This is a genomic window from Gemmatimonadota bacterium (genome assembly GCA_030747075.1).
Classification (GTDB): domain Bacteria; phylum ARS69; class ARS69; order ARS69; family ARS69; genus ARS69.
Window position 1 is genome coordinate 1 of the sequence record JASLLL010000016.1, and the last position, 53,948, is coordinate 53,948.

39 protein-coding genes are annotated in these 53,948 nt (G+C 67.4%); 18 read left to right on the plus strand and 21 right to left on the minus strand.

Annotated elements, in window-relative coordinates; translation table 11 throughout:
* Window positions 1-354 precede the first annotated feature (354 nt).
* Complete coding sequence (locus QF819_06685) at window positions 355-1,212, plus strand: hypothetical protein (GenBank protein ID MDP6802845.1); 858 nt, start codon at window positions 355-357, stop codon at window positions 1,210-1,212.
* A gap of 51 nt (window positions 1,213-1,263) precedes the next feature.
* On the opposite strand, the gene QF819_06690 is transcribed toward QF819_06685, so the two are convergent.
* Entirely contained in the window at window positions 1,264-2,325 is a 1,062-nt protein-coding gene (locus tag QF819_06690) for a 3'(2'),5'-bisphosphate nucleotidase (protein MDP6802846.1), read from the minus strand.
* The gene (locus QF819_06695; GenBank protein ID MDP6802847.1) at window positions 2,322-5,093 is read right to left on the minus strand and encodes a pitrilysin family protein; all 2,772 of its coding nucleotides are present in this window, start codon (window positions 5,091-5,093) and stop codon (window positions 2,322-2,324) included. The genes QF819_06690 and QF819_06695 overlap by 4 nt, the downstream gene beginning before the upstream one ends.
* 23 nt (window positions 5,094-5,116) lie before the next feature.
* On the opposite strand from QF819_06695, the gene QF819_06700 reads away from it, so the two are divergent.
* Both QF819_06700 and QF819_06705 read left to right on the plus strand, forming a co-directional pair.
* Window positions 5,117-5,785, plus strand: a complete 669-nt coding sequence (locus tag QF819_06700; GenBank protein ID MDP6802848.1) for a hypothetical protein — start codon at window positions 5,117-5,119, stop codon at window positions 5,783-5,785.
* Entirely contained in the window at window positions 5,785-7,290 is a 1,506-nt protein-coding gene (locus QF819_06705; protein MDP6802849.1) for an FAD-dependent oxidoreductase, read from the plus strand. The genes QF819_06700 and QF819_06705 overlap by 1 nt, the downstream gene beginning before the upstream one ends.
* Window positions 7,291-7,318: 28 nt before the next feature.
* Here QF819_06705 and QF819_06710 read toward each other — a convergent pair whose 3' ends face one another.
* From QF819_06710 to QF819_06725, 4 genes are all read right to left on the minus strand, one after another.
* Window positions 7,319-8,773 carry a 2-oxoacid:acceptor oxidoreductase family protein gene (locus QF819_06710; GenBank protein MDP6802850.1) on the minus strand — a complete coding sequence of 485 codons (1,455 nt, stop codon included), beginning with the start codon at window positions 8,771-8,773 and terminating at the stop codon, window positions 7,319-7,321.
* Window positions 8,770-10,155, minus strand: coding sequence for a 3-methyl-2-oxobutanoate dehydrogenase subunit VorB (gene vorB, locus QF819_06715; GenBank protein ID MDP6802851.1), 1,386 nt, complete (start codon window positions 10,153-10,155; stop codon window positions 8,770-8,772). The genes QF819_06710 and vorB overlap by 4 nt, the downstream gene beginning before the upstream one ends.
* Window positions 10,156-10,157: 2 nt before the next feature.
* On the minus strand, window positions 10,158-10,517 hold the full coding sequence (locus QF819_06720) for a hypothetical protein (GenBank protein ID MDP6802852.1): 360 nt from the start codon (window positions 10,515-10,517) through the stop codon (window positions 10,158-10,160).
* A gap of 129 nt (window positions 10,518-10,646) precedes the next feature.
* The gene (locus QF819_06725) at window positions 10,647-12,080 is read right to left on the minus strand and encodes an aldehyde dehydrogenase family protein (protein ID MDP6802853.1); all 1,434 of its coding nucleotides are present in this window, start codon (window positions 12,078-12,080) and stop codon (window positions 10,647-10,649) included.
* Between the two features lie 140 nt (window positions 12,081-12,220).
* Here QF819_06725 and QF819_06730 point away from each other — a divergent pair, with 140 nt between their 5' ends.
* The 5 genes from QF819_06730 (at window position 12,221) to QF819_06750 (ending at window position 18,141) form a co-directional block, all read left to right on the plus strand.
* Window positions 12,221-13,084, plus strand: coding sequence for a class I SAM-dependent methyltransferase (locus tag QF819_06730; protein ID MDP6802854.1), 864 nt, complete (start codon window positions 12,221-12,223; stop codon window positions 13,082-13,084).
* A gap of 3 nt (window positions 13,085-13,087) precedes the next feature.
* On the plus strand, window positions 13,088-13,972 hold the full coding sequence (locus QF819_06735; GenBank protein MDP6802855.1) for an RNA methyltransferase: 885 nt from the start codon (window positions 13,088-13,090) through the stop codon (window positions 13,970-13,972).
* A gap of 172 nt (window positions 13,973-14,144) precedes the next feature.
* Window positions 14,145-15,389 (plus strand): ABC transporter permease subunit, encoded by a 1,245-nt coding sequence (locus QF819_06740; GenBank protein MDP6802856.1) that lies wholly within the window; start codon window positions 14,145-14,147, stop codon window positions 15,387-15,389.
* Complete coding sequence (locus QF819_06745; protein MDP6802857.1) at window positions 15,374-16,174, plus strand: ATP-binding cassette domain-containing protein; 801 nt, start codon at window positions 15,374-15,376, stop codon at window positions 16,172-16,174. The genes QF819_06740 and QF819_06745 overlap by 16 nt, the downstream gene beginning before the upstream one ends.
* The gene (locus QF819_06750) at window positions 16,171-18,141 is read left to right on the plus strand and encodes an ABC transporter permease subunit/CPBP intramembrane protease (GenBank protein ID MDP6802858.1); all 1,971 of its coding nucleotides are present in this window, start codon (window positions 16,171-16,173) and stop codon (window positions 18,139-18,141) included. Before QF819_06745 ends, QF819_06750 begins: the two co-directional genes overlap by 4 nt.
* On the opposite strand, the gene QF819_06755 is transcribed toward QF819_06750, so the two are convergent.
* Both QF819_06755 and QF819_06760 read right to left on the minus strand, forming a co-directional pair.
* Entirely contained in the window at window positions 18,093-18,854 is a 762-nt protein-coding gene (locus tag QF819_06755; protein MDP6802859.1) for a hypothetical protein, read from the minus strand. The two genes, QF819_06750 and QF819_06755, sit on opposite strands and share 49 nt — an antisense overlap.
* Window positions 18,855-18,877: 23 nt before the next feature.
* Window positions 18,878-19,915 (minus strand): TIGR00266 family protein, encoded by a 1,038-nt coding sequence (locus tag QF819_06760; protein ID MDP6802860.1) that lies wholly within the window; start codon window positions 19,913-19,915, stop codon window positions 18,878-18,880.
* A gap of 218 nt (window positions 19,916-20,133) precedes the next feature.
* Here QF819_06760 and QF819_06765 point away from each other — a divergent pair, with 218 nt between their 5' ends.
* Window positions 20,134-21,126, plus strand: coding sequence for a glycosyltransferase family 9 protein (locus QF819_06765; GenBank protein MDP6802861.1), 993 nt, complete (start codon window positions 20,134-20,136; stop codon window positions 21,124-21,126).
* A gap of 33 nt (window positions 21,127-21,159) precedes the next feature.
* Here the strand turns inward: QF819_06765 and QF819_06770 are convergent, their stop codons facing one another.
* Both QF819_06770 and dusB read right to left on the minus strand, forming a co-directional pair.
* Entirely contained in the window at window positions 21,160-21,999 is an 840-nt protein-coding gene (locus tag QF819_06770; protein ID MDP6802862.1) for an ABC transporter substrate-binding protein, read from the minus strand.
* Window positions 21,996-23,102 (minus strand): tRNA dihydrouridine synthase DusB, encoded by a 1,107-nt coding sequence (dusB, locus tag QF819_06775; protein MDP6802863.1) that lies wholly within the window; start codon window positions 23,100-23,102, stop codon window positions 21,996-21,998. The genes QF819_06770 and dusB overlap by 4 nt, the downstream gene beginning before the upstream one ends.
* Before the next feature lie 225 nt (window positions 23,103-23,327).
* On the opposite strand from dusB, the gene QF819_06780 reads away from it, so the two are divergent.
* From QF819_06780 to QF819_06805, 6 genes are all read left to right on the plus strand, one after another.
* Window positions 23,328-24,995, plus strand: coding sequence for a hypothetical protein (locus QF819_06780; protein ID MDP6802864.1), 1,668 nt, complete (start codon window positions 23,328-23,330; stop codon window positions 24,993-24,995).
* On the plus strand, window positions 24,992-26,422 hold the full coding sequence (locus QF819_06785) for a hypothetical protein (protein ID MDP6802865.1): 1,431 nt from the start codon (window positions 24,992-24,994) through the stop codon (window positions 26,420-26,422). The genes QF819_06780 and QF819_06785 overlap by 4 nt, the downstream gene beginning before the upstream one ends.
* Before the next feature lie 129 nt (window positions 26,423-26,551).
* Window positions 26,552-28,813 carry a FlgD immunoglobulin-like domain containing protein gene (locus QF819_06790; GenBank protein ID MDP6802866.1) on the plus strand — a complete coding sequence of 754 codons (2,262 nt, stop codon included), beginning with the start codon at window positions 26,552-26,554 and terminating at the stop codon, window positions 28,811-28,813.
* Complete coding sequence (locus QF819_06795) at window positions 28,810-31,023, plus strand: FlgD immunoglobulin-like domain containing protein (GenBank protein MDP6802867.1); 2,214 nt, start codon at window positions 28,810-28,812, stop codon at window positions 31,021-31,023. The genes QF819_06790 and QF819_06795 overlap by 4 nt, the downstream gene beginning before the upstream one ends.
* A gap of 109 nt (window positions 31,024-31,132) precedes the next feature.
* Entirely contained in the window at window positions 31,133-31,672 is a 540-nt protein-coding gene (locus QF819_06800) for a hypothetical protein (protein MDP6802868.1), read from the plus strand.
* Window positions 31,673-31,871: 199 nt separating this feature from the next.
* The gene (locus tag QF819_06805; protein MDP6802869.1) at window positions 31,872-33,350 is read left to right on the plus strand and encodes an ATP-binding protein; all 1,479 of its coding nucleotides are present in this window, start codon (window positions 31,872-31,874) and stop codon (window positions 33,348-33,350) included.
* Here QF819_06805 and QF819_06810 read toward each other — a convergent pair.
* From QF819_06810 to QF819_06820, 3 genes are all read right to left on the minus strand, one after another.
* Entirely contained in the window at window positions 33,284-35,995 is a 2,712-nt protein-coding gene (locus tag QF819_06810; GenBank protein ID MDP6802870.1) for a TonB-dependent receptor, read from the minus strand. The two genes, QF819_06805 and QF819_06810, sit on opposite strands and share 67 nt — an antisense overlap.
* Before the next feature lie 92 nt (window positions 35,996-36,087).
* On the minus strand, window positions 36,088-38,763 hold the full coding sequence (locus tag QF819_06815) for a TonB-dependent receptor (protein MDP6802871.1): 2,676 nt from the start codon (window positions 38,761-38,763) through the stop codon (window positions 36,088-36,090).
* Between the two features lie 258 nt (window positions 38,764-39,021).
* Window positions 39,022-40,536: a CoA-acylating methylmalonate-semialdehyde dehydrogenase gene (locus QF819_06820; GenBank protein MDP6802872.1), complete on the minus strand. Its 1,515-nt coding sequence runs from the start codon at window positions 40,534-40,536 to the stop codon at window positions 39,022-39,024.
* A 145-nt stretch (window positions 40,537-40,681) separates the two neighbouring features.
* Between QF819_06820 and QF819_06825 the strand changes: the two genes are divergently transcribed.
* Entirely contained in the window at window positions 40,682-41,179 is a 498-nt protein-coding gene (locus QF819_06825; protein ID MDP6802873.1) for a GNAT family N-acetyltransferase, read from the plus strand.
* Here the strand turns inward: QF819_06825 and QF819_06830 are convergent.
* Genes QF819_06830 through QF819_06845 form a run of 4 tightly spaced genes read right to left on the minus strand, consistent with a single transcriptional unit; the run spans window position 41,149 to window position 44,894 of the window.
* The gene (locus QF819_06830; protein MDP6802874.1) at window positions 41,149-41,829 is read right to left on the minus strand and encodes a PhoU domain-containing protein; all 681 of its coding nucleotides are present in this window, start codon (window positions 41,827-41,829) and stop codon (window positions 41,149-41,151) included. The genes QF819_06825 and QF819_06830 overlap by 31 nt on opposite strands.
* 19 nt (window positions 41,830-41,848) lie before the next feature.
* On the minus strand, window positions 41,849-42,964 hold the full coding sequence (locus QF819_06835) for a Na/Pi symporter (GenBank protein MDP6802875.1): 1,116 nt from the start codon (window positions 42,962-42,964) through the stop codon (window positions 41,849-41,851).
* Window positions 42,961-43,704 carry a bifunctional demethylmenaquinone methyltransferase/2-methoxy-6-polyprenyl-1,4-benzoquinol methylase UbiE gene (gene ubiE / locus QF819_06840; GenBank protein ID MDP6802876.1) on the minus strand — a complete coding sequence of 248 codons (744 nt, stop codon included), beginning with the start codon at window positions 43,702-43,704 and terminating at the stop codon, window positions 42,961-42,963. Before ubiE ends, QF819_06835 begins: the two co-directional genes overlap by 4 nt.
* On the minus strand, window positions 43,701-44,894 hold the full coding sequence (locus QF819_06845) for a saccharopine dehydrogenase C-terminal domain-containing protein (GenBank protein MDP6802877.1): 1,194 nt from the start codon (window positions 44,892-44,894) through the stop codon (window positions 43,701-43,703). Before QF819_06845 ends, ubiE begins: the two co-directional genes overlap by 4 nt.
* 431 nt (window positions 44,895-45,325) lie before the next feature.
* Here QF819_06845 and QF819_06850 point away from each other — a divergent pair, with 431 nt between their 5' ends.
* Entirely contained in the window at window positions 45,326-48,604 is a 3,279-nt protein-coding gene (locus QF819_06850; protein MDP6802878.1) for a vitamin B12-dependent ribonucleotide reductase, read from the plus strand.
* 201 nt (window positions 48,605-48,805) lie between these two features.
* Here QF819_06850 and QF819_06855 read toward each other — a convergent pair whose 3' ends face one another.
* From QF819_06855 to QF819_06870, 4 genes are read right to left on the minus strand one after another with little or no spacing between them, the layout of a single operon-like run.
* On the minus strand, window positions 48,806-50,209 hold the full coding sequence (locus QF819_06855; protein MDP6802879.1) for a nucleoside recognition domain-containing protein: 1,404 nt from the start codon (window positions 50,207-50,209) through the stop codon (window positions 48,806-48,808).
* Window positions 50,206-51,006 carry a FeoB small GTPase domain-containing protein gene (locus QF819_06860; GenBank protein ID MDP6802880.1) on the minus strand — a complete coding sequence of 267 codons (801 nt, stop codon included), beginning with the start codon at window positions 51,004-51,006 and terminating at the stop codon, window positions 50,206-50,208. Before QF819_06860 ends, QF819_06855 begins: the two co-directional genes overlap by 4 nt.
* On the minus strand, window positions 50,996-52,024 hold the full coding sequence (locus tag QF819_06865) for an iron dependent repressor, metal binding and dimerization domain protein (GenBank protein MDP6802881.1): 1,029 nt from the start codon (window positions 52,022-52,024) through the stop codon (window positions 50,996-50,998). The genes QF819_06860 and QF819_06865 overlap by 11 nt, the downstream gene beginning before the upstream one ends.
* Entirely contained in the window at window positions 52,014-52,676 is a 663-nt protein-coding gene (locus tag QF819_06870; GenBank protein MDP6802882.1) for a metal-dependent transcriptional regulator, read from the minus strand. The genes QF819_06865 and QF819_06870 overlap by 11 nt, the downstream gene beginning before the upstream one ends.
* A gap of 132 nt (window positions 52,677-52,808) precedes the next feature.
* On the opposite strand from QF819_06870, the gene QF819_06875 reads away from it, so the two are divergent.
* Window positions 52,809-53,819, plus strand: a complete 1,011-nt coding sequence (locus QF819_06875; protein MDP6802883.1) for an integron integrase — start codon at window positions 52,809-52,811, stop codon at window positions 53,817-53,819.
* The last annotated feature ends 129 nt before the right edge of the window (window positions 53,820-53,948 follow it).

The following is a 53,948-nucleotide window of genomic DNA, read 5'->3' on the forward strand; positions in this document are numbered from 1 at the left end:
GCTGTGGGGTACGGTAAAAGCGGCTTATCGGTAGGGGGACAGGGGTTCGTCTCTTGTACGGAGAACGGATTGAGAGTCGGGCTGCGGACAACTGCAAGGAGGCTAAGTATGTACCAGCAAGACAAGCGTTCTCTTGTGATGCATGTGGGGAGCATGATGATGCTCATGTCCCGGGCAGGTCAACGGGGCTCCTCTGGGACGCCCGCGACAGCGACGGACGCCGGGTCGTATCGGGCGTCTACTTCCTGCGCCTGAAGGCGGGAGAGGGAACCGCGACTCGCCGACTGGTTCTCTTGCGGTAATCCCGCCCGCCGCCTTGCCGCATCCCCGTGCCCCTGTTAGCCTCGCGGCCTCATGTCGACCGAATCCGCATATTCGCCCCCGCGCGCCCCGGCTGTCGCGCGGGACGAGCCGCCCGTGCCGTGGACCGCGCGCGTGCCGTTCCTTCTCGCATTCTCGGCGGCGACGATTCTCCTGATCCCGCTGGAGATGTGGCTGCCGGGCGGAGTCGCGGCGACAGTCGCGCTCGTGCTTCTCCTCCGGGATCCGGTCCCCGCGTTCCGTCGGCGACTCGGCACGCTCCTCGGATGCGTGGCGCTGCTCGCCGCCTCTCCGATTCACACGGACACCTCCACGCGCCACTTCGCGACGCTGGGGCTTCCGTTCTTTCTTGCAATCGTCGGCCCGGCCGTCCTTCTCGCGCGCACGGATCCCGGCGTCATCCGCTACCGGTTTTTCCCTCGGCGCATCCGGAAGCTGGATCTCCTCTACACCGCCATCTCCATCCCGCTTGCGTGGCTGGTGATTGAGTTCTACTTCTTCCACGCGAATCCGGAGCTCCCCACGCACTGGCCGCTTCCCGCGGTGCGCGACGCGGAGTCCGTCCGGCGGCTCTTCATCGGCATCAACTGCGTGGGGATCTGGGACGAACTCTTCTTCGTGAACACCGTCTACGCCGTGCTGCGATCGGTGTTTCCGTTCCGTGTGGCGAACGCCGTGCAAGCGGTGGTCTACTCTGCCGTGTTGACGGACATGGCGTTCACCGGGATCGGCCCCGTGGTCGTGTATGCTTTCGCGTGGACGCAGGGCGCGATGTTCGAGAAGGCGGAGGGCCTTCTGTGGGTGCTGGTTGTCCACTTGATCGTGGACTTCTACCTGGTGGCCGCAATCGTCGGCTACCACTACCCGGGGAGCGGATACGCGGGCTTTTGATGCGGCGGCACTCTCCGCGCATCTTCGCGCACGATGACTCCCCGGCGCGCGTTACTTCCCGACCGCTGCCGCCAGTTCTCGGAGCACGACCTCATGGATGGGGCCGTTGGAGACGACGACTCCGCGATTGTCGACCATCTTCTTCCCGATGGCGAAGTCCAGCGGCTTCCCGAAGAGATCCGTGACGGACCCGCCCGCCTCCTCGACGACAATGGCCCCGGCCGCATGATCCCAGATGTTCTCGCGGTAGTCCGGCGTGCGCTTGGACGGCAGGCGCAGGTAGAGCGCCGCTTCCCCGCGCGCAACGGCGGCGTACTTCGCCTGACTGTCCATGCGCACCGGGTCGCGTGTGATCCCCGCCTCACGGGCGATCGTCGCCTGCAACGAATGGTCGCCGTGCGCGGCCTCGACGCTCTCCACCATGCGGAACCCGTCGGCCTTGCCGCCTTCAGACACGCGGATGGGGGTGCGCTCTCCAGCCGCGCTTGCCGGTCCGTCCCAGTCGATCACGAACGCGCCTTCTCCGCGCACTGCGCCGAAGAGGACACCCCGGGCACCGTCCGCATTCCCCGCCTCACGCGGGAGGTACGGGCAGCCGAGCACGCCCACCTTCACATCGCCATCCACCACGAGCGCGAGGGCGACCGCGTACTGGTCGCCTCGCAGGAAACCCTTCGTGCCGTCGATGGGATCCAGCGTCCAGTACCGCGAACCGACCTCGCCATTCCCGTGGTCGATCCAGGTGGTGACATCCTCCGCATTCACCGCCCGCCGATCCTCCGGCGCGGGGCCGCCCGCGCAACCGCATCGCCCGCCGGTGCCCTTCCAGCAGATGCATCGCCCGGCGTACTCCACCACTTGCGCGAGCGCGCGTGCCCCACCCTCCGCTCGCAGTGCGGCCGAGTCTTCTTCGCCGACGACCGGGTCCTCCGGGAACATCGCCGAAAGGAACCGGCAGACGATCGCCTGCGCACCGAAGTCCGCCACCGTCACGGGGCTTCGGTCCTCCTTGGTGATTGCGTCCGGGACGAGTTCCCGGCGCACATTTTCACAAAGCGAAGCGGCCGCCGCGACCGACGCCAGTGCGCATTCCAGTTCGCGTTCGAGGGTCATGGGGTGGAAGTCTCCGTTTCCCGGGGCATGGGCGCCCCGTCGATATCGAGATAGTGAACAGGTCCAAGGCCCAGCGCGCGAATGTCGTCCTCGATGATGTCGAGATCTCCGATGACAATGACCGCCACACGCTCCGGGTGGAGATGGTCGCGGGCGGCCGTGTTCGCTTCGCCGAGAGACACCGCGCGAATCTCATTCGGATACGCGGACATGTGGTCGTCCGGGAGTTCGTACACGATCTGTTGCAGAAGCCCCCGGAGGATTTCGGAGTTTGTCTCGAACTTCGCGGGGTACCCGCGTGTGATGGACTGCTTCGCGAGCGACAGTTCGTCCGCTTCGATCGCGCGCTCCCCGCAGACGCCGGCCAGCTCCGAGAGGATCTCGGTGATCGCCGGCGCGGTCACTTCCGCCTGCACGCGTGCGCCCATGGAGAACAGACCCGGGCCGCGCCGCGCCGTGGTGCGGGATCGTGCGCCGTAGGTGTAGCCCTTGTCTTCGCGCAGGTTCAGATTCAGTCGGCTGGAGAAGAACCCGCCCAGCACTCGGTTCGCGACGGAAAGCCGGTTCCAGTCCGGTGCCGTGCGCGTCATTCCGATATGCGAGACGGTGACGGTCGCCTGCGAGTCGCCCGGCTTGTCGACAAGATACACTTCGCGCTGCGTACGCGCGGTCGGGGTGGACAGAACCACCCGCTCCGGCGCCGCTCCCTCCCAGTCCACGAGATGCTCCTCCAGAATCCCGGCGAGTTCCGCGGCCGTGATGTCGCCCGCCGCCAGGAGAACGGCATTCCCCGGCGTGAAGTGTTCCGACGCGTGGGCGCGAACGGCATCCAGCGTCATGGCTTCCATTCCGTCCACGGTTCCGTCACCGAGGCATCCGTAGGGATGGTCCTTTCCGTAGAGAACGCGCCGCCCGACCATGCGCGAGATCGTGCGCGCGTTGTCCTTCTGGCGGCGGAGGTTCACGATGCGATTGCGGATGAGCTTGTCGAAGCGGGCCTGTGGGAAGGCGGCATCGGTCAGGACCATGCCGAGCATCTCCGCCGAGCGGTCGAGGTGCCTCCGGAGCGCGGAGACACAGAGCGCGCGGTAGTCATAGTCCGTGCTCGTCCACATCTGCGAGCCGATGCGCTCCAGCTCTTCGGCGAACTCCAGGCGGTCGTAGCGACCCGCGCCTTCCATCAGCATATCGGCAGCGAGGCCGCCCAGCCCCTCCAGTCTCAGGCCGTCCGTGCGAACCGGGTCGTCTGCGCCGCCGGTTCGGAAGACCAGCCGCAGTTGCACAAGCGGGAGTTCGTGCTGCTCCATGACGACGAGCTCCAGCCCGTTGGACAGGCGCGCCCGAGTGAGTTCGGGCAGCTCAAGGGCGGGTTCCGGTCCGCCTTCAGGCAGCGTCGTGCGATCGACCTGCGCCACGGGACCGGCCTTGTAATCACCGAAGGGAACGATCTCCATCACGAGGCGGTCGCGTCCCTCGATCCATTCCGCGAAGGCATCGCGAACACTCTCGCGCGTGGTTCGGGCATAGCGCTCCATGTCCAGCGCGAGGTAATCGGGCGTGCCGAGGTGATGGTTGTAGCGGTTGAGGCGATCGTTCTTCCCCCCCCACGAGCCGATCCTCTGGAGGGCACGCAGGAACCCGGCTTCCTTCTCGAACTGCGCTCGCTCAAGCTCGTCGCCGGTGGGGCCTTTTTTCGCGAACCGCGCGAACTCCTCGTCGAGGATGGCGCGTACTTCGGCTTCGTCCGTTCCGGGCCGAAGCGTAATCTGGCAGAAGAACGCCGACGAAACCTGCTGTCCCCAGTGACCCACCTGCACATCCTGCGCGAGTTCCATTTCGTCCACCAGACGCAGGTAGAGTCGGCTCGTGCGCCCCGATCCCAGGATCGAGGCCGCGAAGTCGAGATTCGCCTCGCTGTCGGAGAATGCGGGCGGCGTGTGCCACAGGTGGTACACGCGCGGGAGTTGCACGCGCCCCTCGAGTGCCACGCGCATCTCCCCGCGCATCTGCGGCACCCACTGGCGCACTTCCGTGATGGGCGGCCCGGGCGGGATTTCGCCGAAGTACTGTTCGATCCACGCTTTCGTCTGTGCCGGATCAAAGTCCCCCGCGATCGAGAGAGTGGCGTTGTTCGGCGCGTAGTAGGTGCGGAAGAAGTCGATGACATCGTCCAGCGATGCCGCCTCCAGATCCTCGTGCGAGCCGATCACCGAGTGGTCGTACGGGTGCCCCGCCGGGTAGAAGTACTCGTTCACATTGAGCCAGAATTCGCTGTAGGGCCGCCCCTCGCTTTCGCGGCGTTCGTTCCGGACGACCTCGCGCTGGTTGTCGAGCTTCTCCTGCGTCATCGCCTCCGGGAGCCAGCCGAGGCGATCCGCTTCCATCTGAATCGCGCGTTCCAGGTGGTTCGACGGGAGCAGTTCCCAGTAGTTGGTGCGGTCTTCGCTGGTGGAGCCGTTCAGATTTCCGCCGACTTGCTGAAGAGGGCCGAAGAACTCGTTGTCGAGATGCTCCGAACCCTGGAACATCATGTGCTCGAAGAGGTGCGCAAAGCCGGAGCGCCCGGGGCGTTCGTTCTTTGAGCCGACGTGGTACCATACATTCACTCCGACAATCGGCGTGGAGTGGTCCTCGTGGAGGATGACCTCCAGGCCGTTGTCCAGCGTGTAGAACTCGTGGGGGATGGCGGGAGTGTCCGGTGCGGGTGCGGCGGCGAGAGCAGCGGGCAGCGCAAGAGACACGAGGATCACGAACGGGCGCAGAGACATGAGGAGTTCCTTCCTCAGGGGACATGGGTGACGGAGGGGCAGGGATTGTGCCATCGGCGGGGAAGCGTCGCAAGACGCAAGGGAAGCGGAGAGGCGCGGCGCTGAACTGGTCTCGCCGGGAGTTCCTCGGGGTCGCGGGCGGCGTGTTTGCGGCCGGAGCGGGGGGGGCTCTGCTCGCGGATCTTCTGCCCGACGACGCGGCGGAGGGTCCGGTTCCGGTGGAAGCGGCTCCGGATCTCTCGGGCGAAGATCCCGGTGAACTTCGCGAAGTGCTCGCGGCGGCGGCGGCGGCGCTTCTGGACGATGCCGGGCCGTGGACTCGCGAGGAAGCGCACGAGTGGGCGGCGCGGGAACTTCGGCGCTGGCCGGATGTGGACGGGGACCTCGCTCGGGGTTCGCTGGACGCGGGCTACTTCCTTCGCCACGCACTGGGAGAGGGAGACGCCCGCGCGATCACGCTTCGTCCCTCCGGGGAGGTCGCGGGCAAGCTGGAGTCCATCGGGCTGGCGGGGGTCTTCGCCCGATTCCGCGAGCTCGTGCCAAGCCCCCGTCGGCTTTCACCCGGGGCCGCCGCCCGCGTCCGCACGACGCTCGCGGCACTCCTGCGCACATTCGTGGTGAGCCCGCTCTTCCGCGAGACGCATGGCGTTCCGCCGCTACCCGAGCTTCCGCCTCCGCCGGAGGCCCGCTGATGCCGCGTCGCCAGCGGGAGCCGCGGCCCGATGTCGCGGTCGTCGGTGCGGGGATGGCGGGTGCGCTCGTCGCATGGCGACTGGTGGCGCGCGGCGCCCGCGTTGTGCTGATCGAAGCGGGGGGGCGGCACGGCCACGCGGCCGGACCCGGTGCGCGACGCGTTCCGTACCTGCGCGCGCTTCGCGGGCTGCCGCCATGGCGCACGCCGGAGGAGGCGGGGGAGTTGCGCGCCAGCGTGGAGACGGGCCTCGGTGGCACGACGCTCGTGTGGGACGGATTCGCGCAGCGCCTTGCGCCCGATGACTTCCGCTCGCGCACGCTTTTCGGGCGTTTCGCGGACTGGCCGATCGCCGCTTCCGATCTCGCGCCCTACTACGACGACGCGGAGCGTGAGATCGGCCTTGCGGGCGGGCCTTCCGGCGGGCTGCCCGCGCATCCCCTCGCGGAAGCGGACGAGCGCTTTGCCGCCGCCATCACGAAACTGGGCGGCCGCGCCGTCGCGCTCCCGAACGCGCGTGCGAGTCGCCCGTATCGCGACCGCCCCGCGTGCGGCGGGTACGCGGGGTGCGCCGCCTGCCCGACGCTTGCGAAATACACGGCGGAGTCGCACATCGTTCGCGCGCTTTCCACGGGCCGACTGGAACTGCGCACGCGAGACCGCGTCACCAGTATCGAAACCGGCGACGGCCGTATCGACTTCCTTCGAACGCACGATGTATCCGGGAACCGGCGCAAGGTCCAGGCCGACGCGTTTGTGCTGGCGGCGGGGAGCCTCGTGAACGCGTCGCTCCTGCGTGCGCTGGCCGTGGAGGAAAACGCATCGCCTCCGCCCGCCATTCCCTGGGCGGATCACCTGCTCTTCGAGATGGAGGCATTCCTGGACGAAGCATGGATGCCGGGCACCACGGCGTTTCCCGTGGCGGGGACGGACCTCTTCGCCTCGCGCAAGGAGCGGGAGCGAGGCGGGGCTATCGGGATGGTGTTCGGCGGGACGGCGGCGACGCCCGCGGCAGGAAGGATCGTCGGGGAGCTCTTTCGGGAGGACGGGCGCACCGGGAGGGATCTAGCGAAGGGAATCCGCCGACACCTTCGCGGGCGCGTGGCGATCACCGTGTGCGTGGAACCGCCACAGGACGCGGGGCGATCCCTGCGCCCGGGTACGGAAGCTGGCGCGCTCCCCGAACTGTCGGGCGAATGGAACGACGCCGCGCGGAAGGCCGTTCGCCGCGGTGAGGACGCGGCCCGGCGCGTATTCCGCGCGATGGGGGCGAAGCGCGTCCGCCGCGCTGGATCGCCACGCCTGGCCGGGAGCCACACCGCCACCGCGCCGATGACCGCTTCGTCCGCCGAAGTGCCGTTTCAGACCGTGGGCACCGACCTCCGGGTGCCGGGTGCGGAGAACCTCTTTGCGGTATCGGCGGGGGTGCTGCCATCGCCGGGGTCGGTCCGGCCCGCGCTGACCGTGGCCGCGCTGGCGCTGCGCGTCGCGAAGGCGGTCCGGTAGCGGCCCCGCCTTCGCTTCGCAGCCCCGCCTAGCGGGCGCCTTCCAGCCGGTGGATCTCCTCGCGAACGGACTTCACGCCCCACCCGAATGCCTCTTCGTTCATCGGGATCATGGCGCACTTGTTTGCGAGGCTCTCGCGCACGGCCGTCAGGAAGGACTCTTCGTGCAGAAGGTCCGTGGCTTCCTGTAGCGCACCGAGCGCGACGACATTCTTCACGACCGCCTTCCCGAGCGAGATGGCGATCTCCGTCATGGGAACCGGGCAGAGCCGGATGCCATCCGGGAAATCCGGGACTTCCAGAACGACGGAGGAATCGTAGATGACCACTCCCCCCGGGCGAACGGTTGGCCCGAACTTCGCGAGGCTGGGCGCATTGAACGCGATCAGAATGTGCGGGTTCGGCGAGCCGGGCGAGAGCACTTCCGTTCGGCCGACATGAACATCCGCATACGAGGTTCCCCCGCGCGACTCCGGCCCGTAGCTGGGAATGTGCGTCGCGTCGAAGCTCTCGTTGATGGCGGCTTTCGCAATCAGGAGCGCCGCTGTCTGCGCCCCGTCGCCTCCGGCCCCCGCGAGTTTCAGCGACACATCCGCCGCATCCAGATGCTCCGGGAAGCCGTCGGTAAAGCGCGGCGAGGCGGTGCCGGTGGCGCCCACGATCTCCGTGACACGCTCCGGCTGAAAGTCCGGCGCGGGCGGATCGAACCAGGCTTCGCGTGTCTCGTCCTTCAGGATGCCCGGGGGATATCGGGGGACCATCTCTCTTTCGACCCATGCTTCCGTCTCCGTGGACGAGAGCTTCAGGTGCGTAGGGCACTCCGCCAGCACTTCCACGAAGGAGAAGCCGCGGCCTTCCACCTGGAGTTTGAGCGCCTTCTTGATGGCCTTCTTCGTGCGCATGCGGAGCTTCTGGCTGAAGAGAGCCGTCCGCTCCACGAATACGGGGCCGTCCAGCCCCGCGATGGTCTCCGCCACGCGAAGCGGCGGGCCTTCCATCCGTCCGCGCCCCGCGGGGGAAGTCGTGGAGAACTGCCCCGGGAGGGTCGTGGGGGCCATCTGTCCGCCGGTCATGCCGTAGATGGCGTTGTTCACGAAGACCACCGTGAAGGGCAGTCCAAGCTGCGCGGCGTGCATGATCTCCGCCAGCCCGATCGACGCGAGATCTCCGTCGCCCTGATAGCTGACCACGATCGAGTTGGGATTGGCGAGCTTGTGTCCCAGTCCGACGGCCGGTGCGCGGCCGTGCGCCGCCTGTGAGTTCCCGACATCGAAGTAGTAGTACAGGAAGACCGAGCACCCCACCGGCGAGATGGCAATGGTCCGATCCTGAATGTCCAGTTCCGTAATGGCCTCGGCGAGGAACTTGTGGATGAGACCATGCCCGCAGCCGGGGCAGTAGTGCGTGGACGATCCCTTGAGGCCTTCGCCCTTGGCGTGCCGATCAAAGTGCCGGAAGAGGGCGTTTTCGATGGGAGGGCTCATCGGGCCACCTCCAGAATGTTGTGAACCTTGTCCGTGATTTCATCCTCCTGGGGCAGGACACCCCCCATGTGCCGCAGGTGATGAATGCCGACGCCGTGAATGTCCGCATGACTGAGCGCCAGGCGGAGTTCATCCTCCAGTTGGCCGTCGCTGGCTTCCACGACCAGAATGTCGCGGACATGTCCCAGCGTCTCCCGGAGCGCGTCGATCGGGAAGGGCCAGAGCGTGATCGGGTGGAAGAGACCCACCGCATGCCCTTCCTTGCGGACCCGTTCCACCGCCCCCTTGGCCATGCGGGCCGGAGTCGTGCATGCGATGATCAGGAGCTCGGCATCGTCCGCGCGGTAGAGATCCGCGCGCTGTTCCCGGGCTGTCATCTTTCCGAACTTCCTGGAGACATGCTGGTTGTGCGTCTCCAGATCCCGTTCATCCAGATAGATGGAACTGATGAGGTTCCCGCGATGGTCGGCGTCTCCCCAGACCGCCCAGTCCGGGATGCCCGGAAGCACCATCTCCGAGGGAAGGTCCACCTTGCCCGTCATCTGCCCGAGATAGCCATCCGCCACCACCACGACCGGGTTGCGGTATTTGAACGCCAGCCGGAACGCGTCCATGGTGTAGTCGAGCATCTGCTGCGGGGTGGTCGGAGCCAGGACGATGGCGTGCGTGTTGCCGTGCCCCAGCCCCCGGCACACGAGCTTGATGTCCGCCTGCTCCGGCGCAATGTTCCCCAGACCGGGACCGCCGCGCATCACATTGATAAACACCGCAGGCACTTCCGAGCCGACCATGTAGGAGATGCCCTCCAGCATGAGGCTGAACCCGGGCGAACTGGTGAAGGTCAGGCTGGGCTTTCCCGCGCCGCCGCAGCCGTACATGTGGTTGACCGTGGCGATTTCGCTGATGGCCTGAAGGAAGATCCCGCCCAGCTGCGGCTGAAGTGCCGCCATGAGTTCCGCGCCTTCGGTGGAGGGCGTGATGGGATAGCCGAACACATGCCGACATCCGGCGAGAATGGCACCGAGCGCCGCCGCGTGATTGCCCTTGAGCACCATCGGTTCACATCGGGGCAGCGGGACGCGACGGTCAGGGATGGACGCAGGCCGGGGGCGGCCGTTGGTTTCGCCGAGGAGCTTTGCCGGATCCTGAAGCTCGAATCCGTTCGGCACCAGCCCGTACGGCTCCGGGCACGCGGAGATGCACACGCCGCATCCGTTGCAGATGTCCCAGTCCACAACGACCGGGACCAGTCCCGACTCCTGATGAATCTCCTGGCCCATCTCGATGCAGTCCTTGGGGCACGCGGCGATGCACCGCCCGCATCCCTTGCAGATCTGCGGCAGGAGCGTGGGCTTGGGCCTTGCGGCAGCTTTACCGGTCATGGTCAGGCATCCTCCTTCTTCTCTTCGTCCGGATATGCGCAGAGAATGGAGGTCACTCCCCCCTCCGTGTCCAGCTCCTCTCCCCGGAAGTAGGGGCAGCGCTCGTGTTCCTCGACTGGCCTTTTGGCGACGCGGTTCGGGCAGTAGGAGACCCAGGACGGAGTGTCGTCCCGGAAGCCGTCGGGGCAGTCCTCGCCGAAGAACCGGACATGGAGGGGGCAGGCCTTCTCAATCGACCCGCCTTCTTCTCCCGGCTGGACAGACCGGCGAACGGGCCGGTCCGGCAGGGGAAAGAAGGGGCCGTCGTTCTCAACCGGCCAGTAATGAAGCGGCCAGCCGCCCTCCCTGTCGGGGTGCTGCATGACAACCCTCCCTCTACAGGCAAACGGGATGGACCGGAGCCGGGGATCCCACGGGCCCCGCAGAATATGTGATTCGCGGATCCAGTATACCGGCAGGGGAAACGCCGGGCAACCGAAGGGACGGACCGGTCATGCAGGCAGCGAGCGCTCGATCAGGAGCCGGATCTCCGTCATATCCTCGATGGCGAAGCGAATGCCCTCCCTCCCGAGGCCACTCTCCTTGACTCCGCCGTAGGGCATGTGGTCCACACGCCACGACGGGGCGTCACCGATCACGACTCCACCCACTTCCAGCGTCTCCCAGGCCTTGCGCGCGCGGTAGAGGTCTCGGGTGAAGACGCCTGCCTGCAGGCCGAAGACACTGTCGTTCACCTCGGCGAGCGCGTCGTCGAAGTTCGCGAACGAGGACAGCACCGCCACGGGGCCGAAGGCCTCGCGCCGCACAACCTCCGCATCGCGCGGGACGCTCTCCAGAAGCGTGGGGGCGACCATGGCACCCTCGCGTTCTCCGCCGCAGAGGATGCGTCCGCCCGCGTCCTTCGCGTCCGCAATCCAGCCTTGAAGGCGCGCGGCTTCCTTCTCCGAGATCATCGGGCCGATGAAGGTGTCCGGGTCTTTCGGATCCCCCATGCGAAGCGACTTCACCGCGCTGACAAAGCGGTCGCGGAACTCCGGAAGGACCGACTCGTGGACGATCACGCGCTGCACCCCGATACAGCTCTGTCCTGACTGGTAGAACGCGCCGATCGTGATGCGCTCCACCGCGTCCGCGAGGTCCGTGTCCTCGTCCACGATGCACGCCGCGTTCCCTCCAAGTTCCAGTACCACCTTCTTCCGTCCGGCGCGTGCCTTGAGCCCCCAGCCGACATCCTGCGATCCCGTGAAGCTCAGGAGCTTGAGGCGATCGTCCGTGGTGAAGAGGTCCGCCCCGGTCCGGGGGCACGGGAGAATGGAGAACGCGCCGTCGGGAAGGTCCGTCTCCGCGAGGACTTCGCCGATGATGAGCGCGCCCACGGGTGTCAGGCTTGCGGGCTTCAGCACGAAGGGGCACCCGGCCGCGATGGCGGGTGCGACCTTGTGCGCCGCGAGATTCAGCGGGAAGTTGAACGGGCTGATGAACGAGCACGGTCCGATCGGAAAGCGCTTCCACATTCCGGAGTAGCCGCGTGCCCGCGGGCTGATGTCCAGCGGGAGTACTTCGCCGGGGATGCGGACGGACTCCTCCGCAGCCACCCGGAAGGTGTCGATGAGGCGCGAGACCTCTCCGCGGGAGTCGCGGATGGGTTTCCCCGCCTCCACGCAGAGCCCCAGCGCCAGTTCCTCCGCGCGCTCGGTGAATCGGGCGACGCAGTGGTCCAGTACCGCCTTTCGCTCGAAGGCCGCCATTCGGCGCATGGGTGTGGCGGCTCCGGCAGCTGCGGCGATTCCGCGGTCGATGTCTTCCGGCGTGGCCAGCGCGACGCGCGTGGCGACTTCTCCGGTGAACTTGTCGGTGACGGCCAGATCCGTGTTCGGCGTTTCCGCCCGGCCGCCCACGAAGAGCGGCCATGTCTCTCGCAGCATGGCGCTTCCTCCCGCATTTGTGATGTCCGGCCGAACATACCGCGCGCGCGGTCGTGAGGAAAGCGACGCCGCGCTTTGCCCGTGGCGGACTTCCCGCCGCTCGGGCTACGATTCCGCCGCCACATTCGGGAGGCCGGGGCATGGACACCACCTACGAACTGCTCGACGCCGGGGACGGTGCGCGTCTGGAGCGGTTCGGCGCGGTCGCGACGGTCCGTCCCGCACCCGCCGCACGAGCCTCCCGGCTGGCGCCGCCGGACGCATGGACAGCGGCCGACGCGGTCTACCACCCGGGAGATCGCGGGAAGGGAGGTGCGTGGGAGGCGCGGGGCACGCTGCCGGATCCGTGGGCCGTGCGGTCGGCCGGACTCCGGATGCGGCTTCGACTGGCTCCGTCCGGGCAGGTCGGTCTCTTCCCGGAGCAGGAGGCCCTTCGCGAACGCATCGGCGCCCTCCTCCACGCGCAGGCCGCCGCGCTCGGGGAGCCCCCGCGCGTGCTCAACCTCTTCGCGTACACCGGCGGGACCACGCTCGCCGCGGCCGCCGCCGGAGCGCGGGTGGCTCATGTGGATGCCGCGCGCGGAGTCGTGTCCTGGGCGCGGGAGAATGCCGCTCTGAACGCGCTGGACTCGGCGCCCATCCGTTGGATCGCCGACGATGCGCGGCGGTTCGTCACGCGGGAGGCAAGGCGCGGCCGCCGCTACGACGCCGTCCTTCTCGACCCGCCGACCTTCGGGCGCGGCACGAAAGGCGAATCGTGGAAGATCGAGCGCGACCTCCCCGGGCTGCTGGAGGCGTGCGCGTCGCTTCTTTCCGGCCCGCAGTCGCTCCTTCTCCTGACCGCGCATACCACCGGATGGCGCGCGGGGCGGCTCTCGCGATCGCTTCGCGACGCCTTTTCCAGGCTGCCGATCCGCGTGGAATCGGGGACAATGGAGCTGGCCGCAGTGAGTGGTGCGCGACTTCCCGCGGGGTGCTGGGCGATCGCGCGCCCGGGAGGGTGACTGATGGACCCGATCACCAGCAGCAAGAATCCCCGTGTGAAGAGCGCCGTCCGCCTTCGGGACCGTCGTGCCCGTCGTCGCGAAGGACGCTTTCTCGTCGAAGGTTCCCGCGAGATCGCGCGCGCCCTCGACGCGGGCTTTCGCGCGGAGACGCTCTTCGCGCAGGAGAAGCTCGTGGAGTCCTCCGGGCTGCCGTTCCTCGTGGAGCGCGCCGCCGCGTGCGGTGCGCGGGTGATCCCGGTCGCCCCCTCCGTCTTCGCGAAGCTCGCCATCCGCGAGGAGTCCGATGGGCTCGTGGCGGTCTTTCCCATCCCGGACCCGTCTCCGGAGCGTCTTCGTCCGGGTGCCGCCCCTCTTCTTCTGGCGGCTTCAGGCATTGAGAAGCCGGGGAACCTCGGCGCGCTCCTTCGCTCCGCGGACGCGTTCGCCGTGGATGCGTTGCTCGTGGAGGGCGGGTCGGACCTCTGGGGGCCGAATGTGGTCCGGGCGAGTCTGGGGTGCCTCTTCACGGTGGCCGTCGCGGCTTTCGAGGACGGGGCGCTCTTCCCGTGGCTCAAGGAGCGGGGCGTTCGGATGGTGGCGGTGACGCCGGACGGGGACACGCCCCTGCCGGACGCGGACCTGACGGGAGCCGTGGCGGTGGTCGTCGGAAACGAGCAGTCGGGGATCTCCCGGGAGGTGCGGGAGGCGGCGGATGTCCGGGTCGCCATCCCCATGGGGGGCGCGGCGGATTCGCTGAATGTATCGGTGTGCGCCGGGATTGTGCTCTACGAAGCGACCCGGCAGCGTGGCGGGGGGGCAAAGAACGAGCCCGGGGGTCCCGCCGTTCCGCATCCCGAGGGGAGTCCGCCCCTGTATAGAATCCCCACCTCCACGGAAAATCCGTGAGAGGCCGGGTGCGGTCGAGCAGCGGAAACCCGCCGGGCTCTCATGCGAGAGAATCCCGCCCCCGCGAAGGGCGTACCCGATTCTCCCGTACCTCCTGTCAACGGAAGGACGAGGGAGCGTCTTGACTGGAAAATCGACCGAAAGGCCGCTTGTTTCCCGGTGCAGTGGGCTATTGTCGGTTTTTCGCAAGGAGACCCGCGAAGCCCTCAGGGATCGCAATCTTGTGATCAATGTGCTCCTTGTGCCGCTGCTCCTGTATCCGGTGCTTGGGTTCGGAGCGTTTCAGGTGGTGCAGATCCTCGCGGGCGTTCGCGAGGGGCGCGTTTCGGTGGTGGCCGTCGAGTCGGATACCCCGGGGGCGATTCGGGATTCGCTGGCGGCGGTGGCCGGGCTGGAAGTGGTGAGCGCGGCTCCGGGTGACTGGTCCGCGGCGCGCTTCCGGGAATCTCGTGATCGCGCGGAGTTTTCGGGGGAGGCGCCGCTCGAGGCGCTGCTCCAGTGGAGTGAGGGAGAGCGCGGGGCGGCGGCGGCGATCTTCTTCGACGGGTCGCGGGAGCGGTCGGTGGCGGCGCGCGACGATCTCACCGGGGTGCTGCTCGCGGCGCGTCAGGAGCGCACCGGGGACGCCTTCGCGAAGGCGGGTCTGTCTCCCGGGCACGCACGACCCTTCCGCGTGGAGCGTCGGGACATCGCGTCGGCTTCGGAGCGCGGGGGGAAGCTCCTTTCGCTCATTTTGCCGATTACGCTTCTGGTCATGCTCTCGACCGGCACCTACTACACCGCGCTCGACGCCGTGGTGGGCGAACGCGAGCGCGGCACGCTGGAGACCATCCTCACCACGCCCGTTCGGCGCGGCACCATTCTCGCCGGGAAGTACCTCTTCGTGGTGGCGTCCAGCGTGGTTGCGCTCGTGCTGAATCTCGCAAGCCTGACGCTTTTCGCCGCGTTCATCCTGCGGCTCGTCAACGCGCACGACGAGATCACCGTCGCCATTACCCCGGTCGGCGCGATGGCCATTGTCGGGACGGCGGTGCTGCTGGCGGCGTTTCTGGCGGCGGTGCTCATGCTCTTCGCATCGACCGCGAAGACCTACCGGGAAGGGCAGTCCATTCTCATGCCGTTCTATCTCGCCACGCTCATTCCCGGCATGATGGTGACCGTCTCACGGGATCCGTTCACGACGGGTCGCGCGCTCATCCCCGTGGTCAACGCGGTGGGGCTGTTCAAGGCGGCGATCGACGGAACGCTCTCTCCCGTCACCGCCGCGTTGACCATGGGGTCGCTGGCGGTTCTCGCGTCGGTCGCACTGGCGGTCGCCTCCCGGATGGCACTTCGGGAATCCGTCTGGATGGACCCGGCCATGACCTGGAAGAAGCTGTTTTCCGTGAAGGAGGGGGGATTGTGGGCGAAGTCCTGATTCGTGCGGAATCGCTGACGAAGGTGTTTCCGGATCACGGCGGCGGGGAGGTTCGTGCGGTGGACGGCGTGTCCTTCGAGTGTCGAGCGGGCGAGATCTTCGGCCTGCTCGGACCCAACGGGGCGGGGAAGACCACCACGCTTCGGATGCTCTCCACCGCGCTCACGCCCACCTCGGGCACGGCATTGGTGGGCGCGTGCGATGTGCGCGATGACCCGGTCGGCGTGCGACGCGCGATCGGGTTTCTCTCGGGCACGACCGGGCTCTACCACCGCCTGACCGCGCGGGAGATGGTGCGCTTCTTCGGGGAGTTCCACGGGATGACGGGTCGTGCGCTGGAGCATCGTGTGGACGAGGTGCTCGCGGCCTTCGGTATCTCCGACTACGCGGAGAAGCGTTGCGAGAAGCTCTCCACCGGCATGAGCCAGAAGGTCAACATCGCGCGGACCGTCGTGCATGACCCGCCCGTTCTGGTGCTGGACGAACCGACCGGCGGCCTGGATGTGCTGGCCGCCTCCACGACGCTCGACTTCGTGCAGGGTCTTCGCGACGACGGGAAGTGCGTTCTCTTCAGCACGCACATCATGAGCGAGGCCGAAAAACTCTGCGACCGGATCGCCATTCTCCACGAAGGGCGCATTCGCGCGGAGGGAACGCTGGAGGAGCTGCGTCAGATGTCGGGTGAGCGCTATCTGGAGGACATCTTCCGGCGAGTCGTTGCGGAAAAGGACACGGTCGACGCGGAATCCCCGCCGCGGCACCCGGAGGAGGGGCGGAACCCGTGATCGGTCTGATTGTCCGCAAGGAGTTCGCGGAGATTCGCCGGGATCGCAAGACGATTCTGATCTCGCTTCTCCTGCCGGTGTTCATGTACCCGCTCCTCTTCTCGTTCATGACGCGGCTGGAGCGGAAGGAGGACGCGAAGGAGGACCGGTTCGTTTACGAAGTGGCGCTGGCGGAGGGGGCCGCGTCCCTTCTGGGAGAAGCCGTGAACGCGGACTCCGGATTCGCGCGCGCGGCGTCTCCCGGCGGAGACGGGGACGCGCTCGACGATGCGCTTCGGGCGGGCGACATCATGGCGTGGGCGGGGATCGAGGATGCCGCGGAGGAGTCCCCGCTCGTTTCGATTCGGTACGACATGGCCAACGACCGTTCGCGCGACGCATCCGAACGGCTGGCGGATCTTGCGCGCGACGCGGCGTCCGAAGAACGCGACCGCCGGTGGCGCGAGGCGGGCCGCGAGGGGCTTCCGGAGGATCTGCTGGCCATAGAGGAAACGGATGTCGCCACCGAGGAAGAGACCGGCGGCGCGGCGGCAGCGAAACTCATCCCGTTTCTGCTCATCATGACGCTCTTTGCCGGGGGGGCGGCGGTCGCGACGGACATTGTCGCGGGGGAAAAGGAACGAGGGACGCTGGAGACGCTCTATCTCGGCCCCGTGCCCCGGCGGGCGATTGCCTCGGGGAAGTACCTCGTCGTGGTGCTGGTGACGGTGATGGCCGGGCTTCTCAACCTGCTCAGCATGGCGGCCTGCTTTCGGTTCGGTCTTGTCGGAGAGGCCGCGGAGGGTCTGGCGATCTCCGGTGCGGGGGTGGCGTCGGCGGCGGTGCTTGTTGTCCCGCTTTCGATGCTGATCGGTGGCGTTCTCCTGGCGATCTCGGCTCACGCGCGAAGCTTGAAGGAAGCGCAGTACCTCATGACTCCGGCGATGCTCGTCGCCTTCATCCCCGGGATGCTGGCTTCCAGTCAGGACATTGCGCTGAACGGCTTCACCGCGTTCATTCCCGTGGCGAATGTCGCGCTGGCCGTGCGTGACGGACTGATCGCGCCGGTTCCCGTGGGTCTCCTTCTCGCGGTGGCGGCAGCGTCCACGCTCTGGGGACTGCTGGCCGTTCGCATCACCGGGCGCATGCTCTCCCGGGAGGAGACGATCCTCGGCTTCGATCCCGAACCGTTCCTCTCCGCCACCCTTGCCGGGCGAACGCGTGCGCTCCACCTGGCGATGGCGGTCACCGTGCTCGCGTACTTCTACCTGGGCAGCCTCCTGCAGCAGGCGAATGTCCTCGTCGGGCTGGCGCTCAGCTTGTGGATCGTGCTGCCGCTGCTCGGCGCGGCGACGCTTCGCATGGGCTGGAGCGGAGGGCGCGTGCGGGAGGTTCTCTCGCTTCGCCCGGCACCGCTTCGTGCGATCGCCGCCGGTGCGCTTCTCGGCGCGGGGTGTGTCTTCCCGGTGGCGGCCGGACTCGTGCGCGTGCAGGAGATCTTCCTTCCGTCTCCGACCGCCTTCTTTCAGGCGATGGAAGAAGTGATGCGCTCCGCGTCTCCGGTGACGATCGTCCTGCTCATGGCGATCTCCCCGGCGATCTGCGAGGAACTGGTCTTCCGGGGCGTCGTGCTGGGGCTTCTTCGGCGTATCATGCCCGACCGCAGGGCCATTCTGGTGAGCGCGTTCTACTTCGCCGTCTTCCACCTGAGCGTCTTCCGGTTTCTTCCGACATTTCTTCTCGGACTGGCGATGGGAGCGCTTGCGGTTCGCACGCACTCCGTTCTTCCGTCGATGGCGTTTCATGCTTTCTACAACGCCGGGGCGATCGGGGGGTCGCTCTTCCTCGGGGAAGAGTGGACCGCCCTCGGAGGGGGGATGGCCTGGCTGGCGAGCGCGGGGTTGCTGGCTGCGGGCGGGCGGCTTCTCGGGGCTGCGGGTCAGGACACCGGTGGGGATGGCGGCGTGGGTGCCCCGGCGGGCGAGTAGCGACGGGCCGCGAGCAGCACCCAGGGGATGGCGACCGCCGTCGGCACCAGCCACGGGACGGCACTCCAGATTCCGTCCGGAACGCCGGAGACGAAAAGCGGCGTCCCGATTCCCAGAAAGGCCGTGTGGAAGACGACACCCGCCGCGGCCATGGCGGTGATGTGTTCGCGCTGCCACCGGAGTCCGAGCGCCCCGGACCTCTCCGTCACGAACTGCCGCGCCAGAAGCGCGAGCCCCGCGGGGGGCAGCACGAGAAGTGCGACGCCCGGGCCGGTGATCAGCCCGATGCCACGGATGAACGCGGCCACTCCGGCTGCGGCTGCGGCGATCCGGAGCGCGGGAGCCACGAGCGACGGCGGTTGCTGCGCGCCGGACTTTGCGCGTGCGGCGACGACACCGTGGCGGATCGTCGCAAGCAGAACCATCGCCAGGAACCCGAGAAGCAAGCCGAGCGTGCGCGTGGCGGCTGCCTCCGCGGCGGCCCCTTCCGCTCCGAGCCGGGCCGTCTGATAGCCGGCGGGGTCCGTCACCTGCCAGGCGCAGGTCGCGACGGCCACCCATCCGATGATTTCCGCGCAGATCCGGAAGAAGCTCCCCGCCGCGAGGTGCCTCCGTCCTCCCTTCGCGGAGAAGGCGGCCACCCAGAACGCAACGAGCCCAGCACAGCCGAAAGAGGTGTGCAGCCAGCGCTGAATGATATGCAGGTCGGGCATGGAGCCTCCGCGTCGGGTCGAGGTCAGTCGCCGTCGATCAGCCGACCGATTCCGCCCACATGGTCGAGGATGGACCCCTCACCCTTGCGTCGTCCACCGGTTTGAGGCGCGGCCGCATAGATTCTGCTGGCGAGCCTGCTGAACGGGAGCGACTGCATGAAGATCTTCCCGGGGCCGGTCAGCGTGGCGAAGAAGAGGCCTTCACCGCCGAAGAGCGCCGTCTTGATCCCCCCCACGAACTCCACATCGTAACGGACAGATTCCTCGAGCGCGACGAGGCAGCCCGTGTCGAGGCGAAGAGTCTCGCCCGGCTCCAGTTCGCGCGACACCACATGTCCGCCCGCATGGACGAATGCCAGCCCGTCTCCCTCCAGCTTCTGGAGGATGAAGCCTTCGCCGCCGAAGAGCCCCGCGCCCAGGCGTTTCTGGAACGCGATCCCCACCGCCACGCCCTTGGCCGCGCAGAGGAAGGCGTCCTTCTGGCAGAGCATGACCCCGCCGTGCCGGGTGAGATCCATCGGGAGGATGCGTCCGGGGTATGGGGATGCAAACGCGACCGTCTGGCGCTTTGCGCCGCCGTTGCCGAAGACCGTCATGAAGAGCGACTCCCCGGTCAGCACCCGTTTCCCCGCGGAGAGCAGCTTGCCCATGAACCCGCCGCCGGATACCGCATGGCTCCCGTCGCCGAAGATGGTCTCCATGCGGATACCCGGGTCCATGTACATGAACGATCCGGCTTCGGCGATGGTCGCTTCCCCGGGATCCAGCGTGATCTCGACGAACTGCATTTCCTCGCCGAAAATCTCGTAGTCGATGACATCCGCGCGCGGATGACCGAAGGCACCGGAGGGAGGAGGGGGCGGAGCGGACGGGACGCCGCCGAATGCCGCGGCGAAGTCCGCGACCCGGCCCAGCATCTCCCAGTTGTTGGTTCCCGGGCCGTAGACATAGGTCTCCGCATCGACCGAACCGTCGGCGATACGGGCCTCCACTTCACTCTTGGGATAAGGGCCTTCGTTCTTTCCTTCGATGGCGAGATACCACACATCACCGCTGGCCATGGTTCCTCCTTCAGGTGGATGCCTCGCGCCCGGGTGGCCGCGGATCGTCGCGCGCGGACTGGCGGCCTGATGCCGTCACTATAGAACGGATGCCGGGGGGCGTGGGTTTCCTTTGCGAAGGCTTCCGCTCAGGGTAGGATTCCAGGTCCAGCGGGAGGAGGTGCGTTCTGGAGATTGCCGTTCTGTCGCCGAACAAGCCCTTCTGGGGGGCGCGTCTAGTGCAGATTCCGTTTCTGTACGCGCTGCGCACTCGCCACCCACAGGCCACGATTCGCGTGGTTTCCCCCGTGGCCCAGGCGCGGGCTTTCACAGAGTGGGGGTTGGCGGACGAGGTCCGTCTCTGCGCGGGCGGGGGGGTGGCCGGATTCCTGCGACTGGTGCGTGCGCTGCGTCGCCACCCGCCGGACCTTCTGCTCCAGCTTCGCCGATGGTCCCCGGCGTGCTCGCTCGCGGCGGCCGTCTCACCGGGAAGGCGTGTCGGGTTCGCGCACGGCACGCTCTCGCGTCTGCTCGACGAGCGCCACCCGTACGATGATGGCGTTCATCTGGCCACGCGCTACCTGTCGCTGGTGGATGCGCGTGCTCGTGGCGAGTGCGACACCGCGACCGTCCCCCTCTTCCGGGAGTGGATGAATCTCGTCGCGCCGCCGGAACCGCTGCCCGAGGACGCCGCCGCGCGTCCCGTGCTCCTCATGCCGGGCGCGGGGAATCCCGAGAAGCGCTGGCCGCTCGACCGCTTTCTGTCGCTGGCCGGGAGAATCCCGGCGGAGCGATTCGTTCTGCTCCTCGGGCCGGGCGAAGTCGAGGAGCGCGCAATGCTCCTCCCGCTTGCGCAGGATGCGCCGGGTGGTGCTGCCGTCCTCCCGACAGGGGTGGCGGGAAACGAGTGCCCGGTGGAGATTGCCGAGAGCACGGATCTTGTTCGGACGCTGGCGCTGGTTCGCGGGGCGCGGCTCACCATCTCCAACGACTGCGGGCCGTCGCACATTGCGCAGCTCTCCGGCGGGCGGTTTCTCGGTCTCTACCGTCCCGAGTCGGAGACGCTCGCGGACTGGTTTCTCGATCGGGAGAACGCGGATCTCCTGTGCGCGCCAGCCGGGCAGGCGCTCGATGCCGTGTCGGTGGAGGCGGTGGCGGAGGCGGCCGGGCGGCTTCTCGAAAAGCCGGCCTGCGCCGAGGAAGTGCGCCCTCTGTCGGACCGGCGTGCATGAGCGGCACCCGCACACCGTGCCTTTCGCCCCCGGTCAGACGAGGTCGATCTCCGGCATCCGGTCGAGCAGCCCGGCATCCATCGCGCGACGATACAGGTGCCGGAGTGCCGCGACGCCCGGATCGCCCATGTCGAGCGTGTCCTCGTTCACATACATCCGCACGAACTTCCGCCCGACTTCGCGTGTGATGCCCCGCCCGTACTCCAGCGCATACTCCAGAGCGTCGTCTTCGTTGGCCAGCGCGTGCGCGATGGAGCGCCGGAGCATCGTGGAAATGCGCTCCGCCATCTCGCGTCCGAGGTCCTTCCGCACGAGGTCCAGCCCCAGCGGAAGCGGGAGGCCGTCGGTCTCCTTCTCCCAGATCTCGCCGAAGTCGGCGATCCTGTGCAGGCCTTCCTCCGCGTAGGTAATCTGACCTTCGTGGATGAGGAGCCCGACCTCCGCGTCGCCATGCCGGACCGCGTCCGGGATCCGGTCGAAGTCCACCACCACGCGATTCACTCCGGGGAAGAGGATCCCCAGCAGAAGGTTGGCGGTTGTCTTCTCGCCCGGGATGGCGACGGTCTTCCCCGCGAGGTCCGCCGGGTCCATCGGTGTCTTCGCCACGAGGATGGGGCCGTAGCCGCGTCCCATGCTGGCTCCGGTGCGCATGATCCAGTAGGTGTCCTGGAGCTCCGGGTAGGCGGCCGCGGAGACCGCCGTCACTTCCAGCTCCGCGGTGAGGGCGCGCCGGTTGAGCGACTCGATGTCCTCGAGCACATGCTCCACGGCGATCCCGTCGATGCCCTCGGCTTCTTTGGCCAGAGCGTAAAACATGAAGGCGTCGTCGGGGTCGGGACTGTGGCCGATGCGAAGCGTGAGCGTCTGGGTCAACGGTTTCCTCCGTGGTCGGGTTCGGGCGATTTCCGAGGGCGGGAGTCTACCTTCCCCGCGCCCGGGGCTCCACCCCTGTCTCCCTCGTCGTGGGTGGCGACAAATGCGTCCTGAACGCGGCGGCGCTCCAGAAGATCGAAGTACTCGTCGAGGAACTCCATGGCCTCCGCCACCGTGTCCGAGTGGTGAATCCGGTCTCGCAGGCGCGCTCCCCAGGGAAGCCCGCGGGTGAAGTAGCCGGCCGTCTTCTTGATGCGGCCCAGCGTCGCGAAGTCCGTGCAGTGGCGCCCGAGGTCGCGGAAGTGCTCCTTGAGGACCCGGTGGCGATCGCGCAGCGTCGGCTCTTCGACGGGTTCGCCCGCGAGGTCTGCGGCGATCTGGCGCAGGAGCCACGGATTCCGAAGGATGCCCCGTCCCGCCATGACCCCGTCCGCGCCGGACGCCGCCAGCGCGGCGCGTGCATCGGCGACCGTCAGGATGTCGCCGTTGACGAGCACGGGCACGCTGACCGCGCGCTTCACCTGTCCGACGAACGCCCAGTCCGCGTGTCCCTTGTACAGGTCGGCTCTCGTTCGTCCGTGAACGGTGATCATCGCCGCGCCTTCGCCTTCGGCCGCGCGCGCGATCTCGGGTGCGTTCCGTTGGCTCGCGTCCCATCCGGTCCGCATCTTGACCGAGAACGGAATCCCCGCTTCGGCGGTGGCCGCTCCGACCGCTGTGAAGATCCGCGTGGCGAGTTCCGGCTCACGAAGCAGCGCCGCGCCGCTGCACCCGGAGGTGACACGCTTTGACGGGCACCCGAGGTTGATGTCCACCAGGTCCGCGCCGAGTCCGGCCGCCGTGCGCGCCGCCAGAGCCATGCGCTCCGGGTCCCGGCCGTAGATCTGGATGGCGACGGGATGTTCGTCCGGGTCAATCTCGGCCATGCGCCATGCCTTCGCGACATCGCGCGTCCACGCCTCGGAACTGACAAACTCCGTGACGGCCAGTCCGCATCCGCCGAGCTTTCGGACCAACCGGCGGAAGTCGCGGTTGGTGATTCCTTCCATCGGCGCGAGTGCCGTGGGGGGGTCGATACGGACGCTTCCTGCGGAAAAGCTCACCAGATCCTCCAGAACCGGGGAATGCGGGAGGATAGCGTCCCGGGGCGCGCGGCGCCAGAACCCGCTTTCGCGCGTCCCGATTCCGGCGTAATCTCCCCGGGTGGCCGGTCTCCTCCGGGGGGCTTGCTTCGGCATGGTTGCGGCAAAGGGCCGCCGGCGCGGAGTTCCTCCCGCGCGCCCGCTGCCTGCGCCGAAGTTCACTCATCGCAACCCGGGAGGGTTTCAATGCTCGCACCGATGATCCGGAAGTGGATCCCCCTGACGATCCTGACCGCGCTGGCGCTGGCGACGGCCTTCGGCTGCTCCGACAATCCCGCCGGCAACGACAACAACGACAATGGCAGCGGGGATGTCTCCGAAGCGGACTCCATCGCCGCATTCTGGATGCAGAATCTGGCGGATACGCTGGCCGCTCTCGGGGACGCGTCGGATCCCGAAATCCTGGCCACGCTGGACTTCACCGCGATTCAGGCGGGGGTGGACCACGCCCTTTCGGTGAACGCCACCTCGCCGACGGCGAATCTGGCAGCCGCGCTGGTGGACATCGTGTCGATCAACTTCGACATGGAGCTCTGGGCCAGCTTCCGCCAGATCCGCTCCACCGACGCCGTGACCGGCGAAAAGGCGGACCTCCCCGCGGGCGGGCTGTATCTGGATCCGGTCTCCCCGATTCTCGGGAATCAGTTCGCGCTTCTCGCGACGGCGCCCCGGGAACTGGCGTCGCACTTCCTTCGTGCGCCCACCCCGGACTTCTCCGTTGCGCTGCTCCAGCTCTTCATCGAGAGCCGGATACTCCCCGCGTTCCAGAGTGCGCTGGCGCATCTGGAACTGGCCGAGGCGAACAGCGGGCCGGAAGTCCACCTGACGGTCGACGGAGAGACCATCGAGATCGACCTCGGCGAAGTGCTCGTGTTCGACGCGTCGCTTCGGGCGGCGCTCGTACCGTTCCTTCTGTTGACCGCGTTCGACATGGACATGGTGGGGACGGACGGAACCTACGGATGGGTCGACGAGATGGAAGCGGCCCGCGCCTCCCTTCCCGGCGGCGAGCCCGCGCGGATCGAAGACGACGGCTTCGGCGGTTCGCGTCTGGTGTACGAGTTGCGCTACTTCTGCACGCCGTATCCGGACTCCATCCTGTTTGAGGCGCTGCGCTTCAACTATGAGGATCGCGAGGACTTTCTCACGCGACGCGGCACGCAGATGGATGACGCCTACGACGCGCTTCTGGCCGCGCGCGACAAGCTGGAGAGTGCCGTGGCCGCCATCCGCGCCGAGTCGGACGGGCAGGAAGACGACATCATCCAGATCGGGAGTCTCATGGAGATCGACACGGAGATCGAGAACGATCCCGACAAGCCGGACTTCGCCACCGACTTCACCACGATCGAAGATGTGCTGGCATGGGTGGAAACGCTGATCACCGAGACATACACACTGGAGGCGGAAGGTCCGGCGGGGCCGTTCACGCTCGACATCAATCTGGCGAACTACTTCCTGGGGTCGCCGCAGGATGGTCGCGATTTCCTGCCGATCTTCGAGTTCCTCGCCAAGGATGAATGGGTCGTTCGGGAATCCGGTGCCCAGTACTACGACTCCTGGGCCGCGGATCCGCTCTGGGAATACTGCTACGCGGATTCCGTCGACTGCGCCTCCGTAACCTGTACGAACGGTTTTACGGAAATCGCCGTGGAGGACTACACCTACGCACACTTGGAGATTCCCATCTCGGGGCTGAATGTCCCGCTCCAGTTTCTGGATGACGAGGGGATGCCGGTGGATCTCGTTCCCGTCATGGATCTGCCCTACTTCCCGGACTACACCTTCGGCGGGCTCTTCCCCGGATCCACGCGGGAATCGTGGCTTGCGATCATCGGCTTCGAAGCGCCGTGATCCGATGCGCCCTTCCGGCGCTGACGCTGTGCGCCCTCGTCGGTTCGGCCGTGGTCGATCCGGCGGGGGCGTTTGAGCTTCCGGGGCTTGGCGCGCTTCTCGGCACCGAGGATCCGCTGGCGGCGTTCCCCGATTCGCTGCCCCGTGAAGGCGTCGTGCGCGCGGGCTATGCGCATCACCTTCTCTACCGGTCCACGGAGGGCGACACGCGCCACCATTACGCCACGACCGGCGTCTGGGGAATGGTGCTGGCGAGGGGAGGGCCGCGCCTGTGGTTTGGCGCGCGGGCGTCGGGGGACCGTGTCACGATCCTCCAGCGTGAAGTGCACGGCCCAGACGACGCGCTCGATGGGCGTCGCCCGGTGGAACACATCTCAATGGCGTGGGCGGCGCGGCGGGGCCGGTGGGAGGCGCGGGGACTTCTGGGTGGCGCGGGCGGCACGGAGTGCGCGCTGGAGGTCCGGGGCGCGTGGGGCGCACTGGAGCGCGTCGAGGCACGCGCGTGGCTGGCGCGCACCGAAACGCGACTGTCGCAGCGCGTCTCCGGGTCGCTCTTTCGCTTTCCGGTCCGGCTTCGAGATGAAGTCGGCGAAGCGCACCTTGGGCTTCGTCCGATCCTTGGCGTTCTTCGCGTGGAAGCGTCCGCCAGGCGGCGGCGTGTCGCGGGAGAACGCACCGACCCGGAGACCTGGAACCTGCCGTTCATTGCCGTGGATCGCCTGTCCGCGCGCCTCTCTGCGGTCCGGGGTCCGCAAGTGGACCTTCGCGCCTCGCGGGAGGTGGCGTCTGTGGACCTTGCCATGGCGTCGGGCGGCACGCGCTATCTGGACGCGGGCGGCGTCGAGACGGACCGGCGAACGGTGGAAGCGGGATGGAGGCCGGGGTCGCGTCTTCGCGTCTCGGGCGGGGTGGACCGATGGCGCGTGCGGGGCGGCCGGGGCTTCGCGGAGATCTGGCCGTTCAGCGTCTGGGAGATCTTCCGGTCCACGCGCTACCGGCTCGTCTCCGTGGACGCGCACTGGGAGGCCATCTACGCCCGCGTCGAGTGGAGTACGCACGCATGGCGCAGTCTTCGTCTGCGAATCGACGGACGGTTTGAGAAGTGGAAGGACCACGGGAGGGTCGCGTGGGAAGAGCGCGTCCCGGTGGTGTACCCGTTCTACTTCACCTACGAAGCGCACGAGGCCGAGTTCGACACGCACGCCCCCTGGGGCGCCCAACTCGATCTGGAACTCACCTGGTCGCCGCGCCCGGGGTGGACCGGCGCGCTTCACGCCAGGAGTGTGGCTCCGCTGGGGGACGATCGGCCCGAGGCCGACGCGCCTCCCGGTCCGCCGGGTCCGCCACCCCCGCCCTCCCCTCCTTCGGAGAAGAAGCGGATCCTGGGCGGGCTTTCGCTGGCCGCGTCGGTTGCGCGGGCGTGGTGAGCCGCACTGAGGGCTCACTGGCAGTGTGATTTGGCGCATCCGTGCCCATTTCGGTAGAATGGTCCCACGCCTTGGCCGGCGGGAAGCACGCATCCGAAGAACTCTCACACCCTCTCCCCCCGGGAGGCCATGGTGCCGAAGTTCCTCTGCTGTCGCCGGATCGTCGACCGTCTGCTTCTTGCCCTCTCCATTCCGATCGCTCTGGCGTGGGTACTGGCGCCACAGCCCGCCACCGCTTGCCGCATCGGGTCGCGGTGGGACGCCACCGCTCCCGCGGGGTCGGGGGCGCCGCCTGCCGGTCCCGCGTCGCGCACTGGGCACTTCGCGGACGGCTTCAGCCATCTCGTCTCGGTCGGCGTGTCCAACTACGACTCCGACTGCAATCCGTGGCTCACTTCCGACGAGTCGGAGATCTTCTTCATCCGCGCGTCCGGCCATGCCGGGCCTGCGGATTCGCTCTTCGAAGGGAAGTGGGACATCTACCACGCGGACTGGGATTCCGTGGCGGGGGACTGGGGGCCGGTGTCGAATCTGGGACCGGGCGTGAACTCACCCAATGCGGACCGCAGCCCGACGACGACGGCGGACGGGGACACGCTGATCTTCGCATCCGGGGCCATCATGAGGGTGGCGATTCGTTCCGGAGGAGTGTTCTCTCTGGTGGATTCGCTCTTCACGGGGATGGACCCGTGCCTTTCCGAAGACGGATCGCAACTTTACTTCGTGCGCAACTACGACATCTGGGTGGCGGACCGCGGACCGAGCGGCGCCATCACCGACTGGGTGAACCTGCGCGCGCTCAACTCCTTCGTCAATACAACCTACCGGGAGGATCGGCCCTACATCTCCCGTGACGGAACCCGACTCTTCTTTGCGGACTTCGGAGGCCCCCGCCCGGGCGGGTACGGGGACGCGGACCTGTGGGTGAGCGACTGGGATCCGGTCATGAGCGACTGGAAGCCGCCCGCGAACATGGGGCCGCCGGTCAACAGCGACCGGCCCACCTGCACGCCGTGGGTGTCGGCGGACGGACGGCGGATCTACACCGCGTCGGAATCGAACGAGGGAAGCCGCGGCACGGAGGACATCTGGATCTCGTACGCGGACTCGACCGTGGCGCCGGACTCCGCGAGCCATGTGCCGGGAGACTGGACACTCCTGGGCGATCTGGCCGGGGCGTGGAATGTGTACGACATCATCGGGGAGACCGGCGGCACGCTCCTCGCGGCGACTTCCCCGGAGGGCGCCGTCTTCCGGTCGACCGACGACGGCACTTCGTGGGCGAAGACGATTCTGCCCGGCGCGATGAAAGTCCATGTGCTCATGGAGACAAGCACCGGGGATCTGTATGCGGGGACCTACCCGCGGGGGCGCGTATTCCGGTCGACGGACGGGGGGGCATCCTGGAGCGGCACGGCGCCGATCCCCGGCGCGAAGAGCATTCGGTCGCTTCTGGAGACCTCCGACGGGCGCGTGCTTGCGGGCGCGTCGCCGGACTGCGCCATCTTCGCCACGACCGACGGCGGGAGCAGCTGGTCCGCGCTGGGGGCCACTTCCGGCATGAAGAACAGCGTGACGCGGATGGCCGAACCGTCGCCGGGGGTGCTCCTGGCGGGCGGCTGGGGAGACCTGAACCGCTCGATCAATGGCGGGAGTTCGTGGAGCCGGATCATTCTGGGAAGCGGGATGTTCAGCTTCGAGTCGTTCACCACCGACTCCTCGGGGACACTCTGGATGACCGGCTGGAGCCACCACGATCAGGGCTTCGTCAGGAGAAGCAACGACGACGGGGCGTCGTGGACCACGACTTCCTCCTCGGTCACGGTGGATTCGCTGAACGCGGTGCGCGTATACGATCTCGTGGAGCCGGAGGCGGGATCGCTCCTTGTCGGGTTCCAGCCCGGGCCGGAGCGGGTCGCTTGTCTCACCACCGACGGAGGGTCGACCTGGGATGTCCAGGAGTCGCTCTCCGGCGCGCGGGAGATTCTCCGCTTCCACAAAGACTCCGGCGGCGTGATCTATGCGGGGACCACGCCCAACGGCGACCTCTTCCGATGGGACGGCGGGAGCGCGACCGGCGCGGCGGTGCCGGGCGAGGGGCCAGCGCCTGTTCGGATGACGGCGGTCCTCGGCGGCGTGCCAAATCCCTTCCGCGAGCGGACGGTCGTGTCGTGGCAGGTGCCGCGCCGGACGGTCGCGGAGCTTTCGATCGTGGATGTGGCGGGGCGCCATGTGCGCTCGCTCTTCGCGGGTTCGGCTTCGGCGGGGCTGCACGAGACCGCGTGGGACGGGCGCGACGAGTCGGGCGTGGCGGTGGCTTCCGGGATCTACTTTGCGCGGCTTCACTCGGGGGAGAGCGTGACCTTCCAGCGCGTCACGAGGGTCCGATGACGGGCGGCGGTCGGCGGCGGCCCGCATTCGGGTCGGCCGCGGCGCTCGGGCTGTTGATCGCGGGCGCGGCGATCGCCTGCGATCCGGGCAACGCCCCGGACGGCGAACAACCCTATGCGGGGGCTCGCGGGATCGGCGGCACGGCGGCCGGTTCGTACAGCCATCCGATCAGCCTCAGCGTCTGCCTCTACGATTCCGAGTGCAACGGGTGGCTCACGCCTGACGAGCAGGAACTCTTCTTCATCCGCCTGTCGGGTGTGGGCGGTCCCGCGGATTCCGGCCATCAGGGCAACTGGGATCTCTACCACGCGGAATGGGATTCCGTGGCGGGGGACTGGGGTCCGGACACGAATCTCGGGCCGGGAGTCAACACGGCTGCCGGAGAGCGTCGGCCCACCACGACGGCCGACGGCGACACTCTCCTCTACGCGAGCGGGGCGGTCATTCGATGCGCGGTGCGAACGGCTGGCGTGTTCACGCAAGTCGATTCGCTCTTTGTCGGGTCGGATCCGTGCCTGTCGGCGAATGCGTCGCAGCTTTACTATGTGAAGGCGTCCAACATCTGGCTTGCGGACCGGGGCCCGAGCGGCGCCATCACCGACTGGGTGAACCACCGGGCTGCTCCCGGAGCCGTGAACAGCCCCAACGCGGAGGTTCGGCCCTATATCTCCCGAGACGGCCAGCGGCTCTACTTCAGCGACTTCGGGGGGATTCGGCCCGGAGGCTACGGGAACGCGGACCTGTGGGTGAGCGAGCTTGTGGGGGCAGGCGTCTGGGGTCCGCCGCAGAATCTGGGGGCCCCCGTCAATACGGATGGCCCGGCCTGTACGCCGTGGGCGTCGGTGGGGGAGGATCGGCTGGTCATTTCCTCCGGCGTCTCCGAGGGCACGCGCGGCATTGAGGATCTGTGGGTGCTGCATGCGGATTCGAGTGTGGCGCCGGACACGGTGGTGCATCCCGATGGAGTGTGGGCGCAGCTTGGAGAACTGGACGGCGCGTGGAATGTGAACGCGATTCTCGGAGAGACGGGCGGAACGCTCCACGCCGCGACCTCTCCCGAAGGCGCGGTGTATCGATCGACCGACGCGGGCGCGAGCTGGGCGAAGTCGCTGCTTCCGGGAGCGATGAACGCGTACTCGCTTCTCCAGACGCCCGGCGGGGATCTCTACGCGGGGACCTACCCGGACGGGGATGTGTTCTTCTCCGGTGACGACGGGCTTTCGTGGATTGCTACCGGGGACATCCCGGGGGCCACCGCCGTGCGGGCACTTCTTTCGACCTCCGACGGGCGCGTGCTGGCCGGAACCTCGCCCAACTGCGACATCTACGCCACGGTCGACTCGGGAGCGACCTGGACGGCCCTGGGAGCCACCTCCGCCATGCAGAACAAGATCGCAACGCTCTACGAACCCTCTCCCGGCATTCTGCTGGCGGGAGGATGGGGTCGTCTCAACCGTTCCACGGACGGCGGCGCCACATGGACCGGGCTGATGCTGGGATCGGGAATGTGGAGCGTGGAGAGCTTCCACAACGACTCCGCGGGGCGCGTGTGGTGGACCGGTTGGTCGCATGACCTCCACGGGGGGCAGGTGCGATGGAGCACCGATGTCGGCGTGACCTGGACCCCGGTCGCTTCCGTGGAGGCGGACTCGATCCACGCGATCCGCATTTTCGATCTGGTGGAAACGCCGGAGGGAGACTTCCTGGTCGGGTTCCAGCCGGGAATGGAGCAGCCGGTCTGCCGGACCGGCGACGATGGAGCCACATGGACCGTGGAGGGCACCATGACCGGCGTGCGGGAAGTGCTGCGCTTCCACAAGGATTCCGGCGGCGTGATCTACGCGGCGACCACTCCCAACGGCGACCTCTTCCGATGGGACGGCGGGAGCGCGACCGGCGCTGCGCTGCCGGGCGACGGGCCGGCGCCTGTTCGGATGACGGCGGTTCTCGGCGGCGTGCCGAATCCCTTCCGCGAGCGGACGGTCGTGTCGTGGCAGGTGCCGCGCCGGACGGCCGCGGAGCTGTCGATTGTGGATGTGGCGGGGCGCCATGTGCGTTCGCTCTTCGCGGGGCCGGCTTCGGCAGGATTGCACGAGACCGCGTGGGACGGGCGCGACGAATCGGGCGTGGCGGTCGCTTCCGGGATCTACTTTGCGCGGCTTCGCGCGGGGGAAAGCGTGACCTTCCAGCGCGTCACGAGGGTGCGATGACGCGTGGTCCGGTTCGTGTGCGGGGGGCGCGGTAACGCGTGACGCCGCCGGTCGGGAGCAGTAGGGTCCGGGGGATCGCACGCATGCTTCCCGATCCCGGAGGATCCCCGTGTTCAACAGAGACCATGCGCTCTCCAGCGTTTTCGGCACGGTGCTGATCGCGTTGCTGGCCGCCGCGCCTGCCTTCGCCACCGCAAACCACGCTCACCATCACTACCACATGGGCGTGCGGGCCTTCGCGGGCACCCGCCACGCCGCCACACTTCATTATGAGTCCTGGGGTGGGGGGATGGACCTCGCGCTGGCCCGGGACGACGCCGCGGACATGGAGCGTCTTGCGGGAGAAATCCTGGAACGCCTGGAGAGGCTGGAGGCGGTCTGGACTCCGCAGGAGGCCCGGAGGATCAACCGGGATGTCGCGTCCATGAAGTCCATGTGCGCACGGGCGGCGGCGCTTTCGCGCTCTGTCGTGGGCTTCATCGACGAGGCGACTGTCGACGGGGACCTCGTCGCGGACGAAACGCTCTCCATGCGCTGTGCCGGAAAGGCCCGAGAGTTGTGGGATCTCTTCAGCGGGATTCTCGCGGCGCACAAACGCGCGGAACGCGTCCTGGGGATTCCGGTCCCGCCGGATCCGCCTTCGCGCTGACCTCTCCGGGTGCTTTCGGGGGGCTACTCGCCGCCCCCTCCGCACGCTGCCAGACCGGTCGCGGCACTCGAGTGATCCGGGGAGACGCGCAGCACTTCGCGGAACGCGGCCTTTTCGGTCTTCGCGGGGTCATGCCACCGGGCCTGTCTGCCGATTCTACCGACAAGCCCCGTTCCGCCCCGTTGCCCGGGAGTGCCGCGTGTCGCGTTTGTCGGCGTCTCGTCGAGAGCCTCTCCAGTCCGTCGTTGTCCGCGAGGCGGCGCAGCGGTCGGCTTCGACTGTGGTGGCTCCGGTGCTGATCTATCTGCCGGGTGTCTACTTTGCGGATCTCCCGCCGGAGTCCGCCTGGAAAGCGGTGGCCGCAGGCGTGGTGCTTCTGGTGAGCGCGGCGTTTCAGCTCGTCGTGGCGCGCGCGGCCGAGGCTCCGCGCGCGAATCGTCCTTCTCGCGGCCGCACGCTCTTCGCCACGGCCACGCTGGTCGCCGGTACGCTCTGGGGGGTGCTCTGCGCGTATGCAGTCACCACGCGCGGACTGGACACCGCGACGCTCATTCTGCTGGCTGGCGCCTGCGGGCTTTGCGTGGCGTCTTCCTCGCTGGCGCCCTGCCTTCGGGTTCACCGCGCGTATCTGGGCGTGGTGGCATTGCCCGCGGCTGCGGCAACCCTCCACCGGGGGGGAGCCGACGGGTTTGCCGCCGCCGCCGTGCTCCTGCTCCTCTCAGGGCTCCTGACCGCGCAGGGGGGGCGCGCCCACCGGGAATACTGGACGGCGCTCGTGAATCGCCGGCTTCTGGAAGAGCGCGCGGAGGAGTTGGAGGCGGCGCAGGCTCGTCTGGATGAAGCCCGTCGCGCGGCGCCGGAGTTCCTCACGAACATGAGCCACGAGACGCGCACGCCGATCAACGGGATCACGGGGATGGCAGGTCTGCTTGACGAGACGGACCTGAGTCGTGAGCAGCGCGAGTATGTCGACTCCATCCGCCGGTCGGCGGACGCGCTGCTCGAACTCATCACGACGATTCTCGAAATCTCGCGGGTCGAGGCCGGGCAGGTTTCGCTGGAGGACCACCGCTTCGATCTCGCGCGGACGATCTCGGGGATTGCCGAGACGATGGCCGACGCGGCACGGGAGAAGGGCGTGGACCTTGTGGTGGAGTACCCGCCGGGAGTTCCACGCCTCTTCCGGGGAGACGAAGGCCGCGTGCGGCAGATTCTCACGAACCTCGCCGGGAACGCGCTCAAGTTCACGCAGGAGGGCAGGGTGCGGATCGCGGTGGAGTGCGCGCGCGAGGAACGCGGCACCGCGATGGTGGTGGTGGCCGTGGAAGACAGTGGCGTCGGGATTCCGGCGGAGAAGCTCGCGACGGTCTTCGACAAGTTCACTCAGGCCGACGGGTCCGCCACGCGCCGGTTTGGCGGTACGGGACTGGGGCTTGCGATGACGCGGCAACTGACGGAACTCATCGGCGGCGAGATCGGCGTGGAGAGTGTCCCGGGCAAGGGGTCCATCTTCCGGGTGCGGCTTCCGCTCGCTCTGGAACCGGCCCCGGACGCAAACGGGCCGCGCCCTTCGACGCGGCCCGCGGCACTGTCCGCCCGGAAGGAGACCTCTCAGAAGCTCTGGCTGAGTCCGAGAAGCGCCAGTCGTCCCAGTTCCGGCGCCCCAATGAACTCCTGATGGCGGTGGTCCAGGATGTTCTGGATGGTGAGATTGAGCCGGGTGGCCTCCGTGAAGTCGTACGAGGCGGAGAGGTCGGCGATCGTGTACGCCTGAATGGTGCCGGTGTACGCTCCCGAGTCCACGGGGAAGGCGTCCACATACCGGACACGCAGCATGGCGTTGAATCCGGTGGCGCGGTCTGAATAGGCGACCATCCCGCCGAACTTGTGTTTCGGAGCGTTGAGCGCGACATCGCCGATCCCGTCGGCGGATCGGAAGAAGTCCCGGCTCACATACGAGTAGTTGAGTCCGCCCGTCCACAGTCTTGACGGCGCCCACAGGAGCGACATGTCCACGCCCATGTAGGAGAAGTCGCCGAAGTTCCGGTAGGAGATCATGAGGTCGGCCGCGTCGTCGCCGGTGAAGCCCTCCGGCGTGATGGTGCCCAGCGGGATCTCCGCAAGCTTGGACGCCAGTTCGGCGACATCCGCCTCCGGCACGCCTTCCGACAGCAGGTAGGCGTGAACGCTGGTGGAGTCCAGAAAGACATTGGGCGTCTCCACGCGCACCGCCGAGACGAAGTTGTTCACGCGGTTGTGGTAGACATCCACCGATGCTCCGAGCGTCTGCGACAGGAAGCCCTTGAAGCCGACCTCCGCCGTGTTCCGGATGGTGGGGATCAGGGGGTCGATGTCCATGACATACGACGGATCCACCTCGACCAGCGTCTCCGTGGCGATGTCCACCACGCGAAGGGTGGTCGCTACATCTCCCGGGCCGGGAGAGGAGACCGCGAGTACCTGCGGATACCCCTGCGCCGCGACCAGCGTTCGCGCATTGAGCCACGCCCAGGATGCTTCCAGGCTGGTCGCCGCGACATTCGCATCTGCCGGTGCGTACGCTTCCCGCCCCAGCGGATTGAAGGGCGACTGCATGTACAGTCCGCCCAGCCCGCCGTTGGCGTCCTTGCGGAAGGTGTAGCCTTCGTCGGGAACCCCCCGATAGAGAACGTCCGACTGGAAGGAGTTCATCCCGAAGTCCGAGAATCCGAACACATCGTTCATGGCGATGACATCCACGAAGAGTTCCGTCGAACTGGGTGTGCTGTAGGCGCGGTTGTAGGTGAGGCGGAACTTGCGCTGGTCGGACTTCCCGTAAACGATGGCCGCCCGCGGCGAAAAGACGACCCCCTCAAGCCGGTTGTGATGATCGAGTCGCGCCGCCGCGACGAGTTTCAGCGCGTTCGACAACCGCGTCTCCGACTGGAAGTAGCCGCCGACTTCGTCGATGTTGTCGTCGTCTTCGTTGCGGCCGAGGATGGTGCCCTTCGTCTCCGGACGCGTGAGCAGCACATCCATGCCGTAGGTGAAGTCCTGGTTCTCGCCGAGGTCCATTCCGTGCTGAAGCTGGGTGACGATGAGCTTGGACTCATCGATCATGCCTTCGCCGGTCCGCAGAAGGTACGAGTCTCCCGCGTCACTCATGTTCACGAACGACTGGAGGAACCAGCCGCCGTAGAGCAGGCGCCCCTGCAGGTAGCTGTAAGTATGGTCCACAATCTGCGCGCCGCCGACTCCGGTCATCTCCACATTGGATGCCCGATTGTACCCGCCGCCCAGAATCAGCGAGGACTTGCCGTTCATTCGCACATCGAGGCGGCCCTCCACGCCGAGCCGATCGATGTCGTAATCCCGGCGTCCGATGCTGAGCGTGTCCGCGAGTGCTCCCAGAGCGATGGCGTTTTCCCGCGCCTCCGCCTCCAGCCGGTCCGTGAACTGCCAGTCGTTCCCCTGCTGCTGCTGGACCGTGACCTTGTAGGCGACATTCTCGCCGAGCTTCATCGCGTGGCGCACCGATCCCATGGTCACGCCCCGCTCCCCGCCGGACGCGGAGACCTCCGTTCCCGGGGAGTCGAAGGGAGAGCGCGTCAGCATATGGATGACGCCGTTCGCGCTGTTCGGCCCGTAGAGAGCGGAGCCCGGCCCGGAGACGATCTCGATTCGGTCGAGGTCATCGGTGGCGGTCGGGATGAACTGATAGGCGTTCACGCGAAGCGACGGAACGCGCGCGATCCGATTGTCCACGAGGGTCAGCGTGGCGCCGGAGAAGACATTGTTGAACCCGCGGACCACGACATTGGCCTGGTTGAGTCCCGATCGCACCACATCCACGGCCGGGAGCGCGGTGATGTTGTCCGCGGGCGTCATGGACTTCACTGCGCGAATGGCTTCCTTGCCGACCACCTGCACGGATGCGGGGGCCTCCAGGATCTTCTCCGGGCGGCGGGATGCCGTGACCTGAACCGCGTCCACTTCGAAGGCGGCCTCATCCAGGGTGATCGAAATCTCCTGTGGCTTGTTCTTCCTGACGGTGATCTCGATCGTCTTCGTGCGATAGCCCATGTAGGAGACTTTGAGCCGATAGAGTCCCGCGGCGAGGTTCTCAAAGAAGAAGTCGCCCTTTTCGCCGGTGAGGCGACCGACCACGGTGTCCCCGTTGGGGCGGGAGAGGATGGCGTTGGCCGAGAAGAGGCCGTCCCCGGTGGCGGAGTCCGTCACGATCCCGCGAAGGACTGCCCCCGGCTTCGGGGCGGCGTCGGCAGAGGCGGTCTGGGCCGCGTGGACGAGAAGAAGAGCGAGGGGAATCCACGATCGGGCGCGCATGAAGTCCTCCGACTGGCTCCTCCCTGGACTCCCGGGGAGGGAAGAGGTTGCAAAATGGGCGCCCCCCCGTCAGGAGAGGCGCCCGGTGGAGGCTAGAACGACTGCGAAATCCGGAGCATCGCCAGGCGTCCGAGTTCCGGCGCGCCAATGATCTCCTGGTGCAGGTTGTCGAGCAGGTTCTGGACCGTCAGGTCAACGCGGGTTCCTTCGCCGATGCGGTATCCGGCCGTGAGGTCCACGGTCGTGTACTCGTCCACGGTGCCGACAAACGCGCCGGAGTTCACCGGGAAGGACTCCACCCAGCGCAGCCGGGCCTTTGCGTTGAAGCCCGTGGCGGCATCATGGTAGGCCAGCGTGGCCCCCGCCTTGTTCTTGGGTGAGTTCAGCGCGATCTCGCCCATTCCGCCGTCATCCGTGAACACATCCTTCGTCACATGCGAGTAGTTGAACCCCGCGGTCCACAGACGCGAGAGTGCGCACTGGACGCTGAGGTCCAGCCCGTCGAGGTCGAAGTCCCCGAAGTTGCGATAGGTCATGATGAGATCCGTGGGATCCTCCGAGCCTTCCGGTGTGATGGTGCCGACCGGGATGCCCGCGATGCCCTCCGCGAGTGAGGCCACCTGATCCGGAGGAAGGCCGAGCCCCCCGAGGTACGCGGCCAGCGTCGCGGGATCGTAGAACACATTCGGCGTCTCGACACGAAGCGCGGAGACGAAGTCGGTGACCTTGCTGTGGTAAAGGTCCACGGCCACGGAGATGCGGCTGCCGACCATCCCCTTGTATCCCAGTTCCATGGTCTCCGTAATGGTGGGCCGGATGCGGTCCACATCGGTGACATAGGACGGGTCCACCTCGTCGAACTCGCCGCTCGTGGTGTTGAGAACGCGGAGCGTCGTGCCGACGGTTCCCGGGGCGATCACGGCAGGATCCGGAATGCCGGAAATGTCCACGCCCTGAGCCGCCATGATGGCCTGAATGGCGCCCCACATGAGCGTGGCGTCCGCGGGCAGCGGTTGCGCCGGGCCACCCAGGATGTCCGGCGTGAACGGTGACTGCATGAAGAGCCCGCCCACACCACCGAGGGCGTCATTCCGAGCGAAGGTGAATCCGTCCGCGGGGACCCCCTTGGCCCACAGATCCATGCCGAGTCCGCCGAGGTCTTCCAGCGCGAGAAGATCCAGGAAGAGGTTGTTGGAGGTCGGCGTACTGAACGCACGGTTGAAGGTGGCGCGGACCGTGTGGGCATCCGTCGGGCCGAAGACCACCGCGGCCCGCGGCGAGAAGACCCGATCCTCCAGATGGCTGTGGTCGTCCAGTCGCGCGGCGGCCACCAGCTTCAGTCCTCTCCCCAGGCGGGTTTCGCTCTGGAGGTACGCACCGAACTCGTCGATGGCGTCGGACTCCTCGTTTCGCCCGTTGATGGTGCCCCTGGTGTCGGGGCGGGTATTCAGGATGTCCACCCCGTAGGTGAAGTCCTGATTCGCGCCGAGGGCGGCACCGTGCTGGATCTGGGTGACGAAGAGCTTGGACTCGTCGACGATCGGGGCTCCCGTCCGCAGCAGGTAGGTGTCTCCGGCATCGCTCTGGTTCACGAAGGACTGGAGGAACCAGTCGCGGTACAGCAGACGCCCCTGTGCGTAGGAGTACTGGTAGTCCTTGACCTGCCCGGTCCCGAGGCCGGTCATCTCAATGTTCGACGCTTCGTTGACGCCGCCGTTCAGGATGAAGGTGGCTTCCGGAGTCAGATGGACATCCAGGCGACCTTCCACTCCCAGCCGGTCCACATGGTAGTCCCGGGCACCGATCAGGAGCGTCGCGGGGTCCGCACCATCGTCGATGGCCACCTGGCGGTAGTACTGCTCGACCGGATCCACATACTCCCAGTCTTCGCCCTCCTGATGCTGGAGCGAGACCCGGAAGGCCGCCCGGTCGCTCAGCTTCACCGCATGGCGGATGGAGCGCGTGATGATGTTGCGCGTCCCGGCGGCGACGCTCACGGTCGTCCCTTCCGACGAGAACGGAGAGCGCGTCACCATGTGGACGACGCCGTTGGCGCTGTTCGGGCCGTAGAGTGCCGAACCGGGGCCGGAGACGACTTCGATCCGCTCGAACTCCTCGGTCGGCGTGGGGATGAACTGGTAGGCGTTCACCCGGAGCGACGGGACGCGGGCAATCCGGTTGTCCACGAGGGTCAGCGTGGCGCCGGAGAACACATTGTTGAACCCGCGCACCACGACATTCGACTGGTTGATGCCCGCGCGGACCACATCCACGCCGGGCACCGTCGTCAGGTGGTCCGCCGGAGTCAGCGTCTCTCGGCTCTGGATATCCCCCTGATTCACGACATGCACCGCTGCCGGGGCGTCCACGATCTTCTCCGGGCGGCGCGAGGCGGTGACCTGCACCGCATCCATCTCAAACGCCGTCTCGGAGAGCTCCACCGAGATGCGGGCGGCTTCTCCACCGGAGACGGTGACATCGCCCGACCAGGCGGAGTAGCCCATGTAGGAGACGCGGACGGAGTAGGTGCCCGCCGCGAGGTCGGCGAACACGAACTTGCCGGACTCGCCGGTCAGCCGACCGTTGACCGTCTGGCCTGAGGCGTTCGACAGGACGACATTGGCCGAGAACAGGGCCGCGCCGGTGCCGCCGTCTGTGACGGAGCCCCGGATGGAGGCCGTGCCGGCCGCGACGGGGGCGGCTGCCGCCAGGCAGAGAGCCAGCAGCATCAGAATGGGGACAAGAGTATCCTTGAAATGGAAGCGCATCGGTTCCTCCAGGCTCATTGGGACGGTCAATCGGGACGGAGGGCATACCGCTCATGGGGAAGCGACTGACCTCATAATCAGCGGAAAGGGAAACAGGTTCCCGCGATTGTGTCTATAGCCCTTATCCGGCGGGTCCTGCGCGGGGGGATGCCAAGGCGGCGCAAAGCGGCCGCAGGGGCCGCTGAATGCCTCTCAGGGCGTGAGCGACGCTCACCCCCCCCGACGAGCTTCTACGGCCCGGCCGCGGCTGCGCCCGGCTCAGGTGGACTGCGGGAACGAGAAGTCAGGCCCCTTCACTTCCTCCGGGCGGGGCCACCGCTTCGTCACGACCTTCGTCTCCGTGTAGAACGCGACGCCGTCGCGCCCGTGGACATGCAGGTCGCCGAAGAAACTCCCCTTCCATCCGGAGAAGGGGTAGTAGGCCATCGGCACCGGGATCGGCACATTGATGCCGACCATCCCCACTTCCACGCGTCGCTCGTACTCCCGTGCGAAGTGCCCGCTCCGCGTGAAGAGCGCCGTGCCGTTGCCGACCTTGCCCGCGTTTACCAGGGCGAGCGCGGACTCGAAGTCCGGGACGCGGACCATGCACAGCACGGGTCCGAAGATCTCCTCGGTGTAGATGGTCATGTCGGGCTTCACATGGTCGAACAGTGTGGGTCCGAGGAAGAAGCCGTCTTCGTGCCCGGGGACCACCAGGCCGCGCCCGTCCACGACCAGGTCCGCTCCCCCGGACACTCCCTGGTCGACAAAGGAGGCGACACGATCCCGGTGCTCCGCCGTGATGAGCGGACCCATGTCGTTGGCCGGGTCCATGCCCGGACCGGTGCGAAGGGCACCGGCCGCCGCGGCAAGTCGCTCGCGGATCGGCTCCGCCACATCGCCCACCGCCACGACGACGCTGATCGCCATGCAGCGCTCTCCCGCGCTGCCGTACGCCGCCCCGATGATGGAGTCCACCGTCATGTCCAGATCCGCATCCGGCATGACCACCAGATGGTTCTTCGCGCCGCCGAGAGCCTGCACGCGCTTGCCTTCGTTCGCGGCCAGACGGTAGGTGGCCAGTGCGGCGGCCGTGCTCCCCACGGAGGAGACCGCCCGAACCTGCGGATGGCGGACGAGCGCCTCGACCGTCTCCTTCCCGCCGTGAACCAGATTCACGACGCCGTCCGGGCAACCCGCCTCCGCCAGCAGCTCCAGCATTCGCTCGGAAGTCCGTGGCGTCTTCTCCGAGGGTTTGAGGACGAAGGTGTTCCCGCAGCCGATCGCGAGCGGGATCATCCACATGGGGACCATGGCCGGGAAGTTGAACGGCGTGATCCCCACGCAGACCCCCAGCGGCTGGCGATGGCTCACGCAGTCGATGCCCGGCCCGGTCAGTTCGCTGGAGTCTCCCTGCAGGAGGGTTGGAATGCCGCAGGCGAAGTCGATGATCTCCTGGCCCCGGATCACCGACCCCATGGCGTCGGTGATGATCTTGCCGTGCTCGGAGGTGACGATCTCCGCGAGTTCCTTCGCGTGGCGCCCCACCAGTTCTCGATAGGCGAAGAGCACCCGCGCGCGCGCGGCAACCGGCGTCTCCCGCCATGCCGGATATGCCTCTGCGGCCGCGCGGACCGCCGCGTCCACTTCCTCCGGTTCCGACCACGGGACTTCCGCCTGAACGGTGCCGTGGGCGGGGTTGAAGACGGGGGTGGTGGTTTCCGCGACGGAGTCCGTCCAGCGCCCCGCGATCAGGTTCTTCAGGCGGACGGGCGTGGTGCCTGCGGTCATGGGAATCCTCCGGCTGGGAAAGTGATCCGACTTGAACCGCGCCATTGTGAGGGATGCGGGCGCGCGGTGCCAGCGCGCATTTCCGCCGAGGTTGTCAGGCGGGTTGCTGACCGGCATGATCGACCGGACAATCAGGAGGGGAAGCGTGGAGCATGAGCGCCGGACGCCGGACATTCGGAGAGTGGGGGCGGCAGAGGTGCTGCCGCTTCGTGCGCGCGTTCTGCGTCGCGGCATGGAGGGAGAGCCCGCCGCCTTCGCGGAGGATGCGGATTCGCGGAGCTTCCACCTGGCTGCCGGTTTCCCCGGGGAGATCGTCGGCGTGGTCAGCGTTCTGCCCGCTCCCTTCCCCGGGCCGCCGGAGGAGGCGGGGTGGCGGCTTCGCGGGATGGCGGTGCGGGAGGATCTGCGGGGACGCGGAGTCGGCGCGCTTCTTCTTCGCGCGGTGGATGGCGTGATGGCCGGAGAGGGTCGCCCCGGGCCTCTCTGGGCGAATGCCCGGACGGGAGCCGTGGGGTTTTACATTCGCCACGGTTGGCGGGTCCTGGGTGACGAGTTCGATATCCCCCCGATCGGACCGCACCTGCGCATCCTCCGCGTGGCGGAGGAGGCGGGTCAGTCGCCCGCGAGAGGTTCGTCGAAGTAGTCCACCTTGTCGGCGGGCATCACGACCGCCGTCGCGATGTTCACCAGATGCGCGAGAATCCGCTTGTAGTAGCGGGCCGTCAGCACGAGCGACACGGCTTCGGGCACTTCGTGGTCCCCGGAAGCGATCACCGGGAGCGCCTCGTCGCAGCGGCGCATGGCCTCCCGTCCGGTCTCAATGACACGGCGGGCGCGGTCGGTGTCGCTGTCGGAAAAACACCCGCGGGTCTCGATAAAGAGCTCCTTCGCCAGCGTGCGGACCCCATCGAAGTGCCGATCGTAGGCTTCCCGGCAGAGGTCCTTCCCGCCGTGGATCTGGTGGACCTCGTAGAGGTTCTTCACATAGTCGCCGATGCGCTCGGCGTCCTTCACGAGACTGGTGAGGATGAAGGCGGTCGGGATTTCGTGGTCGCTCGGGTTGGCCGCCAGATGCGAGATGATGCGCCGCCGGATCTTCCTCTCGCGGTGGTTGATCTCGCGGTCCCGGGCGTAGAGATCGTCGCGGATGGCTTCGGGATTTTCGGCATCGAAGAGCGTGTCGGCGCAGAGGATGAAGTTCTCCTCGGCGAGTGCCAGCATCCGGTCGAAGCTCTCAACGATTTCGTCGGTCCAGTCGACTCCACGAAAGAAGTTCGCAAGGGACTTGAACATGACACACCTCCAGCGGGGGTTATCCCCCGGGTATCAACCGCTGCGCCAGAATGACGAGGCCGGGCAGCAGGAAGAACAGGGACAAGAGATAGAGAAGGGGGATCAGTTTCGATCGCAGCGACAGGTCCGCAAGTTTCTCAGCCATGCGAATGGGAAGCCTCCTGACGGCGCGGACGGGATAGATGAGGGCGATCCCAGCGATGTTGAAGAACAGGTGCACGAGCGCAATGGTGACCCCCTCCCGGCTTCCGGCCGTGGAGGCGAGAAGGGCGGTGACGGTCGTGCCGATATTCGCGCCGAGTGTGATGGCGAACGCGCCTTCCATCGGCAGGATGCCCGCCCCGATCATCGGCACGAGCAGGGAGGTCGTGATGGAACTGGACTGCACGAGCACGGTGATGAAGGTCCCCACGAGAATCCCGGAGAGGCCGCCGCGCCGCATATGCTGGAAGAAGGCACCCTCCGCGCGTGCGAGGAAGAGTTCGCGCATCATCTTCGGGAGCCGGAGCAGCACGAGGAAGATCCCGCCGAGCGCCAGAAGGAGGCAGACGCCCCCGGTGACCGGGTCGGAGAGGCCCGCGTCTTCGAGCGCATGGGCCACGGCCTTGGCGACGGGCTTCGTGGCCGCCTTCACCGGGCTGTGGAACTCCACCTCCGCTCCACCGACGAGCATCTGTGAGGCCGCGCCCGCCATCCGTTCGAGGAACCCGAAGCGGATTTCCAGCGGGAACAGGATGGCCAGACTCATCAGGTTGAAGAAGTCGTGCATCGTGGCGCCCGCGAAGGAGCGGCGGAACTCCTCGCGGCGATTGACGGAAGCCATCGCGACCATCGTGTTCGTGACGGTGGTGCCGATGTTCGCGCCCATGATCAGGGGGACCGCACCGTGAACGGTGAGCGCCCCGGCGGCTACCATCCCCACGACGAGGGCGGTCGTGGTGGAGGAACTCTGGATGATCGCCGTGGCGAGCATCCCGATCATGAGCCCCACGACCGGATGCGAGGTGGACTGGATGAGGGCCGCGCTGAAGTCCTTCCCGAGGAGCTTGAACGCCACGCCCATGAGCGCGATGAACACGAGGAAGAAGTAGAGCAGGATGGCGAGGAAGAGGACCTTCTGAATCCGGGCGGTCAATCGTCACTCCGCGAGGCGGGCGTGGACCCTTTTCGGGCGACGATGCAGTGCGCGATCCCCATCGTCAACGGTCTTACGACGACCGGGGCAAATCCCAGAGAGTGCAGCAGCGAGACGAACTCGTCCGGCGAGAGGAACCCCTTCTTTGTGCGGCGGAGGTAGTGGTACGCGGAGGGATTGCGGGAGATGATCCGGCCGACTCGCGGGAGGATGTGGTCGAGGTAGAACCGGACGGGGGCCTTCTCCCGCTTCCGGAAGAACTCCAGGACGATGAGCCTCCCGCCGGGCGTGAGGACGCGGTGGGCTTCGAGGAGGCCCTTTTCGAGATCGGCGAAGTTGCGGACGCCGAATCCGATGGACGCGATGTCGAAGAAGCCGTCGGGTTCCGGGATGTCGAGCGCGTCTCCTTCGCGAAACTGCACGCGGTGCGAGACATTTCGGGCGGCGGCCTTCTTGCGTGCGCGCCGGACCATCTCCGAACTGAGGTCAAGGCCGACCACTTCGCCCTCGAAGTCGGGATCCTGCGCGAAGGCAAAGGCCAGATCTCCGGTTCCCGTGGCGAGATCCAGCACGCGCCTCGCCTCGGAGGGACGCGCCATGCGGACAGCGGCCAGCCGCCAGACCCGGTCGCGCCCGAACGACAGGAGGCGATTGAGAAGGTCGTATCGGGGGCTGATTTCCGTGAACATCCGCGCGACGGTGGCGGGATCTTTCTCGCGGAGACGGTCCTCGAGGCTCATGCCCGGTCGTCCGGCAGGGTGAGTGGCTGGCCGTCGAGGGTCTCGCGGAGGTCGAGATCGCGTTCCGCGAGGTGGCGCAGGAAGATCCCGGGCGGGACGGCTCGCTCGGGCGTGGCGGCCCCCGGTTCGCCGGTTTCTCCACGGACCATCATCTGCGCGATGACGGATGCGGGATCCGCCGTGGTGCGCATCATGGCGCTTCTCCCGAAGCGATCGGGGCGGCACAGCAGTTCCGCGCGGTAGCGGCGTGTCGCGCCGTCGCGCCCGGCTTCCGCTTCCACACGGACGAGAATCACATCCTCTCCGGGGGGCGGGAGGTGTGTTTCCAGGAGACGGGTGAGCAGTTTTCTGGGTGCGACGGTGGAACCGTCGGCGAGCGCGACCGGCTCCGTGGAACCGAGCCCCAGGTCGAAGAGAAGCCGCACCTGCCGGGCATGGCCGGGATAGCGGATGGTCTTGTAGTCGAGATTGCGGACGCGCCCGCGAAAGGAGTGCGGCATGGTGGACGCCCCGCCGGAGGTCTGGAATGCCTCCATCTTCCCGAAGGGCGGCGCAAACTCGATCTCCTCCGTTTCGGACAACCCGTCGACCGTGAAGGTCTCTCCATCGCGCAGAACGAGGCAGGGTTCGATGTACTCGTTGATCAGGCCGTGGACCGAGAAGAAGAGGGCGTAGTCGAGGGGCGGCTCGGGGTGGGCCGGGAGGCCGCCGACACGAATCCGAAGGTGGTCCACCACGCCTTCGCCGAGAAGCTCCACGGCACGCGCCGCGACGACATTGACCATCCCCGGCGCAAGCCCGCAGTCGGGGATGATGCGGACGCCGCCGCGCCGGGCGTCGGCGTCGAGCGCGAGTTCTTCCGCGACGACCGTATTGTTCCCGCCGAGATCGCAGAAGTGCGTCCTCGCCCCGACGGCGGCGCGGGCGAGGGCCGCGTTGAAGAAGTACGGGACGGCGGACAGGCAGGCGTCGTGTCGGGCGAGCAGCTCAGGCAGCGTGGGGTCTTCCGGGAGTTCGACGCGAACGGTGTCGATGGCGCGGCCGGTCGCCTCCGCGATGCGGGAGCGCGCGCTCTCCAGCGTCTTCGCGTCCTGATCGGCGAGGGTCACGCCGGTTACCCCGGGGCTCCGCGCGAGGTCGAACGCCGCCGCGTAACCCATGAGCCCCGAGCCCAGTACCAGGATGTTCACGGCATCTCCCTCCGGTTCCCGGGCGCGCAGTCTGCCAGAGGGAACCGGGACAGGCAAGCGGGAGAACGCTGACCGGAAAGACCCGGCAGGCACTCGGGGCGCGCGTGCGGAGGGCACCCTTGCATTGGTGAAAAGCCGGTGAAGGAGGGGAGAAATCGAAAAATCTTGACGCCCTAAATCTAGGGGTCTAGTGTGCCGTTCGCCACAAGATGTAGTGATTTTCGGGGTCAGTATTCCGTTTCAGACAGGGACTATTCCGGTAGTCGTTTCGTGGGCCGGGCCAGACATCCAGCACTTGCCTTCAGACAGCGCGCAGCTTCCAAAGTGACTCCCAGGACGGTCGAACTTCAGATTCAGTGCCGAAGAGTCGGCGGGTCCGGGGGTTTCTCCCGGTAGAGTACGTGTCGGCGGGTCGGGGAAAGGGCGAGCGGATGAGTGGTGCGGGGCGGACGCGGAGCGTTGCGGACGGTGGAAAAAAGAAGGGCGGCGCAGGCACAAAGCGTACACGGAAGAAGAAGGGCGAAGGAATCGGCCGACGCTTTTCCACCCCGGGCACCGATTGTCTTGCGGACACGGAGTATGAGAGGCGTCGCGCGGAGATCACCGCAAGGGATGGTTCCGTGGTGTTCTCCATGGAAGACATCGAAGTTCCCCGCGACTGGTCTCAACTGGCCACGGACATTGTCGCGTCGAAGTACTTCCGCAAGGCGGGAGTTCCGGGAGCCGGTCGGGAGACTTCCGTCCGGGATCTGATCGGCCGCGTTGTGCGCACCATTCGTGCCGCCGGCGAGGATCAGGGCCACTACTTTTCGGGCATCAAGGAAGCGGAGTCCTTCGAGGCGGAACTCGCCAGCCTGCTCATTACCCAGCGTGGCGCCTTCAACTCCCCCGTCTGGTTCAACTGCGGTCTCTGGCATGAATACGGAATCGACGGATCGGGCGGGAACTTCGCCTGGGACGCGGAGACGGACACCTTCGTCCGGACATCGGATGCGTACAGCCGCCCGCAGAGCAGCGCGTGCTTCATCCAGTCGGTTTCGGACGATCTCATGTCCATTTTCCAGCTCGCGCAGAATGAAGCCCGCCTCTTCAAGTATGGCTCCGGGACAGGCACCAACTTCTCGGCGCTTCGCGGGAGTCGGGAGATGCTCTCCGGTGGCGGCACTTCCAGCGGGCTCATGTCCTTCCTGGAGGTGCTGGACCGGGCGGCGGGAGCCACCAAGTCCGGGGGGACCACCCGCCGGGCCGCCAAGATGGTCTGTCTGGACATGGACCACCCGGAGATTGAGTCGTTCATCGACTGGAAAATGAAGGAAGAGGAGAAGGCCCGCATCCTGATTGAAGGAGGGATGGACCCGGACTTCAACGGAGAGGCCTACCACACCATCAGCGGCCAGAACTCCAACAACTCCGTGCGCGTGACCGATGAGTTCATGCGGGCTGTGGAAGACGACGGATCGTGGACCACGCGCATGAGAACGACGGGCGAGACCTGCGACACCTATTCCGCACGGGATCTGATGGATCGCGTGACCCACTCGGCGTGGGCCTGCGCGGATCCGGGCATGCAGTTCGACTCCGCCATCAACCGGTGGCACACCTGCAAGGCTTCGGGTCGGATCAACGCGTCCAATCCGTGTTCGGAATACATGTTCCTGGACGACTCCGCCTGCAACCTCGCATCGCTGAACCTGCTGAAGTTCCTGGATGAGGACGGCATTCTGGATGTAGAGGGGATCCGGCACGCGGTGCGGGTCTTCATTACCGCCCAGGACATTCTGGTGGATCTCGGTTCGTACCCGACGGAAGCCATCGCCCGGAACAGCCATGAGTACCGACCGCTCGGGCTGGGCTACGCGAATCTGGGTTCGCTGCTCATGGTGCTGGGGCTTCCGTACGACAGTGAGAAGGGCCGCGCGGTGGCTGCCGCCGTGACGGCCATCATGACCGGACACGCGTACCATGTTTCGGCGGAACTGGCGCGGCGGAAGAGCGCGTTCAAGGAGTATCGGAAGAACGCCACTTCGATGGACGATGTGATCCGGATGCACCGGGACCATGTGGGAGACATCGCCGACTGCTGCCCGGAGTACCTCCTGACCGCGGCGCGGGAGGACTGGGACCGGGCGGTGGCCGCCGGAGATGCGCACGGATACCGGAATGCGCAGGTCAGTGTTCTTGCGCCGACGGGAACCATCGGCTTCCTGATGGATTGCGACACCACCGGTGTGGAGCCGGACTTCGCGCTGGTGAAGTTCAAGAAGCTCGCGGGTGGCGGGAACCTCAAGATCGTGAACGGCTCGGTGCCGGAAGCGCTGCGCCGCCTGGGTTACACGGAGAACCAGATCGCCGACATCGAACTCTACATTCGCGGCACCATGACGCTCAAGGGCGGGCCGGGCATCAACCGGGAGTCGCTGCGTGAGAAGGGGCTGTCGGAAGAGGACCTGAAGAGCGCGGACGACGCGCTTCCGGGTTCGTTCGATCTGGAAGGGGCCGTCAGCCCCGGCACTCTCGGCGCGGACAGCATGGCCCGGATGGGGATTCCGGAGGAGCGATACACGAAGCCGGGCTTTTCGCTTCTGCGCGAACTCGGGTTCCCGCGGACGGTGATCGACCATGCCGGTGAAGTCATCTGCGGCCGCATGACCGTGGAAGGCGCCCCTCACCTGCGCGATCGGCACCTGCCCGTCTTCGACTGCGCCAGCCGGTGCGGGAAGAAGGGGAAGCGGCTGATCGAACCGGGCGGGCACCTGCGAATGATGGGTGCGGTGCAGCCGTTCCTGTCGGGCGCCATCTCCAAGACGGTGAATGTCCCGAACGAGACCACCACGGAGGGGATCGCGGATCTCTACCGGATGGGCTGGGAGATGGGGCTGAAGGCGGTGGCCATCTACCGAGATGGTTGCAAGGCCTCCCAGCCGCTTTCCGCGTCCAGCGGGGTTGTCGACGAGTCCGAGGATTCCGACGACGCGGTTCGGAGCGTGGCGCATCGCGTGCGTCTGCCCCGGAAGCGCGGCGGCTTCACGCAGGAGGCTCGCGTCGGCGGGCAGAAGGTGTACCTGCGGACGGGAGAGTATGAAGACGGACAGCTTGGCGAGATCTTCATCGACATGCACAAAGAGGGCGCCGCCTTCCGCAGCATGATGAACTGCTTCGCCATCTCCGTGAGCCTGGGGCTTCAGTACGGCGTGCCGTTGGAGGAGTTCGTGGATGTGTTCACATTCTCGCGCTTCGAACCGCAGGGGCATACGGACCACCCCAATGTGCGCTTCGCCACTTCCGTGGTGGACTTCATCTTCCGCGTGCTGGCCATGGAGTACCACGACCGCCACGATCTCGTGCAGGTGCCGCCGCCGGGCTCCTGTGAGACCGCGGAGGGCGGGCCTCCACAGCTTGAGGAAGCGGCCCCCGGGGAGGGTGCCGGGCCGGTGGAGCCCGCGGCGTCGGTGGTGGCGTCAGAGGGGGATTCCGGTTCGCATGGCTCCGGCAATGGAGCGACAAAGGCCGGGAACGGCGCCGAGAGCGCGGGGCCCGCGCGTGGCGAGGCAGTCGGAATGGAAGCGGGGATGGCGCTCCAGGGCGTGGAAGGACAGATCGCGCTCCTGATGAAGGACGCGCCCTTCTGCGATTCCTGCGGCCACCTGACGGTCCGGAGCGGCGCGTGCTACAAGTGCGTGAACTGCGGGCAGTCGATGGGCTGCTCCTGACGCGCGGCGCTTCTCAGGATCTGACGAGGCTTCTCAGGGTCTGAAGAGGCCTTGAGGGCTGGCCCGTTGGGCGCTTCCGGGGCGGGTTCGATCGGAGGGGGGGAGAGCTTCCCCGCCGAGGGTCGCGTCCGGCCCGCTTTCCGCCCCCTCGCCCTTCGGGAGCCGGGGACGATCCCAACGATCCCAACGAGAGCGGCCGCCTTACCCTCCGAGAATCCGTGCGGTCTGCGCCACGAGGAAGCAGACGACGATCCCGATCCCCAGCGGGAGTAGCGCGCCGAGCGTCGTCCACCTTGTGCTGCGGGTCTCCTTCCACATGGTGAGGATCGTGGTGGAGCAGGGATTGTGGAGCAGCGAGAAGAGCATGACGCAGGTGGCGGTGAGAAGCGTCCACTCGTGGCCGTCCACCAGGAGTGTCTGGAGTTCGGCGAGACTGTCGAGTTCGGTCATCCGGCCGACACCCATGTAAGCCATGATGATGGTCGGGACGACGATCTCGTTCGCGGGGATCGCGATGATGTACGCGAGCAGGATGACGCCGTCGAGTCCGAGGAGATGGCCGGCGGGGTCGAGGGCTGTGGCGAGGTGCGCCATGATGCTGGCGTCGCCGAGGTGGACATTGCCGAGAATCCAGGCAATCCCGCCGCACGGCGCGGCCATGATGATGGCGCGCCAGAGCACAAAGAGCGTGCGGTCGATGAGGGAGGTGTAGAAGATCCGGAGGAATCTGGGGCGGCGCCATGGCGGGAGCTCAAGCGTGAAGGCGGAGGCTTCGCCCTGAAGGACGGTGCGGGAGAGCCCCCACGAGACGGCGAGTGTGAAGCCGACCCCGAGGAGGACGACGCCGACGACGCTGCCCGCGGCGGCGAAGGACGCGGCGGCGGGGGACACGGTGGAGCCGACGAAGAGCGTGCCGAGGACGATGAGCGTGGGGAAGCGGCCGTTGCAGGGGACGAAGTTGTTCGTGAGGATGGCGATCAGACGCTCGCGCGGGGAGTCGATGACCCGCGTGGCGATGACTCCCGCCGCGTTGCAGCCGAAGCCCATGGCCATGGTGAGCGCCTGCTTCCCGTGGGCGCCGGAGCGACGGAACATCCAGTCGAGATTGAATGCGACGCGCGGCAGGTACCCCAGATCCTCCAGGAATGTGAACATGGGGAAGAAGATGGCCATGGGCGGGAGCATGACCGCGATCACCCACGCGAGTCCCAGATAGACGCCGTCCCAGAGGAATCCCGTGAGCCACCAGGGCGCGCCGAGCGACTGGAAGAGGGCGGTGCCCGCGTCTCCCAGACCGAAGAGGAGGTTTGCGAGCATGGAGGAGGGGTAGTTCGCGCCGACGATCGTCAGCCAGAAGACCGTGGCGAGAACGACCACCATGAGCGGCAGCCCGAGCGTGGGCGAAGTCACCAGGCGGTCGATCCGCCGGTCGAGATCCAGGCGTGCGCCATCGGGTGCGTCGGTGGCGCGGCGGGCGATGCGCTCCGCTTCGTCGAAGAGCGAGTGGACCATGCGGTCGCGGAAGCGGTCGCCGAGGCCGCGCTGGAGTTCGTCCGCGCGCGCGAGGACCGGATGGGTCGGAGGGGACTCCAAAGGGCGGCTCATGGGGTGGTCTCCTTCGGTCGGGAGACGCCGAGCGACGCGAGTTCCCCGGTCTCGAGAGCGCGTCGCACGCGGAGATCGCCCTCCAGCAACCGGTAGGCGACCCAGCGCGCGCTTGGCAGCCCGGGAGCGGCTTCGTGCAGGAGCGGGAGCATTTCGTCGACGGCGGCCTGAACCTCCGGCGGTGGTTCGGGGAGCCGCGGGGCAGTGGGGATGCTGCCATCGGTCACGCCCGCGACCGTGCGGACGAGGTCGGCCAGGCCCTCGCCCGTGCGAGCGGAGGTCGGCACGGCGGGGACGCCGAGATCGCGGGAGAGCTGCCGGGCGTCGACGGTGATGCCCTTGCGGCGCGCCTCGTCCATGAGATTCACGCAGACAACGGCGCGCGGGGTGATCTCCAGCACCTGCAGCACAAGGTTGAGGTTGCGCTCGAGAGCGGTGGAGTCGACGACGACCACGGTGCAGTCCGGCTGCCCGAAGAGGATGAAGTCACGGGCGATTTCTTCGTCCTGAGACGCGGAAAGGAGCGAGTAGGTGCCCGGGAGATCGACGAGCTTGTAACGGACGCCCTCCCACGCGAAGCCGCCTTCGGCGCGGGCGACGGTCTTCCCGGGCCAGTTGCCGGTGCGCTGGCGAAGGCCGGTGAGGTGGTTGAAGACGGACGACTTGCCGGTGTTCGGGTTGCCGGCGAGCGCGACGACGCGGTCGAAGTGCGTGAGAGAAACTCCCATGCGGTCGAGGCGGCTTCCCGTGGGGCAGGCGTCGCAGGAGGAGGGCCGGGGAGCGGCGTCAGGATGCACGGGCGGCCTTCTCTTCGACGGGGCGCACCCAGATTTGGGAGGCCTGGCGGCGGCGGAGCGCGATCAGCGTCCCGCGGACGCGGAAGGCGCGCGGGTCTCCGACCATCGTGGAGAGTTCGGCGAAGAGGTGCGTGCCGGGCGTGAGGCCCAGGTCGAGCAGGCGCCGGCGGGTGAATCCGCGGCAACGGGAGTCCAGAAGGACCACCTCCGCCTCGGCTCCGGTGGGAAGGTCGGAGAGCGGGATGACTCCGGCGGGGCGTTCGCGCTCTTCGGGGGCGGCGGGGACCACCTGTATGTTTGCGGCGACCACGGGCGCGAGGTGGTGTTCGGCCTCTCCATCGGAAAGGACGATGCGCTCCGGCGTGGATTCGAGCACACGAACGATGCGGCCCGGCCCGAGGTCCGCGGCGGTGATCTGGCGCATGACGATCTCCGGCTCATCCTCGACATGCGTGATGCGGGCGGGACGATCGAGCGGCCACTCCGTGAGCGCCACCGCATCCGCGCGCGGGAGGGTCTCGCCGGCGCGGGGGATGGGGTCGCCGTGGGGGTCGTGGAGCGGGTGGCCGAGGTGGGCTTCGAGCTGTTCGAGGTCCGCGGGAGTGAGGCGATGCTCGGCGCGTTCGGCCGCGCGGTGAATGCGCCCGAGCGGGAGCCCGGCCTCGTCGACGAGGTATCGCTCCCAGAGGCGGTGCGCGCGGACGACATGGAGCGCGAGGCGTTCGCCCTGGTGCGTGAGGGCGAGGCCGTCGCCGGTGGATCGGAGAAGGCCCGCCGACTCCATGCGCGAGATGAGGCTGAGTGTGCGGGAAGGCGGAAGCGTGAGCAGCCCGGCGAGCGACTCCGGCGTGGCGGCCGCGCCGCGGTGCTCCCGGTCGAGGATGTGCTTGAGCGCGTCTTCGACCGCCGCGCGGGATCGGGAGGCGCGGAGGGCGCGGATGCGGGCAAGGACGCCCCAGCGCGGCCAGAGGAGCGCGGCGAGAAGGACCGCCAGCGGAGCGGCTGCGTCAGGCGACATCGCGCACCAGTATGTGGCGGGCGGCCTCACGGCCGAGCGTGTGGAGATCCCGGCCTGCGCGGAGCGTGATGGGGCCGTCGAACGGGGCCACTTCCTTTACGCGGACAGAAACGCCGGGAAAGAGGCCGAGCCCGCCGACATAGCGGAGGAATTCGGGATCGTCGTCGCTGACCTGCGCCACCGTGGCGCGGCCCCCGGCGGGAAGCTCCGCCAGCGGAACGAGCACGAGACGCGGGAGAGACCCGTCCTTGGCGGGGATCGGGTGGCCGTGCGGGTCGGTGGTGGGGTTGCCGAGCTGGTCGGCGATGCGATCTTCGAACTCCTCGCTGATGGCGTGCTCCAGCTTGTCGGCCTCTTCGTGCACGCGGTCCCAGGAGTAGCCGAGCGTGCGATGCAGAAAAGTCTCCACGAGACGATGATGGCGGAGAATCTCCAGCGCGCGTTCGCGGCCCGCGGCGGTGAGGGAGGCGCCGCGCCGCTTCTCGTAGCGGACCCAGGCGGGGCGCCGGGCGGCGAGACGCTGGAGCATCTCCGAGACCGCGGCCGGGGAGACGCCGAGGCGGGTGGCCAGCGTGCCGGTCGTGGCTCGACCACGCTCCCCGCCGATGAGGAGGACGGCCTTCAGGTAGTCTTCAATCTTCTCGGAGGGCATGGTGACCTCGGGATTTAGGTGACCCTAAAATACCGGAGGGTGCGGAGGGTGTCAAGGGGGGGTGGGGGGGGCGGTGAGGTCGGGGTAGCTTGGCCCCGATCGGAAACGGTCTCCCCGGTGGAGGCAAGGAAGATGGGTGACCGGCCAGGGAAGCTGATGGAGCAGATGCGGGGCGCGATTCGCATGAAGCAGTACAGCCCCCGGACGGAGAAAGCCTACGCGCAGTGGGTGCGGAGGTTCGTGCGTTTCCACGGGATGCGGCACCCGCGGGAGATGGGCGCGGGCGAGATTCGAGCGTTCCTGACGCACCTGGCCGAAGTGGGACGCGTCAGCGCATCCACCCAGAACCAGGCGCTGTGCGCGCTTCTGTTTCTCTACAGGGAAGTGCTGGGTGTGAAGCCGGGGTGGGTGGACGGGGTGGCGCGAGCGAAGCGGCCGGTGCGACTGCCGGTGGTTCTGGGCCGCGGGGAGGTGAACGGCGTCTTGAGCGCGATGCACGGTATGCCGAGGCTTGTCGCGACACTTCTGTACGGGTCGGGGCTGAGGCTTCTGGAGAGCGTGCAACTCAGAGTGAAGGACCTGGACTTCGAGAGGCTGGAGGTGTGCGTCCGGAGCGGGAAGGGGAACAAGGACCGACTGACGGTGCTGCCCGCCGGGATCGTGGAGGCGCTTCGGGGGCACCTTGCGAGAGAGCGGGAGCGGCATCGGGCTGAGAGGGCCTCAGGCAGGGGACGGGTGAAGCTGCCGAAGGCGCTGGATCGGAAACTGCCGGGTGCCGGGGTGGAGTGGGCGTGGCAGTGGGTGTTTCCGGCGCGAAGAACCTATGTGGAGAGAGAGACCGGGCGCGAGTTCCGGCATCACTACCACGAAACGGCTGTCCAGAGGGCGGTGAGGTCGGCGGCCATCCGGGCGGAGATTCCGAAACGGGTCACCTGCCATGCGTTTCGCCACTCATTTGCCACGCACCTGCTGGAGGACGGATACGACATCAGGACCGTGCAGGAACTCCTGGGGCACAAGAGTGTCAAGACGACGATGATCTACACGCATGTGCTGAACCGAGGGGGCCTTGGGGTTCGGAGCCCGGCGGATGGGCTGCGGGCGGCGCGGCGGTTGGGGGGGCGTGGGGGCAGGGCTGGATAGCGAGACGGAGGGGAGGTGCCGGGCGGGCGCAAACTAGTGGGGGCGGGTGGATTGTGATGTTTGCCGAATATGCGGAGGGTGTGTTATACAGAACGGGATAGGGGGAGGGGGGAGTGTTGGGCGGGGCAG

Excerpts from the sequence above, each read along its gene's own strand:
- QF819_06685 (MDP6802845.1), top strand. The coding sequence starts at position 355 with ATGTCGACCGAATCCGCATATTCGCCCCCGCGCGCCCCGGCTGTCGCG.
- QF819_06700 (MDP6802848.1), top strand. The coding sequence starts at position 5,117 with ATGGGTGACGGAGGGGCAGGGATTGTGCCATCGGCGGGGAAGCGTCGC.
- QF819_06705 (MDP6802849.1), top strand. The coding sequence starts at position 5,785 with ATGCCGCGTCGCCAGCGGGAGCCGCGGCCCGATGTCGCGGTCGTCGGT.
- QF819_06820 (MDP6802872.1), bottom strand. The coding sequence starts at position 40,536 with ATGACCGCAGGCACCACGCCCGTCCGCCTGAAGAACCTGATCGCGGGG.
- QF819_06865 (MDP6802881.1), bottom strand. The coding sequence starts at position 52,024 with ATGTCGCCTGACGCAGCCGCTCCGCTGGCGGTCCTTCTCGCCGCGCTC.
- QF819_06815 (MDP6802871.1), bottom strand. The coding sequence starts at position 38,763 with ATGCGCTTCCATTTCAAGGATACTCTTGTCCCCATTCTGATGCTGCTG.
- QF819_06870 (MDP6802882.1), bottom strand. The coding sequence starts at position 52,676 with ATGCCCTCCGAGAAGATTGAAGACTACCTGAAGGCCGTCCTCCTCATC.
- QF819_06830 (MDP6802874.1), bottom strand. The coding sequence starts at position 41,829 with ATGTTCAAGTCCCTTGCGAACTTCTTTCGTGGAGTCGACTGGACCGAC.
- QF819_06850 (MDP6802878.1), top strand. The coding sequence starts at position 45,326 with ATGAGTGGTGCGGGGCGGACGCGGAGCGTTGCGGACGGTGGAAAAAAG.
- ubiE (MDP6802876.1), bottom strand. The coding sequence starts at position 43,704 with ATGAGCCTCGAGGACCGTCTCCGCGAGAAAGATCCCGCCACCGTCGCG.
- QF819_06735 (MDP6802855.1), top strand. The coding sequence starts at position 13,088 with ATGGACCCGATCACCAGCAGCAAGAATCCCCGTGTGAAGAGCGCCGTC.
- QF819_06875 (MDP6802883.1), top strand. The coding sequence starts at position 52,809 with ATGGGTGACCGGCCAGGGAAGCTGATGGAGCAGATGCGGGGCGCGATT.
- QF819_06730 (MDP6802854.1), top strand. The coding sequence starts at position 12,221 with ATGGACACCACCTACGAACTGCTCGACGCCGGGGACGGTGCGCGTCTG.
- QF819_06760 (MDP6802860.1), bottom strand. The coding sequence starts at position 19,915 with ATGGCCAGCGGTGATGTGTGGTATCTCGCCATCGAAGGAAAGAACGAA.
- QF819_06795 (MDP6802867.1), top strand. The coding sequence starts at position 28,810 with ATGACGGGCGGCGGTCGGCGGCGGCCCGCATTCGGGTCGGCCGCGGCG.
- QF819_06855 (MDP6802879.1), bottom strand. The coding sequence starts at position 50,209 with ATGAGCCGCCCTTTGGAGTCCCCTCCGACCCATCCGGTCCTCGCGCGC.
- QF819_06690 (MDP6802846.1), bottom strand. The coding sequence starts at position 2,325 with ATGACCCTCGAACGCGAACTGGAATGCGCACTGGCGTCGGTCGCGGCG.
- QF819_06790 (MDP6802866.1), top strand. The coding sequence starts at position 26,552 with ATGGTGCCGAAGTTCCTCTGCTGTCGCCGGATCGTCGACCGTCTGCTT.
- QF819_06755 (MDP6802859.1), bottom strand. The coding sequence starts at position 18,854 with ATGCCCGACCTGCATATCATTCAGCGCTGGCTGCACACCTCTTTCGGC.
- QF819_06810 (MDP6802870.1), bottom strand. The coding sequence starts at position 35,995 with ATGCGCGCCCGATCGTGGATTCCCCTCGCTCTTCTTCTCGTCCACGCG.
- QF819_06695 (MDP6802847.1), bottom strand. The coding sequence starts at position 5,093 with ATGTCTCTGCGCCCGTTCGTGATCCTCGTGTCTCTTGCGCTGCCCGCT.
- vorB (MDP6802851.1), bottom strand. The coding sequence starts at position 10,155 with ATGACCGGTAAAGCTGCCGCAAGGCCCAAGCCCACGCTCCTGCCGCAG.
- QF819_06720 (MDP6802852.1), bottom strand. The coding sequence starts at position 10,517 with ATGCAGCACCCCGACAGGGAGGGCGGCTGGCCGCTTCATTACTGGCCG.
- QF819_06780 (MDP6802864.1), top strand. The coding sequence starts at position 23,328 with ATGCTCGCACCGATGATCCGGAAGTGGATCCCCCTGACGATCCTGACC.
- QF819_06725 (MDP6802853.1), bottom strand. The coding sequence starts at position 12,080 with ATGCTGCGAGAGACATGGCCGCTCTTCGTGGGCGGCCGGGCGGAAACG.
- QF819_06710 (MDP6802850.1), bottom strand. The coding sequence starts at position 8,773 with ATGAGCCCTCCCATCGAAAACGCCCTCTTCCGGCACTTTGATCGGCAC.